Source organism: Salegentibacter salarius, assembly GCF_900168265.1.
Lineage (GTDB): Bacteria > Bacteroidota > Bacteroidia > Flavobacteriales > Flavobacteriaceae > Salegentibacter > Salegentibacter salarius.
This window is the reverse complement of sequence record NZ_FVZF01000018.1, coordinates 1-57671: the sequence shown is the minus strand read 5'-3', so window position 1 is coordinate 57671 and position 57671 is coordinate 1. Positions and strand designations below refer to the sequence as shown.

The 57671-nt window shown below is 37.8% G+C and carries 57 protein-coding genes (1 of these 57 running past the window's edge); 26 read left to right on the top strand and 31 right to left on the bottom strand.

The window, feature by feature from the left end:
- The 3 genes from B5440_RS10770 to B5440_RS10760 form a co-directional block, all read left to right on the top strand.
- Positions 1-605: the 3' portion of an NAD(P)-dependent alcohol dehydrogenase gene (locus B5440_RS10770; protein ID WP_070053587.1), read on the top strand. The gene continues 445 nt to the left of window position 1, outside the view; the window shows 605 of its 1050 coding nt (coding positions 446-1050); its start codon lies beyond the left edge, outside the window; the stop codon is at positions 603-605.
- A gap of 239 nt (positions 606-844) precedes the next feature.
- Positions 845-2080, top strand: coding sequence for an imidazolonepropionase (gene hutI, locus B5440_RS10765; RefSeq protein WP_070053588.1), 1236 nt, complete (start codon positions 845-847; stop codon positions 2078-2080).
- Positions 2081-2082: 2 nt separating this feature from the next.
- The gene (locus B5440_RS10760) at positions 2083-3090 is read left to right on the top strand and encodes a formimidoylglutamase (RefSeq protein ID WP_070053589.1); all 1008 of its coding nucleotides are present in this window, start codon (positions 2083-2085) and stop codon (positions 3088-3090) included.
- 88 nt (positions 3091-3178) lie between these two features.
- Here the strand turns inward: B5440_RS10760 and treF are convergent, their stop codons facing one another.
- Positions 3179-4783 (bottom strand): alpha,alpha-trehalase TreF, encoded by a 1605-nt coding sequence (gene treF / locus B5440_RS10755; RefSeq protein ID WP_079711123.1) that lies wholly within the window; start codon positions 4781-4783, stop codon positions 3179-3181.
- A 219-nt stretch (positions 4784-5002) separates the two neighbouring features.
- Between treF and B5440_RS10750 the strand changes: the two genes are divergently transcribed.
- Positions 5003-5461 (top strand): GNAT family N-acetyltransferase, encoded by a 459-nt coding sequence (locus tag B5440_RS10750; RefSeq protein ID WP_070053591.1) that lies wholly within the window; start codon positions 5003-5005, stop codon positions 5459-5461.
- 63 nt (positions 5462-5524) lie between these two features.
- On the top strand, positions 5525-6331 hold the full coding sequence (locus tag B5440_RS10745) for an MBL fold metallo-hydrolase (RefSeq protein ID WP_070053592.1): 807 nt from the start codon (positions 5525-5527) through the stop codon (positions 6329-6331).
- Positions 6332-6410: 79 nt separating this feature from the next.
- On the opposite strand, the gene B5440_RS10740 is transcribed toward B5440_RS10745, so the two are convergent.
- Complete coding sequence (locus B5440_RS10740; RefSeq protein ID WP_070053593.1) at positions 6411-6746, bottom strand: hypothetical protein; 336 nt, start codon at positions 6744-6746, stop codon at positions 6411-6413.
- A 315-nt stretch (positions 6747-7061) separates the two neighbouring features.
- Positions 7062-8255, bottom strand: a complete 1194-nt coding sequence (gene sucC, locus B5440_RS10735; RefSeq protein ID WP_070053594.1) for an ADP-forming succinate--CoA ligase subunit beta — start codon at positions 8253-8255, stop codon at positions 7062-7064.
- 268 nt (positions 8256-8523) lie between these two features.
- On the opposite strand from sucC, the gene B5440_RS10730 reads away from it, so the two are divergent.
- The 11 genes from B5440_RS10730 (at position 8524) to B5440_RS10685 (ending at position 17011) form a co-directional block, all read left to right on the top strand.
- A complete protein-coding gene (locus B5440_RS10730; RefSeq protein WP_070053595.1) occupies positions 8524-9696 on the top strand; it encodes an MFS transporter in 1173 nt (390 codons plus the stop codon).
- 120 nt (positions 9697-9816) lie between these two features.
- Positions 9817-11049 carry a diaminopimelate decarboxylase gene (lysA, locus tag B5440_RS10725; protein WP_070053596.1) on the top strand — a complete coding sequence of 411 codons (1233 nt, stop codon included), beginning with the start codon at positions 9817-9819 and terminating at the stop codon, positions 11047-11049.
- Between the two features lie 6 nt (positions 11050-11055).
- Positions 11056-11433, top strand: a complete 378-nt coding sequence (locus B5440_RS10720; RefSeq protein WP_070053597.1) for a hypothetical protein — start codon at positions 11056-11058, stop codon at positions 11431-11433.
- Between the two features lie 99 nt (positions 11434-11532).
- On the top strand, positions 11533-12072 hold the full coding sequence (locus B5440_RS10715; protein WP_141728114.1) for a 2'-5' RNA ligase family protein: 540 nt from the start codon (positions 11533-11535) through the stop codon (positions 12070-12072).
- A 68-nt stretch (positions 12073-12140) separates the two neighbouring features.
- The gene (locus B5440_RS15820; RefSeq protein WP_262506379.1) at positions 12141-12266 is read left to right on the top strand and encodes a hypothetical protein; all 126 of its coding nucleotides are present in this window, start codon (positions 12141-12143) and stop codon (positions 12264-12266) included.
- Between the two features lie 152 nt (positions 12267-12418).
- Positions 12419-12811: a hypothetical protein gene (locus B5440_RS10710; RefSeq protein ID WP_070053599.1), complete on the top strand. Its 393-nt coding sequence runs from the start codon at positions 12419-12421 to the stop codon at positions 12809-12811.
- Between the two features lie 19 nt (positions 12812-12830).
- Positions 12831-13682 carry a CPBP family intramembrane glutamic endopeptidase gene (locus tag B5440_RS10705; RefSeq protein WP_070053600.1) on the top strand — a complete coding sequence of 284 codons (852 nt, stop codon included), beginning with the start codon at positions 12831-12833 and terminating at the stop codon, positions 13680-13682.
- Positions 13683-14046: 364 nt separating this feature from the next.
- A complete protein-coding gene (locus B5440_RS10695; RefSeq protein ID WP_070053602.1) occupies positions 14047-14226 on the top strand; it encodes a hypothetical protein in 180 nt (59 codons plus the stop codon).
- A 42-nt stretch (positions 14227-14268) separates the two neighbouring features.
- Complete coding sequence (locus B5440_RS15560; RefSeq protein WP_157823640.1) at positions 14269-14430, top strand: hypothetical protein; 162 nt, start codon at positions 14269-14271, stop codon at positions 14428-14430.
- Between the two features lie 108 nt (positions 14431-14538).
- The gene (locus tag B5440_RS10690) at positions 14539-15543 is read left to right on the top strand and encodes a TlpA disulfide reductase family protein (RefSeq protein ID WP_070053603.1); all 1005 of its coding nucleotides are present in this window, start codon (positions 14539-14541) and stop codon (positions 15541-15543) included.
- A 190-nt stretch (positions 15544-15733) separates the two neighbouring features.
- On the top strand, positions 15734-17011 hold the full coding sequence (locus tag B5440_RS10685; protein ID WP_070053604.1) for a hypothetical protein: 1278 nt from the start codon (positions 15734-15736) through the stop codon (positions 17009-17011).
- Positions 17012-17623: 612 nt separating this feature from the next.
- Here the strand turns inward: B5440_RS10685 and B5440_RS10680 are convergent.
- From B5440_RS10680 to B5440_RS10605, 16 genes are all read right to left on the bottom strand, one after another.
- Positions 17624-18385: a hypothetical protein gene (locus tag B5440_RS10680; RefSeq protein ID WP_070053605.1), complete on the bottom strand. Its 762-nt coding sequence runs from the start codon at positions 18383-18385 to the stop codon at positions 17624-17626.
- A gap of 133 nt (positions 18386-18518) precedes the next feature.
- Positions 18519-19436, bottom strand: a complete 918-nt coding sequence (locus B5440_RS10675; protein WP_070053606.1) for a L,D-transpeptidase — start codon at positions 19434-19436, stop codon at positions 18519-18521.
- A 563-nt stretch (positions 19437-19999) separates the two neighbouring features.
- Positions 20000-24511, bottom strand: a complete 4512-nt coding sequence (locus B5440_RS10670; RefSeq protein WP_070053607.1) for a T9SS type A sorting domain-containing protein — start codon at positions 24509-24511, stop codon at positions 20000-20002.
- Between the two features lie 419 nt (positions 24512-24930).
- Entirely contained in the window at positions 24931-25653 is a 723-nt protein-coding gene (locus B5440_RS10665) for a response regulator transcription factor (protein WP_070053608.1), read from the bottom strand.
- A gap of 3 nt (positions 25654-25656) precedes the next feature.
- The gene (locus B5440_RS10660) at positions 25657-27228 is read right to left on the bottom strand and encodes a sensor histidine kinase (RefSeq protein ID WP_070053609.1); all 1572 of its coding nucleotides are present in this window, start codon (positions 27226-27228) and stop codon (positions 25657-25659) included.
- Positions 27229-27295: 67 nt separating this feature from the next.
- Positions 27296-27886, bottom strand: coding sequence for a dephospho-CoA kinase (gene coaE / locus B5440_RS10655; RefSeq protein ID WP_070053610.1), 591 nt, complete (start codon positions 27884-27886; stop codon positions 27296-27298).
- Positions 27883-28839, bottom strand: a complete 957-nt coding sequence (locus B5440_RS10650) for a CdaR family protein (protein ID WP_070053611.1) — start codon at positions 28837-28839, stop codon at positions 27883-27885. Before B5440_RS10650 ends, coaE begins: the two co-directional genes overlap by 4 nt.
- Positions 28832-29839, bottom strand: a complete 1008-nt coding sequence (locus B5440_RS10645) for a glycosyltransferase family 2 protein (protein ID WP_070053612.1) — start codon at positions 29837-29839, stop codon at positions 28832-28834. Before B5440_RS10645 ends, B5440_RS10650 begins: the two co-directional genes overlap by 8 nt.
- 481 nt (positions 29840-30320) lie before the next feature.
- Positions 30321-31148, bottom strand: a complete 828-nt coding sequence (locus tag B5440_RS10640; RefSeq protein WP_070053613.1) for an enoyl-ACP reductase FabI — start codon at positions 31146-31148, stop codon at positions 30321-30323.
- Between the two features lie 123 nt (positions 31149-31271).
- Complete coding sequence (gene recN / locus B5440_RS10635; protein ID WP_070053614.1) at positions 31272-32924, bottom strand: DNA repair protein RecN; 1653 nt, start codon at positions 32922-32924, stop codon at positions 31272-31274.
- Between the two features lie 350 nt (positions 32925-33274).
- Positions 33275-34162 carry a type IX secretion system protein PorD gene (gene porD / locus B5440_RS10630; protein WP_070053615.1) on the bottom strand — a complete coding sequence of 296 codons (888 nt, stop codon included), beginning with the start codon at positions 34160-34162 and terminating at the stop codon, positions 33275-33277.
- Complete coding sequence (coaBC, locus tag B5440_RS10625) at positions 34155-35360, bottom strand: bifunctional phosphopantothenoylcysteine decarboxylase/phosphopantothenate--cysteine ligase CoaBC (protein ID WP_070053616.1); 1206 nt, start codon at positions 35358-35360, stop codon at positions 34155-34157. Before coaBC ends, porD begins: the two co-directional genes overlap by 8 nt.
- A gap of 5 nt (positions 35361-35365) precedes the next feature.
- Complete coding sequence (locus B5440_RS10620) at positions 35366-35698, bottom strand: DNA-directed RNA polymerase subunit omega (protein WP_057481391.1); 333 nt, start codon at positions 35696-35698, stop codon at positions 35366-35368.
- Between the two features lie 13 nt (positions 35699-35711).
- Positions 35712-36539 carry an outer membrane protein assembly factor BamD gene (locus tag B5440_RS10615; protein ID WP_232756001.1) on the bottom strand — a complete coding sequence of 276 codons (828 nt, stop codon included), beginning with the start codon at positions 36537-36539 and terminating at the stop codon, positions 35712-35714.
- Between the two features lie 316 nt (positions 36540-36855).
- A complete protein-coding gene (gene dapA / locus B5440_RS10610) occupies positions 36856-37734 on the bottom strand; it encodes a 4-hydroxy-tetrahydrodipicolinate synthase (RefSeq protein WP_070053618.1) in 879 nt (292 codons plus the stop codon).
- Between the two features lie 206 nt (positions 37735-37940).
- A complete protein-coding gene (locus B5440_RS10605) occupies positions 37941-38639 on the bottom strand; it encodes a hypothetical protein (RefSeq protein WP_141728115.1) in 699 nt (232 codons plus the stop codon).
- A gap of 204 nt (positions 38640-38843) precedes the next feature.
- Between B5440_RS10605 and B5440_RS10600 the strand changes: the two genes are divergently transcribed.
- Positions 38844-39602: a 5'-nucleotidase C-terminal domain-containing protein gene (locus tag B5440_RS10600; protein WP_070053620.1), complete on the top strand. Its 759-nt coding sequence runs from the start codon at positions 38844-38846 to the stop codon at positions 39600-39602.
- A 6-nt stretch (positions 39603-39608) separates the two neighbouring features.
- Positions 39609-40517 carry a metallophosphatase gene (locus B5440_RS10595; RefSeq protein WP_070053621.1) on the top strand — a complete coding sequence of 303 codons (909 nt, stop codon included), beginning with the start codon at positions 39609-39611 and terminating at the stop codon, positions 40515-40517.
- Between the two features lie 74 nt (positions 40518-40591).
- Here B5440_RS10595 and B5440_RS10590 read toward each other — a convergent pair whose 3' ends face one another.
- The 7 genes from B5440_RS10590 to B5440_RS10560 all read right to left on the bottom strand — a co-directional run bounded on the left by B5440_RS10590 (position 40592) and on the right by B5440_RS10560 (position 46172).
- A complete protein-coding gene (locus B5440_RS10590) occupies positions 40592-40876 on the bottom strand; it encodes an addiction module antidote protein (protein ID WP_070053622.1) in 285 nt (94 codons plus the stop codon).
- Between the two features lie 2 nt (positions 40877-40878).
- On the bottom strand, positions 40879-41178 hold the full coding sequence (locus B5440_RS10585; RefSeq protein ID WP_070053623.1) for a type II toxin-antitoxin system RelE/ParE family toxin: 300 nt from the start codon (positions 41176-41178) through the stop codon (positions 40879-40881).
- 89 nt (positions 41179-41267) lie between these two features.
- Entirely contained in the window at positions 41268-43262 is a 1995-nt protein-coding gene (gene ligA, locus B5440_RS10580) for an NAD-dependent DNA ligase LigA (protein WP_070053624.1), read from the bottom strand.
- A gap of 14 nt (positions 43263-43276) precedes the next feature.
- Positions 43277-43945 (bottom strand): VOC family protein, encoded by a 669-nt coding sequence (locus B5440_RS10575; RefSeq protein ID WP_070053625.1) that lies wholly within the window; start codon positions 43943-43945, stop codon positions 43277-43279.
- 11 nt (positions 43946-43956) lie between these two features.
- On the bottom strand, positions 43957-44562 hold the full coding sequence (locus B5440_RS10570; protein WP_070053626.1) for an LOG family protein: 606 nt from the start codon (positions 44560-44562) through the stop codon (positions 43957-43959).
- Positions 44563-44746: 184 nt separating this feature from the next.
- Positions 44747-45595, bottom strand: coding sequence for a peptide chain release factor N(5)-glutamine methyltransferase (gene prmC, locus B5440_RS10565; RefSeq protein ID WP_070053627.1), 849 nt, complete (start codon positions 45593-45595; stop codon positions 44747-44749).
- Positions 45596-45686: 91 nt separating this feature from the next.
- Positions 45687-46172: a GNAT family N-acetyltransferase gene (locus tag B5440_RS10560; protein WP_070053628.1), complete on the bottom strand. Its 486-nt coding sequence runs from the start codon at positions 46170-46172 to the stop codon at positions 45687-45689.
- 28 nt (positions 46173-46200) lie between these two features.
- On the opposite strand from B5440_RS10560, the gene ribD reads away from it, so the two are divergent.
- Genes ribD through B5440_RS10540 form a run of 4 tightly spaced genes read left to right on the top strand, consistent with a single transcriptional unit; the run spans position 46201 to position 49381 of the window.
- Positions 46201-47238: a bifunctional diaminohydroxyphosphoribosylaminopyrimidine deaminase/5-amino-6-(5-phosphoribosylamino)uracil reductase RibD gene (ribD, locus tag B5440_RS10555; RefSeq protein ID WP_070053629.1), complete on the top strand. Its 1038-nt coding sequence runs from the start codon at positions 46201-46203 to the stop codon at positions 47236-47238.
- Complete coding sequence (locus B5440_RS10550) at positions 47231-47839, top strand: HAD family hydrolase (RefSeq protein ID WP_070053630.1); 609 nt, start codon at positions 47231-47233, stop codon at positions 47837-47839. The genes ribD and B5440_RS10550 overlap by 8 nt, the downstream gene beginning before the upstream one ends.
- Positions 47836-48708, top strand: a complete 873-nt coding sequence (locus B5440_RS10545; protein ID WP_070053631.1) for an EamA family transporter — start codon at positions 47836-47838, stop codon at positions 48706-48708. Before B5440_RS10550 ends, B5440_RS10545 begins: the two co-directional genes overlap by 4 nt.
- Positions 48709-48766: 58 nt before the next feature.
- Positions 48767-49381 (top strand): IMPACT family protein, encoded by a 615-nt coding sequence (locus B5440_RS10540; RefSeq protein ID WP_070053632.1) that lies wholly within the window; start codon positions 48767-48769, stop codon positions 49379-49381.
- 173 nt (positions 49382-49554) lie between these two features.
- On the opposite strand, the gene B5440_RS10535 is transcribed toward B5440_RS10540, so the two are convergent.
- Positions 49555-49950 carry an acyl-CoA thioesterase gene (locus B5440_RS10535; protein ID WP_070053633.1) on the bottom strand — a complete coding sequence of 132 codons (396 nt, stop codon included), beginning with the start codon at positions 49948-49950 and terminating at the stop codon, positions 49555-49557.
- A gap of 205 nt (positions 49951-50155) precedes the next feature.
- On the opposite strand from B5440_RS10535, the gene dnaA reads away from it, so the two are divergent.
- Genes dnaA through B5440_RS10520 form a run of 3 tightly spaced genes read left to right on the top strand, consistent with a single transcriptional unit; the run spans position 50156 to position 52790 of the window.
- Entirely contained in the window at positions 50156-51583 is a 1428-nt protein-coding gene (dnaA, locus tag B5440_RS10530; RefSeq protein WP_057481374.1) for a chromosomal replication initiator protein DnaA, read from the top strand.
- 11 nt (positions 51584-51594) lie between these two features.
- The gene (locus B5440_RS10525) at positions 51595-52065 is read left to right on the top strand and encodes a low molecular weight protein-tyrosine-phosphatase (protein WP_070053634.1); all 471 of its coding nucleotides are present in this window, start codon (positions 51595-51597) and stop codon (positions 52063-52065) included.
- Positions 52065-52790: an SAM-dependent methyltransferase gene (locus tag B5440_RS10520; RefSeq protein WP_070053635.1), complete on the top strand. Its 726-nt coding sequence runs from the start codon at positions 52065-52067 to the stop codon at positions 52788-52790. Before B5440_RS10525 ends, B5440_RS10520 begins: the two co-directional genes overlap by 1 nt.
- Here the strand turns inward: B5440_RS10520 and B5440_RS10515 are convergent.
- The 4 genes from B5440_RS10515 to dapF all read right to left on the bottom strand — a co-directional run bounded on the left by B5440_RS10515 (position 52787) and on the right by dapF (position 56020).
- Positions 52787-53458: a peptidoglycan-binding protein LysM gene (locus B5440_RS10515; protein ID WP_070053636.1), complete on the bottom strand. Its 672-nt coding sequence runs from the start codon at positions 53456-53458 to the stop codon at positions 52787-52789. The genes B5440_RS10520 and B5440_RS10515 overlap by 4 nt on opposite strands.
- Positions 53459-53670: 212 nt before the next feature.
- Positions 53671-54714, bottom strand: a complete 1044-nt coding sequence (mltG, locus tag B5440_RS10510; protein ID WP_070053637.1) for an endolytic transglycosylase MltG — start codon at positions 54712-54714, stop codon at positions 53671-53673.
- Positions 54714-55238 (bottom strand): GNAT family N-acetyltransferase, encoded by a 525-nt coding sequence (locus tag B5440_RS10505; RefSeq protein ID WP_070053638.1) that lies wholly within the window; start codon positions 55236-55238, stop codon positions 54714-54716. The genes mltG and B5440_RS10505 overlap by 1 nt, the downstream gene beginning before the upstream one ends.
- Positions 55232-56020 (bottom strand): diaminopimelate epimerase, encoded by a 789-nt coding sequence (gene dapF / locus B5440_RS10500; protein WP_070053639.1) that lies wholly within the window; start codon positions 56018-56020, stop codon positions 55232-55234. The genes B5440_RS10505 and dapF overlap by 7 nt, the downstream gene beginning before the upstream one ends.
- Positions 56021-56157: 137 nt before the next feature.
- On the opposite strand from dapF, the gene B5440_RS10495 reads away from it, so the two are divergent.
- Positions 56158-57555 carry a trypsin-like peptidase domain-containing protein gene (locus B5440_RS10495; protein ID WP_070053640.1) on the top strand — a complete coding sequence of 466 codons (1398 nt, stop codon included), beginning with the start codon at positions 56158-56160 and terminating at the stop codon, positions 57553-57555.
- The last annotated feature ends 116 nt before the right edge of the window (positions 57556-57671 follow it).

Below are 57671 nucleotides of genomic sequence, written 5' to 3'. Positions count from 1 at the left end.
TAGACGCGAAAGCAGCAGCCCCATTGCTTTGTGCCGGAATTACTACCTACTCTCCACTACGCCACTGGAATGTAAAAAAAGGAGATAAAGTTGGTGTAATTGGTCTTGGCGGACTTGGCCATATGGGAGTTAAATTTGCGCACGCTATAGGAGCGCATGTGGTAATGATCACTACTTCTCCCTCAAAATCTGAAGACGCGAAAAAACTTGGCGCCGATGAAGTGCTAATCTCGAAGAATGAAGAAGACATGAAAAAACAAGCCGGCTCTTTCGATTTTCTTCTTAATACAGTTCCGGTTGGTCACGATATGAATCCTTATATAGCTTTACTAAAAAGAGATGCCACTATGGTTCTGGTTGGTGCAATTGAACCTCTTGATCCTGTTCACGGCGGCGGATTGATTGGCGGCCGTAAACGTATTGCCGGTTCGGTGATTGGTGGTATTAAAGAAACCCAGGAAATGCTGGATTTTTGCGGGGAACATAATATTGTTTCAGATATTGAAATGATAGATATGCAAAATATCAACGAAGCTTTTGATCGAGTTGTAAAATCTGATGTAAAATATCGCTTTGTGATCGATATGAAATCGCTGAAGAATTAGAATTTATAAAAAGCTGACTGAAAAATATTTTTCTATACGTCATCCTGAACTTGTTTCAGGATCTAATTAAATTATTATTGATATCCTATTAGAAGCTGAAACAAGTTCAGCTTGACGAAACCAATATTCTTAAGCAAGCTTTTTTTGTTTCTACTGAAAAAGCAGGTTTTCACGGCTTAGTTTTTATCTTTGTTTAACTGGAGTTTTCAGCAGAGAACAAATACCAAAAACTAACCGAAATGAAACAATTATTCACCAACATAAAAGAACTTCTTCAGGTAAGGGAAAATACGGTAGATAAACTATCGGGAACTGAGATGAAGGAGTTACCCACTATAAAAAACGCCTGGTTACTTATTGAAGACGATAAAATTGCCGATTATGGCGAAATGAAGTCAATCCCTAAAATCAATGCCGATAAAACTATTGATGCTGAAGGGAAAATAATCCTGCCCAGCTGGTGCGATTCTCATACACATATTGTTTATGCCGGGAACAGGGAATTGGAATTTGCCGACCGCATTAACGGACTTTCCTATGAGGAAATAGCCAATCGCGGTGGCGGAATTTTGAATTCTGCTAAAACCCTGCAGGAAACTCCGGAAGAAGAAGTTTATAAGCAATCGGCTAAAAGGCTGGAAGAAGTAATGAAACTCGGCACCGGTGCGGTAGAAATTAAATCGGGTTACGGTTTAACCGAAGAAGGCGAGTTAAAAATGCTTCGGGTTATAAAGAAACTTCAGCAAAATTATAATATTCCCATTAAAGCTACTTTTCTAGGAGCGCATGCTATTCCGAAGGAATACAAAGAAAAACCAGATGCCTATATGGATTTGGTTATTGAGAAAATCTTACCAAAAGTAGCCGAAGAAAATCTGGCAGAATACATTGATATTTTTTGCGAAAAAGGATATTTCAGCGTAGCTGATACTCATAAATTGCTTTCCGCAGCGAAAAAATTCGGTTTAAAACCAAAAATACACGTCAATCAATTTAATGCTATTGGCGGTATCCAGGCGGGAATCGAGCATAACGCCCTAAGCGTAGACCACCTGGAGGTGATGCGCCCGGAAGATATTGAAAGTTTAAAAGACACAACCACAATGCCGGTTGCGCTTCCCTCCTGCTCCCTATTTTTAAGCATTCCGTATACGCCGGCACGGGAAATACTGGAAGCCGGATTACCATTGGCTTTAGCAACAGATTTTAATCCGGGAAGTACACCCAGCGGAAACATGAATTTAGTAGTTTCACTGGCTTGTATAAAAATGAAAATGACTCCGGAAGAAGCTATAAACGCCGCCACTATAAATGGTGCTTATGCCATGGAACTTAGCGAAACCCACGGTAGTATTACCAGGGGAAAACAAGCCAATTTTATACTTACAAAAGAAATTCCTTCATATACTTTTCTGCCTTATGCCTTCGGAACAAATTCTATTGAGTCGGTTTTTATAAACGGAAAAACGGTATAACAATGGACGGTTTAAAATTATACAACTATAAAACCATAGAAAAACTGGTTTCGAAAAGAGAAGGTGAAACGCGCCTGGGGGAGATGATCAGTTTTATTGAAAACCTGGAAGTAATATCAAAAAGCAAGGCTAAATTTGTGCTTTTTGGAATTCCGGAAGATATTGGGATTAGAGCTAACCACGGGAAACCAGGTGCTTCAAAGGCTTGGGAAACCTGTTTGAATTCCTTTTTAAATATTCAGGAAAATGAATTTACCAATGCTGAAAATATTCTACTACTCGGCGAAATTGACTGCAAAACCGAAATGCAAAAAGCAGCCAATATAGATGATGAAGATCCTAATTATTATGCAAAACTTGGTGACCTGGTAGAAAAGATCGATGAGAAAGTAAGCTTCCTGGTAGAAAAAATAGTTGCCGCAGGAAAAACTCCAATTATAATTGGCGGGGGTCACAACAATGCCTTTGGCAATATAAAAGGCACTTCTAAAGCGACAAAGAAGCCGCTGAATATTTTAAATATTGATGCGCACACCGACCTTAGAAAGTTAGAACACCGCCACAGCGGCAATGGATTCAGCTTTGCCCAGCGTGACGGATTCCTGGGGAAATATGCGATTTTCGGTTTGCATAAGAATTATACCCCGCAATATATTTTTGATGAAATAAAGTCGGTCTCCAACATTAAATTTCATCTTTTTGAAGACCTTATTTTACAAACTCACCAGGGAAAAATGGCCGCTTTTAATTCCCAGCTGGAATTTATAAATAAACAGGCCTTTGGTTTGGAACTGGACTGTGATGCCATCATAAATTTCCCCAGCAGCGCACAATCCCCTTCCGGATTTGCCTTAAATATGGTTCGTAACTTTCTCCAGCTTACTTCCGAAGAAAAAAATTGTAAATATTTACATATTTGTGAAGCTGCCCCAAGTTCTACAAGTCCGGTGCAGGTTGGTAAAGCATTATCGTTTTTTATAACAGATTTCATCAAAGAACCTTATAAATAATAAAGTTCTAAAACTTAATAAAACACTGGCTATAGTTACAGAAGCTATGGTCCATTAGAATAAGAAAGAAAAATTAAAAGTTTCTTTCTTATTTTTCTTTTGACAATTTTTGGTAAACTCCATTGGTCCAGCCAAAACCATCCTGGGTGGGATATTCTCCGCCTCCACTCTCTTTACTTAGATCTTCAACGTTATATTTTTCTAGCAACTTATAAGTATTTTTATATACGTTTTGGTTAAGATCTAACCACCGCTGTTTGATTTCTGAAGCTAGCTGGTTTTTATCATAATTTCGAAGGCCTTCTATACTCATATATTGCAACGGTGCCCAGCCATTGGGCGCATCCCATTGCTGCCCGGTATTGTGCGGGGTGCTTACCAGGCCGCCAGGCCTAAGAAAAACCCGTTCCAGAGAAGCGGCAACTTTATTTGCCTGCTCTTCTTCTGCAATTTCAAGAAAAAGCGGATAAACTCCGGCCAGGGAATAGATTCCTGTAGTATTTTCCTTTTTAAAATTATAATCGAAATAAAAGCCCGTTTCTTCTTCCCAAAGATATTTCTGAATAGCAGCCTTTCTATTTTCTGCCTTTCTTCGGAAGGTTTCAGCCTTTTCTTCAGCTTCTTCTAATTTATAGGCACGGGCAAGTGTTTGCTCCAGCTTATAAAGCAAACTGTTAAGATCTACCGGAATTATTTGCGTAGTGTGAATGCTGTAAAGATTAAAGTCCCCATTGCCATTAATACTTAGCCACCTGCTTGAAAAATCCCAACCAGATTCGGCGGCGGCTCTTAAGTCTCGATATACCTCTTCCCTGGTTCGGCCTGGATTTTTAGTTACTGCTTTTTCAGCGGTTTCCACATCCTCGCGATAGCTTTCGGGTCTTGGTGTATTTTTATCATCCCAATAGCGATTAAGGATTTCGCCACCCGGAAGTTTCACCACTCTTTTGTAAGCTTCTAATTCTTTATTTTCGCTGCCTTTCATCCAGAAATCATATTCTTTTTGCAAAGCTGAGAGATATTCTGAATAAACTTGTTCTCCCTCAATTTCAGCGAGAAGTTCTACCATTTTCGCGAAAAATGGTGGTTGGGAACGACTTAAATAATAAGTCCGATTTCCGTTAGGAATAAAACCATAGGTTTCAATGAGCCAGGCAAAATTATCTACCATATTTCTAATGGTTTCAATTTCTCCATCTTCCTGAAGCCCCAGCATTGTAAAATAACTATCCCAATAATAGATCTCACGGAACCTTCCGCCCGGAACAATATATGGATTCGGTAAAGGGATCAAAGTACCCGAAACCTGTTCATCGGCAGGGCGTTTAAGCACCTCCCATAACTTTTTTATATGCAGGTTAATCGAAGAAGAATCAGTTTTATATGTGCTGGCTTCTTCCGGAATTCTAAAATTCTCATTTATAAAATCTTTTAATTCAGCATTGGTTTCCGGTTGTTCTTCAGCATATTTTTTCCTGATCTCTTTAGGAGCGGTACGTGGCACCGCATCTACAAAAGTCTTACTATCGGCAAACAAATTTTCATTTTCCTGCACCTCATAAAACAAGTCGCCATAAAGTTCTTCAGGAGGAAGAATACTAACCGATTTTTCTTCGGTTTTTACTGCTGAAGAGCAGGCATTCAACAATATAAAGGAACATAGAAACAGAAAATTCACCGAAAGCTTTTTCATAAATTTGATTTTGATTAGTCAGCCAACCGTGAAAGTAAAAAATAATTTGCAATTCGCTGTTTACTCGATAATCGAGATTTAATGCTCCGAGGCTTGCTTCGAAATCAAATTATATTTTCAATAATAATGCTTCGTGAGCTTGATCCGAAGTAGTTTACTTTAAGGCAATCTACAGAAAAAGCTTTATTTATTATTTTAGCCAGAAATTTCAGTAAAAAAATGGAAATAATCCCTTACCAAACACACTACACCGAAGATTTTAAGAACCTTAACCTGGCCTGGTTAGAAAAGTATTTTTGGGTAGAACCCCACGATGAAGAAGTACTTGGGAATCCTAAAAAATATATTATTGAAACCGGCGGGAATATTTTTTTCGTAAAAGAAAAAGAAAAGATCGTTGGCTGCGTAGCTTTAATGAAAATAGAAGAAGGTGTTTTTGAACTTACCAAAATGGCGGTGAGCCCAGAATACCAGGGAAAGAAAATAGGCCAGAAATTAATGGAACACACCCTAAATTTCGCTAAAAACCAAGGCTGGGATCATCTTATTATTTTTTCTAACCGAAAACTTGAAAATGCTATTTATATTTATAAAAAGTACGGTTTTAAGGAAATTCCTATTGGGGAAAATAATCCCTACACGCGGGGCGATATAAAGATGAGGCTTGAGCTTTCATAAAATTTCACAAAATCTATGTTTTTCTAAGGCTTGTTACTTATTTTTATTTCAAAACAACCAAATATGAGATATTTATTCACATTACTCGCAGCGGGAATTCTATTCACCGGTTGCAAAAATGAAGGAAAGGAAAATCAAAATAACACTGCTGAGGAAAATCCTTACAGCGAGGGAAAAAACACCCTGGAATCTGATTCGGTAGATATTGAAATCCAGCCGATATCACACGCTACTGCCGTTATTAACTGGGGCGATGTAAGCTTTTATATAGACCCGGTAGGTGGAGCTGAAGCATTTGAAGGAATGGAAAAACCAGATTTCATTCTTATCACCGATATTCACGGAGATCATATGAGTGCTGAGACTTTACAAGCTATGGATCTTGAAGGCGTGCATATTATTGTTCCGCAAGCCGTAAAAGATGAACTACCGGCCGAAATGAATAATGTTCTTAGAACCCTGGAAAATGGGGCTACTACCAAAGTTCTAGACTTCTATATTGAAGCTATTCCTATGTACAATCTACCCGAAGATCCGGAAGCTTTTCACCCTAAGGGAAGGGGCAACGGCTATGTTGTTGAAAGAAACGGACAAAGACTTTATATTGCAGGTGATACTGAAAATATACCTGAAATGAAGGAGTTGGAAAATATCGAAACTGCTTTAGTGCCCATGAACCTTCCTTACACCATGACGGTTGAAGAGGCTGCTAATGGCGTTTTAGCTTTTGCACCAAAAAAGGTAATTCCTTACCACTTTAGAGGCCAGGATGGCTTTGCTGATGTGGAAAAATTTAAAAAATTGGTAAACGAAGGCAATAAGGATATAGAAGTTAAAATGCTAAATTGGTATCCTGATAGAGAAGAATAAGTATTAATCCTTTATAAAAATAAAACCCGGTGATGAACCGGGTTTTTTGTTTTTTTCCATTTTTTGATTGAAGCAATGATTAGGCTTTTAATATTATTGGCAGCTTATAGGTCTTAATTGAAGGAGCCAAAACAGTTTTAATCTCTTTATTGTTTAAAAACTTTTTAATCTTTCTTCCGGCTTCCACATTTTTTGATCCCACGTAAAGCACTTCCATTTCGTTTTTACAATTAAACTTAACTATTAAGTAGGCAACTACATCTTTTTCAACCGTAATCTCAACGTTTTTCAATAATTGCTGAATTTCCTTATTAAAAGCAACTTCTGAGGTTTCGGGCGAATCTTTTGGTGCAGCTTGAAGTAGGCTTCCGGCGCTAAAGGCTAATGCAAATAATACTAATTTTAAAGTCTTCATAATATAAAATTTAAAGGTTATACATTTTAAAGACCGGGTTAAATCTCTAAACGTTACAGGTTTATATTATTTTAACAAAAATTAACAGCTTAAAATTAGGGTATAAAAAAACTGTCTAAAGTTTGGTATGTTATAACTATCTGTAAAGTCCTTCTTGCGTCAAGCTGAACTTGTTTCAGCTTCTAAAATTCTTAGCAACTTAGATTCTGAAATAAATTCAGAATGACGAATTATAAAACTTTTCAGACAGTCTACATTAAACTTTAGACAGTCTTAATTCAAAAGGAAATAAATTCCTGTCCCGAAGCTTCGGGATTATTTAAGTACTTCCTGTACTTTATCTGCAGCTTCCTGGAATTGAACCGCAGAGTGGATCTTGAATCCGCTATCGTCAATTAATTTCTTGGCGATATCTGCGTTAGTTCCCTGTAAACGTACAATTATTGGCACATTAACAGCATCACCCATATTCTTATAGGCATCTACGATTCCCTGTGCCACTCGGTCACAACGAACAATACCTCCAAAGATATTTACCAGGATGGCTTCTACTTTATCATCTTTTAAGATCAAACGGAAAGCTTCTTCCACTCGCTTGGCATCAGCTGTACCACCAACGTCAAGGAAGTTTGCAGGTTCACCACCAGCTTGCTTAATAAGGTCCATTGTTGCCATTGCAAGTCCGGCGCCGTTCACCATACAACCTACGTTTCCGTCTAGGTTTACAAAATTAAGCCCGACTTCCCCAGCTTCAACTTCAGTTTGATTTTCTTCACGAATATCACGCATCTCAGCATAGTCTTTATGACGGAAAAGCGCATTATCATCAAGGGTTACTTTTGCATCAACTGCAAGGATTTTATCATCACTTGTTTTTAAAACCGGGTTGATCTCAAAAAGAGAAGAATCAGATTTATCAAAAGCTGTGTAAAGTGACATTACAAACTTGGTCATCTCTTTAAAAGCTGTACCGCTAAGCTTAAGATTAAAAGCTATTCTTCTAGCCTGAAAAGGCATAAGTCCTGTTGCAGGATCTATTTCTTCGGTAAAAATTAAATGCGGAGTTTCCTCGGCAACAGTTTCAATATCTACACCACCTTCAGTAGAATACATAATCATATTACGGCCGGTTGCACGGTTAAGCAATACAGACATATAGTATTCTTCTGGCTCGTTATCTCCAGGATAATAAACATCCTCAGCAACTAACACCTGGTGCACTTTTTTACCTTCAGCAGAAGTTTGTGGCGTTACCAGATCCATTCCAATAATGTTTCCTGCAACTTCTTCTACCTCTTTTAAGTTTTTGGCAAGTTTTACACCACCACCTTTTCCACGGCCACCCGCGTGTACCTGGGCCTTTATAACGTGCCATCCGGTACCGGTTTGTTCGGTTAGTTCTTTAGCGGCATCTACGGCCTCTTTTGCATTATGTGCAACTAAACCACGCTGAATGCGTACGCCAAAACTGCTTAAAATTTCTTTTCCTTGATATTCGTGTATGTTCATAATCAGCTATTTCTTCAGTATTAATTACGGTTAGCAAAAGTAACAAATGTATAGCTATTGTACCAATCTTTTTTAGGATATCCCCAGCCCTGCTATAATCTATTTCCGCAGAAAAATTTAGCTTTTCCTTAAGGATTCCCAATTTTCAAAATGTGCGCTATTACTGCGATTTCGTAACTATAAGCTTATCATAGATTTTTGGCCATTTTATATTTTATTAGCATTATCCCATTTAATTTTGCTCTTTGCTCAAAAATTAACCTACAAAATGAATAAAGCACTTATCGCCCTTGCTATTGGAGGCTTCGGAATTGGAATGACCGAATTTGTAATTATGGGAATCCTGCCAGACGTAGCTTCGGCTTTAGACATCAGTATTCCGCAGGCAGGGCATTTTATTTCTGCTTATGCTTTAGGCGTAGTGATTGGCGCTCCAATATTAACTGCTTTTGGCGGGAAGTGGCCGGCGCATAAAGCCCTGCTCCTGCTTATGGTTTGGTTTACGGTTTTTAATTCGCTTTCGGCTTTTGCTAATTCGTACGAACTTTTATTGGTTTCTCGTTTCTTATCTGGTTTACCGCACGGAGCTTTCTTCGGAATTGGTGCCGTGGTTGCCGGGCAACTCGCAAAACCCGGGAAATCTGCCCAGGCCATTGCCACGATGTTCACCGGATTAACTTTAGCAAATGTAATTGGTGTACCGCTGGGCACTTATTTAGGCCATAACTTTAGTTGGAACGTTTCGTTTATGTTAGTGGGCGTAGTAGGTTTAATGGCTATTGCCAGTGTAAAATTCTGGATGCCAGAATTACCAAAATCTTCTTCTGCAGGAATTAGAAAAGATCTGGATGTGCTGAAACGCGGCGAACTCTGGATGGTGATCTTACTTACTACCATTGGTACCGGAGGATTTTTTGCCTGGTATAGTTATATCGCTCCCTTAATTACCAAAGTAGCCGGCCATCCTGAAGGGATTGTAAGCTACGTAATGATCTTAGCGGGACTGGGAATGGTTATAGGAAACCTGATAGGCGCGAAACTTGCGGAGAAATTTTCACCAATTTATGCTGTGATTATGAGTATGATTTTAATGGTTATCGCTCTTATCACCAATGCCTACGTTGCCGGAAATCAAATCGCAATTTTGGTAATGACTTTCCTTATTGCCACGATCGCTTTTTGTCTTTCCACTCCAATTCAAATGGTAATGATCAACTCTGCTAAAGGCTCAGAAAGTTTAGGATCTTCTATGAACCAAAGCGCTTTTAATATGGGGAATGCCTCCGGTGCTTATTTTGCCGGCCTACCTATTGCCTTTGGGTATAGTTTTACTTCGGCCTCACTGGTAGGAGCAATTATGGCCGGGCTTGGTGTTTTTATCGCTACGGCTATTATTCTTTTAAGAAAAAGAAGAGAAAGCGCCATAGCCACCGCAAGCTAAGACTTGCAAAAAGATGTTTTTTTTAATCTTAACAATTTAAAGGAATTCGTTATTTTTGGAACTTGCGTTTGTAGGAGTTGAAATTTCTCCTCTCTTTTGCCAACTAATTTTATAGCTGTTATGACCAATCAAGATCTACTTGCTGTTGCCCAGGAATTCGGAAGCCCCGTATATGTATACGATGCCGAAAAAATTGCTTTCCAATACAATCGTTTAAAAAATGCTTTCTCAGAAATCAAAGATTTACGTATTCATTATGCGGTAAAAGCACTTTCTAATATTTCTATCCTAAAATTTTTAAACTCCCTGGGTAGCGGAATGGATACCGTTTCTATCCAGGAAGTAAGACTTGCACTGGAAGCCGGGGTTGCTCCAAAGGATATTATTTATACGCCAAACGGAGTTTCTTTAGAAGAAATTGAACAAGTAGTAAGATTGGGAGTGCAAATTAATATAGACAACCTTTCTATTTTGGAGCAGTTTGGAGCCAAGCATCCAGAGGTGCCGGTTTGTATTCGTATAAATCCGCATATTTTAGCCGGCGGAAATTCTAAAATTTCGGTGGGTCACGTAGATTCTAAATTCGGAATTTCTATTCATCAAATGCCACTTTTGCTGCGTATTGTCGAAAACACGGGGATGACGATTAACGGAATCCATATGCACACCGGAAGCGATATTTTGGATATTGAAGTTTTTCTTCGTGCTTCTGAAATTCTTTTTGATTCGGCTAAAAATTTTAAAAACCTTGAATTCCTTGACTTCGGGAGCGGTTTTAAAGTGCCTTACCGGGAAAATGATATTGAAACCGATATAGAGGAATTAGGAGAAAAACTAACCGAGCGTTTTGAAAATTTCTGTGAAGAATACGGCCGGGAACTTACCCTGGTTTTTGAACCGGGAAAATTTTTGGTGAGCGAAGCCGGTAAATTCCTTGCTAAAGTAAACGTGATAAAACAAACAACTTCCACGGTTTTTGCCGGGGTAGATTCAGGTTTTAATCATTTAATTAGGCCTATGTTTTACGGGTCACACCACGATATTAAAAACGTTTCCAATCCCGATGGGAAATTCAGATTTTATTCTGTGGTAGGTTATATTTGCGAAACCGACACCTTTGCCAACAACCGCAGAATCGCCGAAATTACCGAAGGTGATATCCTCGCTTTTATCAATGCCGGCGCCTATTCTTTCTCTATGGCCAGCAATTTTAATTCTCGCTACCGCCCCGCCGAAGTTTTATGGTATAACGGCAAAGCGCATTTAATTAGGGAACGCGAAACTTTTGAAGATTTGCTGAGACATCAAAAAATTGTAGATTTAGAAGCACCAGCCAAAAAAGCTACAAAATAAGTCCTTATGGAAATGGTTTTTAAGAACAAGTGGTTTTACCGACTGCTTATTGTTTATATTTTTCTTTTACTAATCTGGAACACTTATATGGTGGTTACCGGCAACCTCCTGGGATTAATTGCAGTAGTCATAGAATTAGCGCTGTTATATTTACTATTTAACAAACACAGACTGGCAAAAACGGCCATCCACTTTTGGGCGATTATCATGATGATTGGTCCCGGACTTTCCATACTTGGAAAACTCATAAAAGTGGCAACGGGAGACGATCTAAATTTTATGGTAGACAGCCTGGTGCAAAATTTACTGTTGTTCACCTTTGGTTTGATCATCTATTATTTTAATAAGAAAACCGTTTTTATTGCTGAAAGTAGTCAGTTTTAAATTCCTGGCAATTTTTGCAGTTAATTAAAAGCGTTTTCCAGAAGTCCTGTAAAATTTTCTTCGGAAATTAAAGCAGTGTCAATTCAAATTTCAACTGAAATGCCATTATATTTTCTCGCAATAATTCCTCCGGAAGAAATAAGTAAGCGAATAAAATCGCTGAAGCTGGAGATTGCCGAAAAATACAAGGCAAAACACGCGTTGAAACTGCCGGCGCATATTACGCTGCAAATTCCATTTAAAATTCCAGAAACCGAAGAAGGAAAACTAATTGATAGTTTAAAAAGCTTTGCTGAAAATCAAAAAAGCTTCCCGCTTAATTTAAAAGATTTTGGAAGATTCGGTCAAAAAGTGATCTTTATAAATATTGAAGATCACAAAGAACTAATTAGCCTGCACGCCGATTTACAGGAAATTTTTATGAAAAATTTCAGCTTAAAAAAGCACGAAACTTTTTCTAAGATCCATCCGCATATCACCCTCGCTTCTCGAGATCTTCATCATAAACAATTTCCCAAAGCCTGGGCAGATTTTAAAGCGCGCGAATTCACTGATTCCTTTTCCGTTAAAAATTTCAGCCTTATGAAGCACGATGGGAAAATTTGGCATGCTCACCGGGATTTTCATTTTAATCAATAAAAATCGATTTTTTAGGTGGTTTTTTGTAACATTTTAATATTTTCATCCACTTATCACGAAAACAAGCTATGGAAAACCAAAAAACTCAGAAATTCTCCAAAACCAGTATTTTTTTAATAGGTGTAGCGCTTATCGTTGTGTATTTAATACTTTCAGATTGGGAGCACTTTAAACAAGGACTTTTAGGAATTTAATACATCTATGAAACCCAACTATACTTTCCTGGAAATCATAGGGATCATCGGTTTAATAATTATGGCAGTTTACCTACTCGATTTCACTATAGAAGCCGCGTTAGACGGTTGGAATAGCCCTCTATAAATATACTTTAAAAGTATCCTAAACCGTGATTATCTATTACCAAAAGAAAAAGCTTAATTATCAACTTTATTCCGAGATAGGATTTTTAATTATTGGCATTGCAATAGTATTCCTTAATAATTTCTCGCTTATTTATTATACCTGGGCTTTACTTGGCCTACTACAGTTGGGCACCTGGTACTATAAAAAGAAACATCAATATTTACATATTTCGGAAGGCAGACTAACCAAAAATTCCCTTTTTCCTAAAAGCATAAAACTTAACGAACTCACCGCAATTTGGAAGTTTAAAAGCAGTTTCACACTTGAAACCAGGCAAGCTAAACTTAAGATCGACAAGGATCTAATGGAAGATGAGTCTTTGTACAAACTCACCGATCTCTTAAACCAAATTGAACTGAAACCCCAACAAGCATAAGCATTCCCGAATATTAAAAATGAAAAGAGACGATAAAAAAATGGGTTGGATAAGAGTACTACTTCTTATTTTCCCTTATGTTATTATTCTGGCTATATTTCAAACAATAGCTTATGTAATTGGAGGCATATCCTTTGAAGAAGAATTGCAAAAAACCAGCCTCCAGTCATTTATTATAACCATAGCTACGTTACTGGCAACACTTACAGTTCTTTATCTCTTTATGAGATTTGTTGAAAAAAGAAAATTTAAAGAGCTGGGCTTAAAAATTAAAGATCGCGGGTTCGATTTCCTTGCAGGAATTATAATAGGACTTATAGTCATGGCTACAGGCTTCTTTCTACTGGTAGTTTTAGATGAAATTAATGTTGAAAATTTCAACCTGGATCTACAGGAAATTTTATTATCTATTGGAGTTTTTATGGCTGTAAGTATTAGCGAAGAACTATTGTGTAGAGGCTATATTCAAAGGAATTTAATGTATAGCTTTAATAATTATATCGCTTTAATTGTTTCTTCTTTATTATTCGCACTGGCCCATAGTTTTAATCCTAACCTCAGCTGGATAGCGCTTGCAGGCCTATTTGGCGCGGGGATATTACTGGGCCTTTCCTATATTTATACCAAAAACCTATGGTTTCCTATTTCCCTGCATTTTAGCTGGAATTTATTTCAAGCTTATTTTGGTTTTAATGTAAGTGGCCAGGAATTCTATTCTATCGTTGAATTTAATATTGCTGAAGAAAATATTTTAAACGGCGGAAAATTCGGATTTGAAGCTTCTATTTTTTCTCTTATCCTACAAATAGCCTTGATCCTGCTTATTTTTAAATACTATCAGAAAAGAAAACATTTAGCCGAAAATAGCTAGCTTCTCTACCGAAAAAAGAATTTTAAAAAACTTGTAATTTTTTAACCAAAACACGTATAAAAAGCCCGTATTTAAGATTAAATTTGGATAAAACATATAAAATTCCTTATATTTACCGTTAGTTTTATTAAAATTCGTTATTAAAAACTGAATTTCCCAGGGATTAATGTTTTCAAAATCAAACTGATTTTCACTACGAAACATTTCTCAAAATCTTTGTGTAACTAAAAATTTAAATATGAAAGATCGCATCAATACTTTAAAATTAGTAGGAATTATTTTCACTGCACTTATGCTGGTTATTTTCTTGGACTTTGCTTTAAAAGCTATCGTAGCAGGTTAATCCACCCTATATTTTTTAACTGTGAATAAAGCAAGAATATTTGGCCTTTTTCTTATTACCACCGGACTCATCTGGAGCTATAATTTTGAAGCTCATAATTTAAATTTCTTTGCTGGAATGTTAGTCGGTGTAGGAGTTCCTTTTCTGCTTACCGGAAAATTTCGTTTTTGGAAGTGGAAATTTCCGGAGGCCAAACAATAATTAATTCAGTTCAATCCTGGCAGTTCAATCCTGTTTTTAAATATGAGTAAAACTGCAAAAGCTGGTATTTTAGTTCTTTTGATTGGGATATTAACTTATCTGATTATTAGTGATGGCATGACCGGAATTACCCGCGCTCTTATCATTGGATTTATAATCGGGATTGGTTTTGTCTTAGGGGGTCAATTCGGCAAAAACACCTGAAGTATATACTAAGACTTCTAGATAATACCCTTTCCCAGCAAGCCTTCTTACATCCAATCTAGATTTAATCCTTATCTTCAACGTATTGACATGTAAATTCGTTGATTTATGCGATTAATTTTTATCATTTTCAGCTTTCTATTTACTCTCACTTCGCTTCAGGCGCAGGAATCTAGCTTTTCCTTAACAGGGGAAACTAAGGATATAAAAGATGGCAGCTGGTTGTATTTTAGGGACCTGGTAAATGGCGGAACTTTAGATTCCGCAGAAGTGCAAAACGATAGCTTTAAATTTAACACCAAGCTCCCCGAGCCCACAATATGGGTGATGCTTCATACTAAAGATCGCTCTAAATTCAAAGAATTATGGCTACAGGATAAACCAATGCGTTTTGATGCCAGCAATGTAGATTTCCAGGATGCAGAAGTTACCGGCTCTGTTTCCCAGGAATTAGTTGAGGAAGAAAAAAGTATTTACAGGGATTTTGATAAAATTAGTGATGCTGAACTTAGAAATCGCCAGGAAACTTTTATCAGAAACAATCCTAACGCCTTAATAAGCCTTCGAATGCTCTATGAAGTTTCCGGAAAATGGGGCCAGGAAACCACCGGAAAATATTTTGAAATGTTTCCAGAGGAAATTAAGCAGAGCTCCTTTGGAAAGCGGATACTTTCTTTTTTGAATAACGATAGTATCCCGCAACTTGGAGAAAAATACACCGATTTTGAATTACCCACCCCCAACGGTGAAACAAGAAAATTTTCTGAATTAACCGGGAAAGTAACGCTTTTACAATTTTGGGCCTCTACCTGTAATCCCAGCAAAATGCAAAACCAGGAACTAAAAAAGCTATATCGAAAATATAAGTCTGAGGGGCTCGCAATAATAGCTCTTTCCCGCGATACAGAAAAGCAAGAATGGCTTAAGGTCATTGAAAATGATAATTTAAAGTGGCCACAACTTAGCAGTCTTCAGGGCTGGGAAGGCCCGGTTTTCACTAATTATGGGATTAGAAAAACTCCTTCTAATTATCTTATAAATTCTGAAGGGAAAGTGGTGGCACGTAATCTTAGCGGAGATGAATTGGAGGAAAAGATTCAGGAATTACTATAGCAAGAAGGTTTTTATTTATTTTGGATTAAAATTTTAAGCGTGATCATTTACTTCAAAAAGAGACGACTAAGTTCCCGACCCAGGATCATTTAATCTCGATTATCGCGTAAAACCTCAACAGGTATAATCCTTTTTTTCATCAGAATAATTCATAAATCTGTATTTTTAAACCTATCTAAAATCACAGAAAATGAAAAAACTGCTTTGGTTAGTTTTTATACTCCTTATCGCGTTTATAATACTGGTATATTTTTCAGTTTCCAGCGCAGATAAAGAATTTGAGACGGTCACTATTCAGGAATTGGATGATCTGGAAAGCATGGATTTCCGAAGACATGATTCGGTAGAGGTAGCCGCCAGTAGCTTGTATGAAGCGAATGAACTTAAGGATATCATGCAGGGTGAGAATTACCGAGAAGCCTGGACTAGCCCGGTAAAAGTTCCGGTGCTTTTTCTAGATAGCCTGTATGGAGGAATTGAGATTGTAAAAGAAGGTGGCGGCACCCAAACCCACTCGCTTCGCTTAAAAGATAAAAACGGATTTTTATATTCCCTGCGTAGTGTAAATAAAGATCCCTCCACCCACGTTCCCGAATTCGCTCGCAGCCTGGGCCTTGAAAATATCGTTATAGACGCCATTTCGGCTTCGCACCCTTATGGTGCAATTCTGGCAGCTTCTCTTTCTGAAAAAGCAGGGGTTTTGCATACACATCCCAAAGTAGTTTTTGTACCGAAACAGGAGTTTTTAGGAAAGCAATACAATGAAAAATATGGAAATCGTTTATTTCTGCTAGAATATGAAACCGAAGGCGAAGAGAACTGGACAGGCTATAAAAATGTATATAAAATATTAGACACCAAAAACCTTCAAGAATTAAAAGAAGAAAATCCTTCACAGGTTTCCATAGATAAAAATGCGTTTGTAAGAGCGCGTTTATTTGATATGCTTATTGGCGATTGGGACAGGCACGCCAAGCAATGGGGCTGGGTAGTTCAAAAGGAAGGCAATACTTTTAAAGCCATTCCTCTGGCCGGAGATCGCGATAATGCCTTTTTTAATCTAGGCGGAGTAATTCCCGGGATAATTTCTAATAAAAATATTGAGCCTGAAGTAAGACCTTTTGAAAAAGAGATTAGTCATATGCCCGGGTTGGTTTACCCAAACGATGTTTATTTCCTTACTAATACACCGGTTGAAATCTTTACTGCGGAAGCAAAAAAGCTACAGGATTTATTGACCGATGATGCCATTGCCGATGCTTTTAAAGTTTGGCCCAAAAATATCGCTGAGCAGAACAGCAAAGAGATCACTGAAAAAATAAAATCCCGAAGGGATAATTTAGTAAAATATGCAAAAGAATTTCACCGTATTATTACCGAAAAAGAATTGCTAAACAAACCTCTTAAAGGCTCTGAAGACATTAAAATAAGCCCCGAATTAATGAAATGCTTTGAGTGTGCTAATTAGCAAGGTCATCGCAAGGAGACGAGTGCCAACGTGGCAATCTGTTTTTTGAATAGTTAAGCGCGTCAGTTCGAGTGGTGATATTTGAGTGGAAACGAAAATAACAGCGTATCGAGAACCTTTTGAAGTTGGAACTAAAAAGCACTTCTCGATACATCCCGACTCTCGTCGAGCCACTCGAAGTGACGGATCGTTTTCACTATTAATTTTTCACACTTCACTCTTCACTTTTAACTTTTCACTTTTCAAAACAAAAGATTGCCGCACTCATTTCATTCGCACACAATGACAAAAGCACCAACATCATTGCGAGGAGGCGATAGCCAACGTGGCAATCTGTTCTTGAATAGTTAAACGCGTCAGTTCGAGTAGCGGTATTTGAGTAGAAACGAAAATAGCGACGTATCGAGAACCTTTTGAAGTTGGAATTGAAAAGCACTTCTCGATACATCCCGACTCCCGTCGGGCCACTCGAAGTGACGGTGTATTCACTATTTTCTATTAACTTTTCACTCTTCACTCTTCACTTTGTCCAACAAAAGATTGCCGCACTCATTTCATTAATTCACAATGACGGTAATGCCGAACCCCTGTTATCAAATCTCACTTAGTGAGTTAATTAATAATAATATTGGTTTTATCAACGCCGGTGTTGCCGGTCACGGGATCAAAAGCATAAATGGTGATGGTGTAGTAACCTTTGTTTAAGTTCGCTTCTGCCTCAAAAGTACTGGCTTTTTCTGTTGGCTTAAGCGCTATTTCCCTACTTTCTTTTCCTTCGGCATCTAGAATTGCTTTCACCTCATATTGATTGGCATCCCAGGTACCGCCTTCGGTTACGGGACAACCGCACATCATCACAATATTGGCTTTTAAACTTACTATTTCTGATGCTTTTATACGCTCGTGGGTTTGTGGAGAAAGAATATCTACCACGAAACCGGGAACTTCCAGCACTACCCCATCGCCGGTGATATTCTTCCCGGGAATAACCCAAAGCTGCGTACTGGACACCACCCTGGCTTGCTTTTTATTAAAAGGCGCGTGGGCTTCTACTTCTACAAACGTAGGTTCTTTAATGTCTAATTCCGCTTTGAAACCTGCTGTTTCTTCATCGGTTAGACTATCGTAACGTTCTTGCGGAGTTTTGAGAATTAGTTTGGTATCTCCTGTACTTCCGGAAGTAAAACCCTGATCCAGGATCTCTCCCGTCTCAGCATTTCTAACAATAATTTTTGCCCCGCCAATAGAGCTTCCTATAAATTTTGCATCTTTTGCCAAAGCTCTCACCATCACTGTGGTTTCCTGTGCAGCAAGGCTTCCGAAGGAAAATAAAAGAATACTTAATAAACTGAAAACACGAAATCTGAATCTCATAAACTTAATTTCTTACTAAAATACAAAATGCCTTAGTTAATCAAGAAGCTACGGGTAAGTCAATGAGATGTGAATTGAAAAAAACTTTTGAAATTTCAAGACAGGCCTGTGGGAATTAACCCCTCTGGAGGGATTAAAGCACGATTTCTTTCTCGCTTAGATCTTCGAATTTAAAATTCAAAGGATCGTTTTTATAGCGCTGGGCATACACCTTAATCGTGTCCATTTCTTCAGGATTTAACTCATTAAACTTATTGTCTTCAGCGAGTTTAAGCCAGGGCTGTATTTCCTTAAAATCATATTCGCCAATCACCATAAACGGAGTGCCATTTTGTACAATTACATCGTTCTCCAATTCCCACATACTGGCCCATTCGTAAATGAATTTAGCATCTTCCTGGAACATCCTTACACACCCGTGGCTGGCCGGATAACCCGGCAGGGTATATTCGTGGGTGCCAATTCCTTCGAAATTCATAAAATTGAAATAGTATGGCATCACCCAGGATTTATCTATAGTGCTTATTTTTCTTTTGGCTTTATAATTTCCGTAGTAAAGTCCAGAGGGCGTTCCTGTACTCTGCTTGCCGGTACTTACCGGGCCCCATTGTAACAAATTACCATTTTCGTATAGGGCAAAAGCCTGGATACGCTGCGAAATCACTACCGTTTTCCCAATAGAATCCAAAGGATCTAAACTCTTCGGAAATGGGGAATATAAATTAAGATCGCTTACCAGGGAATCGGGAATTATAAGTTTGGTTCCGGGTTTAATCCGGTGTGCATCAATTCTATTTAGCGCATAAACCAGTTTTCGCTCCTCTTCAGAAAAGCTACTTTGAAGACTGTCCAGGTGCTCCCTGCTGGAAATAGAATCCAGCCTGTAGGTAGCTTTAAAAACCGGTGGTTCCAGGGCAATGGTATCCAGTTGCGTAGATGGAATTTCCTTTTCCTTTAGTTTTTCCTGTGCGTTATTGTTATTACAGGCAGAAAAAATTATGATAAAAAGCCCTACAAATAGCAGGCTTAGTTTCGTGTATTTTGGTTTCAAGGTATGTAGGTTTAGGTTGCGTTCCCGGGAAAGTCAACTTCCCGGTATACCCAACGAAATTAGGCAGTAAGCTTAGTTTTTGCTGCCAAAGAAGCGTTAATAATTTGTTGGAGGTATGGTAAAAAAGTTTTCGGTTGTCGGTTCTCAGTTGTGAGTTCCCAGTTCTCAGTTTGTTGTTTTAGTTTTTAGGTTTGAGAAAATACAGATTTCTGGTTCTTGATTCTTGCTTCTTGACTCTTTTTTTGTTCTCTTCACTCTTCTTTTTTTTTTCTCTACTTAGATGCTGAAACAAGTTCAGCATGACGTGTGAATTGCCACCCGGACGCAAGCTGTTCTAATCACTCAACTGTAACACGTCACCCTGAATTTATTTCAGGGTCTAGCTTGTTTTTTCTCTCAACTTAGAGCATGCCGTAAATTCAGCTTATTGTGTTAAATCAAAGAGAACCAATCGAAGTGGGAACTTCAAAGCACTTCTCGATACATCCCGACTCGCGTCGGACCACTCGAAGTGACAAAGTGCTCGCAATGACAGGAAACTACTACCGGCTACAAACTACAGACTACAGACTAATAATCACCCTTTTTACGATCACTCCCTCGTTGGTGAAGATCTGCAGGGTGTAGACTGATGCTGCTACGCTTTCGATAGTCATTCTGTAGAAACGGGCGATGTCTTTATACTCTTTCTGCAGAATAAAGCGTCCCCTGGAATCGAAAACACGCACCTGCTCTACCAGCATTCCTTCCGGAGTGGCAATGGTGAAAATTCCGTTATTGGGATTAGGGTAGATAAATAGAAATTCAAGGTCTTCGTTATCGGGAATTTCGCAAGCTTCCCCGTTAACTCTCACCTCAATATTTTTTTCGGCTATATTCCCATTTGCGTCTTCTACCTCAACGTTTACTGTATTTGAACCTACATCTTTACAGTTAAAAACCGACTTACTAAAACGGTAAATTAGTTGCTGGCTGCAATTATCTTCAGCTAACATATCGTTTTCTTCCAGGTAAGCAAAACCCTGATCATCTAAAGTGAGTTCTACTATATCTGTATTGATCACCGGGGGAATTTCATCCCGAACTTCCACATTAATTGTACAGCTGCCGGTTTGAGCCCCGGAATAATCCAGTTGAATTTGCACCGCACCAAGATCGCTGCAACTAAAGTTTAACCGACTTGCCTCCAGAGTTATTCCGCTGGCGTTACCGGTGTAAAGCTCCTGCAGACTTAGCACGGCTTCGCCATTTTCATTAAGATTAACCACCACATTTTCCCGGCACTGAAATTCTCCTGAAGCTTCATCTACCACTTCTACCGTGGTCTCACAGGTGTCCATATTTCCGGCATCGTCACGAACCGTTAAAGTTATAGGCACTTCTCCAATATCGGCGCGGGTAAATTCAGTTTGACTTAAAGCCATTGAAACAATCCCGCAGTTATCGGTAGAATTGTTATCCAGAACTTCGGGAGCTAGAGTGGCATTGCCGCTGGAATCTAAATTCACTACATAACCGGAAACGCAATTAGCTACTGGGTCTTCATTATCTATTAGATTTACCATAAAAACGCACTCATCAGTTTGCCGATCCAGGGTAGCTGTAAGTTTTATTTGGGTATTTTCTGAAATAACTGTTCCTGGAGCCGGACTTTGGGTCACCTCGGCACCCGGTAAATTAATACTTGCAGTATCAGTATAATCGGGTAAAGTAAACCTGCAATCCTCGTTGGGGTTTACATTTTGATCTATCTGGCAGGTAATATTCAACTCGTTGCCCTGGCTAAGCTGAATTTCAAAAGTGCAGGGCGTGGCTAAACCATTCTCATCAAATGCGGTAAGGGTAACCATCGTATCTTCAAAGATTACCTCACCGGGTGCCGGACGCTGCTGAAAAGTGACTTCGCCACAATTATCAGAAAAACTGGCCATATTTTCATAATCGGGAATCACAAAACCTTCTTCGGGGTCAAAATTTTCTACCTGGTCTCCGGGACAGGTTATTTTTGGCGGCATAAGGTCTATAATATTAGCAGAAAAAGAACATTCTCCTACCAGTTCTCCATTTGCCTCGTTTCTTATCTCAATAGTAAAATATAAAGTATTCTCGGTAAGCTGCTCGTAGGTTTGAGTAAACTCAGCAGTGAAATTTTCGGTTTCAATTAAACGGGTATAATCGGGAATAATACGTTCACAATTTTCATCCAGCCGAATATCGGGAATATCTTCTTCCTCGATACAGCGGTAGGTAGGGGAATTTGTGTTTTCCGGTAGAATTTCTATAGAAGTTGAACATTCATCAGCATTTCCGTCAGCATCATTTATATACAGTGTAATATTTTTTGTGCCAGGAGTTGTAAAAGTATCTTCGGAAAGCGTCCTGGTGATCTCACAATTATCTTCGGAATTTAAATCTATGGCCGATGGCGAAATTGTAACACTACCATTTTGTAATCTAAATTCCCGTCCCGGTGCTACACAATTAGCCTCCGGAAAAATATCATCCAATATAAAAACTTCGGTAGGACAACTACTGCTTAAGCCTGTATCAGGATCTGTAGCGGTTAAAATCACGGTGTTTTCTCCAAGGTTGGAACAATCAAAATCCTGGATATTTGTACTTAATACCAAGTTTCCTCGCTCACCAGCAAAAATATCTTCTGGATCTAAAGTGACCTGCCCGTTTTCGTCCAGGAAAAGCTCGTGACTTACACATTCTATTTCGGGAGCTACTGGATCATTTTCCTCCAGAATTATAGTAATCTCACAGGTTTCCACATTGTTATAAGTATCGGTAGTGGTTAAATTTATGGTATAGGTTCCAGCTTCATCCAATACGGTTCCCGGCTCTACATCCTGAACCAATTCCAATTCTTCTAAACTATTACAATTATCAGAAACTCTATTTTCAAAGAAATTGGGAACTTCATATCCGCCTTCCGGAAGATTTGTAGTTATTGGCTCTGCCGGACAAATAATTAAAGGCGCCCCTACATCTACTACAGTAACTTCTACTTCACAAGAATATGCTTCACCGGTCGTTTTATTTGTGGCTCTAATAGTCAACGGATTAGTACCAATATCTTCGCAAATGAATTGTTGATTGGTGAGTTCAAAGTCTAGATTTGAAGTATCACTAATTATAAATTCTAAAGTTGGGATTTCTTCTACTCCAGAATTTTGAACATCTTCTCCCAAATTTACCGTTAGCGCACCAATACACTCGAAATTGTAAGTATCTTCTTCCGGTAATATTTCAATATCAGTAGAACAATCTGAAATATTACCTGCTTCGTCTATCACAGTTAAAGTTATATTTTTAGTGCCTGACGTTGTAAAGGTAGTTTCAGAAAGTGATTTGGTAGAAATACTACAATTATCGGAAGAACTTAATTCAATATCTGCAACCGCAATTGTTACGCTGCCATTTTCTAATTGAAACTCTTTGCCTTCAGCAACGCAATTTATCAGAGGAGCTTGATTATCTGATACCGTAATTGTGGCGGTACAGGTATTAGTTAATTCAGTTTCTGAATCTTTTACAGTAAGAATAACTTCATTTTCGCCAATATCTTCACAGGTGAAATTTTCTTTATCAATTTCAAGTAACAAATCTTCACTTCCGCTATAAACTTGATCTGCTGTAATTGAAGCTTCTCCATTACTATCTAGAGTAATTTCAAAACTATTACAATTTGCTTCAGGTGGCGTTTCCTCTTCATCCCCAGGTAAAATCGTAATGGTAGTTTCACAAGTATCAAAATTTCCTGCAGCGTCTGTAACGGTTAATTCAATATCATAATCCCTGGCTTCGTCAAAAGTATACTGAGAAAGTTCTAAACTTTCTATCTCACAATTATCGGTAGAACCACCATCTATTTGACCGGCTGTTATGGTGACTTCTCCATTCTCTAAAGTAAATTCTAAACCACTTTTACATAAGGCAATTGGTTTTTTGGTATCTAAAGAAGGTGTTCTTTCGTAGATTTCGAGGTCGAATTCAAATTCTTCGGGAAAGTACCCTAAAAAAATAATGGTTTCCCCATCTACATAAGCATTATTTACAAACATACGATTGCAACTATTAAATGCTATATCCACAGGGAAATCTATCTCTTCAGTAATAGAATTTCTATAATTTTCTGCTTGATTATAAATTCTAATGAAAAAAGCTTCATCATCGATACCACTGTCTATTTCTTCTGCTATATCTTGAATCTCACCTAAACCTAAATTTTCAATATTCAGAAAGTTACTAAAGTCAATTCGTCCTGCATATTCAACAACATGAATAAAGCCAAAATCGTCTATTTTAATACTACCGGGGGATTGAATATTAGGTAATCTTCCAGTAATATTTAAATTACCATCTAAAGTCAATACTGCAGGATCATTTCCACCTTCCTGACTAACATACACAGTTTTATCGGAGCTTACTGCAATCCTATATGGACGAAGAACATTACTATTTTCAGCTATTCTACTACCGGAATTACTATAAGCACTAACCCTACTAAGTTCATCGCCCTCACAGCCATTTCCTTCCTGATTGTATTCGGCAACATATATATTTTTTTCAGAATCAACTTCTATCCCAATAGGTCGATAAATCCCTGTATAAATTATTCGATCCAAAGCGCCTGTAGGTGTGAAAATTTTTATTTTCCCATTCTTAGAACATTCTTCATCTTCGGAATAATCAGCAATGTAAAAATACCCTTCAGAATCAATAGCCATATCAAGGGGGCTACTTAGTCCTGAAATAAAATTGGATTGTTCTAATTCTGCAGCTGAGTTTCTCTTTTCAACACCGTTGCCGAAAGTAAGTATATATAAATAATTATCTGGCGAAACATCAATACTAATAGGCAGTTCATCTGTATCCAAATTTAATATGGTTTGATTCACCAAATCAACCCAATTAAAATGATCATATTCAGGAACAGTATTTTCAGGTTGCTGCCCAAACCCAAGAGTAAAATTCAGTAAAAAAATAAGAAGAAAAAGGCTGGTGTTCCGGTATAACGGCAGTAGCCGAAAAGTAAAAGTGAAGTTTGTAGGGTAAAGTTGCTTCATAACCGGAAATTAGCGCCTCCGGCAGTAAAGATAAAACTTGTGGTGGGAAAGCTTTAAAAATTACGTTAATTCTACGGTTTCCCGTAATTTAAAAGTCACAAAAATACCAGGCCAAATAGTAGCCGGGAAGCTTTTGTAAGGAATTCCGGGTAGGAAAACAATGAGAGCAGCCTTTTTTGTTAAAAGTCTCTTTTACACGTCTTGCATTCGTCTAAAAATCGTCATGCTGAATTTATTTCAGCATCTAACTTCTTAACAACCTAGATCCTGAAACAAGTTCAGGATGACGTCCTCTGAAACAAGTTCAGCATGACGATAGAACGGCGCGCTTCGCGCTGAAATAAATTCAGCACTACGGCAAATGGACTAAAACATATAAGCCACTCTCATTATTCCCGGAAACTGAAAATCACCTCGCTTTATGCTTCAGCGTTTTCCTGGTTTTTAACCACCAATCTAAATCCTTCGCCGTGAATGTTTAGAATCTCTACATTCTCGTCTTTCTTAAGGTATTTACGCAGTTTGGCGATATATACATCCATACTCCTGGAAGTAAAATAGTTGTCGTCTCTCCAAATTTTGGTAAGCGCCAGTTCCCTTGGCATCAAATCGTTTTCATGCAGGGCAAGCAAGCGCAACAATTCGTTCTCTTTTGGAGATAGTTTTTGTGGCTCTTCCTCTCTAAAGGTTAAGAACCTTAGCTTAGAATTAAGATGGAAATCACCAATTTTAAATTCAAATTGCTTAGAATCTGCCACGCTATCTGTAGCTTTACGCTGCATAATAGCTTTAATCTTCATAAGCAATACTTCGCTATCAAAAGGTTTGTTCAGGTAATCGTCTGCCCCAACTTTATAACCTTTAAGCACGTCTTCTTTCATCGCTTTGGCGGTAAGGAAGATAATTGGAATTTCTTCGTTCTTTTCTCTTATCTCCTTAGCCAGCGTAAAGCCGTCTTTGTAAGGCATCATAACATCCAGGATACAAAGATCGAAATCGTCTTTTTTAAACTTTTCAAATCCTTCCATTCCATTTTTGGCGTGCGTTACTTCGTAATCGTTCATCGCCAAATAATCTTTTAAGACAGTTCCAAAGTTTGGATCGTCTTCTACTAACAAAATTTTCTTGTCTTCAGTTTCCATATATTAAGATATTAGAGGTAATTTAATTATAAATGTGCTTCCTTTTCCTTTTTCGCTTTCTACCGAAACCTGCCCGTGGTGGTCTTCTATAATTCGCTTGGCATAGGCCAAACCTAAACCGTGACCTTTCACGTTATGGATATCGCCGGTATGTTCGCGATAAAATTTTTCAAATATTTTCTTTTGAACCAGTTTACTCATTCCTGTTCCCTGGTCGCGGATCTTAAGAATAATGTAGTTCTTTACATTTTCTGTATAAACATCAATTTTAGGCTCGTCTTCAGAGTATTTTACGGCGTTATCCAGCATGTTCACGATCACATTGGTAAAATGGTCCTGGTTGGCTAAAATTGAAGAGCGCAGGGCTCCAAAATGGGTTTGTACATACCCGCCACGATCTTCTACAATAAGTTCTATGTGGGTAATGGCGTCTTCTACAATTTCGTGTAGTTGAACTCTCTCTTTTTTAAGATCCAACTCGTTCTTTTCCAGCTTAGAAATACGCAATACATTTTCTACCTGGGCGTGCATTCTCTTATTTTCGTCCCTAATCATTTTAAGATAGCGCTTTTTCTTTTCTTCATCGCTACTGATCTTAGGATTTTTAATCGCGTCTAAAGCCAGGTTAATCGTGGCGATAGGCGTTTTAAATTCGTGCGTCATATTATTGATAAAATCGGTCTTTATCTGCGAGATCTGCCGTTGTTTTATCAATTGTGATAAGGCGCTGGAATAAGCGATCACAATAATTAGCGTAAAAATTATAGAGAGTGCTGCCATTAAAGTTACAGATGAAAGCACTACTTTTTTCTTTTCGGTAAAATTAACCAGCAACTGGTAATTGCTATTCCCCAGGTCGTCGGCAAAAAGCGGTACACCATAGGTAGCGGGATGGCTTAGTGAAAAATCATCACTATGCAAATTCGTTGAAATACTATTGCTATATACGCCAAACTCAAATTCTGAAGCGATCTCCCGGTTGCTTAGCTCGTTTTTTAATAGCGTTTTTATAGTTTCTTCGCTTACCCTTTGGTGTAATGGCAACCTGCTGGTATGATCGGCAATATATTCTTTCAGCAAATTCTTTTCATATTCATCCATACGAATAATACGCTCTATTTGCTGTTGTGAACTAAGGCCGCTGCCATCCAGATTATTGCGACTATTTACAATACTGGTCACCTTTTTATTAATAAGCTTGGTAAAGGGAATACTATCTCTTGCCGATTCTATAAACCCCGAAGAAACCTTATAATCTTCTTCCAGGATCGCATCAGAATGAAACAGGGTTTGATTCCTTAATTTATTTTGATTTAAGTAAGAATATTCGGTAATAGTGGAAGATTCCAATCGGCTATTCGTGCTATCGGCATCCTTAAATTTCATCCAGTAATCTTCAATTTCCTGGTTTTGAATTTGGGAAGCCACGCGTAAAAGCACCTGTTTAACATCGTAGGTAAACTGCTCTTCTTTATCATCTACAGTACTCTTAATCCAGTATCCCTGCACGAAAATAATGCCGATAAGGGAGAGGCTCATTAAGATTACAAGAAGTAAGAAAAGCTTTTTATTCATGTGGCCAAAAGTAATATTTTAACATTTAGGGCTTCAAGCGTTTAACCAAATGTTAACAAAACTTCTGCTAATTTTTACCTCGTTTTAAGATAATCTCATGTAATTCGTCAACCCGAGTTCTGGTAAGGGCTAAATCGTGGTTTTCTATTTCAAAATCGGCCAGTTTTTTCTTGCGTTCGTCACTCCATTGCTTGGCCATTCGGGCTTCAATTTCTTCCAGCGTGCTTTGGTCGCGCTTCTGTAATCTTTTAAGCTTTTCTTCTTTGCTGGCGGTAACCAGGATATTTAAATCACATTTCTTATAACCGCCGGCTTCAAAGAGAATTGCGGCTTCGTAAAGCACGTAAGCTGAGTTTTGCTTGCTTTGCCAGTTTTCAAAATCTTTGGCCACCGCGGGGTGAATTATTTTATTTAAAGCATCCAGTTTATCTGATTCTTTAAATACTACGGAAGCGATGTGTTTGCGGTTAGGCGATTTCCCCGTGTAGGCTTTTTCGCCAATTAAGGCTATTACTTTTTCCCTTATTTCTGCTGAAGTTTCCAGGAGGCGTTTCCCGGCATCGTCTGCAATATAAACCGGCACTCCTTTTTCTTTAAAAAAGCCTGCCACGGTGGTTTTCCCGCTGCCAATTCCGCCTGTAAGACCTACCACCATCATCGTTTGATTACAAATTGAATTTTACGCTCATTAAGCCTAAGGTTTCTTACAAAAGAGGGAGATTTCACGATACTGGCAATTATAAAATCATCGCCTTCATCTATATCATTAAAATCACAAACCACTCTAAAATTTTCGGCTTCCACCATTTCGTACTGCCTTAAATTCACCTGGAAATAAACTATAACCTGCTTCGGAAATATAGAAATATTAGTATTCTCGGGCAGGTTTTTAATTTCTACCGGCACTGTAACACTACCCTCAGTAAATTTTTCAACCTCCTGGCTGTATGCAACCTCTGTAGTATAAAAGCTAAGCATTCCCAGGTTTGAGGTATCTACTTTAACGGTCCCCGAAACATTAGATTTTATGTTATTGATTTTAAGATAAACGGTATTGAGATTTTTTAAAGTATCTATAATTCCCTCCGGCCCGCTTACCTTTATAGAATCGGGGTTTAATTTCACACTCTCGTTAGCAGAATAGCCTACTGCATAACTTAAATTGATTCTAGGATTGAGCTTAACCTTTTTTTCTTTTTTAGGCTGATATTCTATCAAAAGGTTGTCTTTAATAAACCTGGCTTTTTCAAAATTGATATTTACCTGGTCTTCGAGGCTCTCACGATTGGCTTCAAAATTATAAACAAGAGCGCCGTTTTGTATAGAAGCTTTCCCAAGATCGAGTTCCACTTTAGGTCTAAAGATCTGGTAATACCAGATAGCAAAGCCCTTATCCTGGATCCTTAATTTTAAATTCTCGGGCCTTTCTTTAGAAATACTTTTATCCAGGGGGATATTCACATAAGAAACAGGAATATCTATTATTTGCGTATATTCTTTAGCAAACTGTACGGATATCCAAATAAAGGACGAAAACAGTAAAAAGAACCCAAAGGTCTCTAGACTGGATCTTTTAATGGAAACGCGTTTAAATTTTATGTTTTTAAACATTTTTAAAGAATAAATTCGGGAATTTGAGTTCCGGATCTTGTTTTAAAATTTGAATATACCAAACCGACCTTATAAAACCGTAACCGTAGCCAAAAAATTGTACCAGGGCAGCATAAACAGCCAGTAAACCAATTCCTAAACTTTTGTTTTTAATTGATGCATGAGTGGCAATGAGCATAAAATATAAAACATATAATAGAAATAGCCACCAAAATCCCAGTTTTAAAAGAAGAACAGCAAATAAAAGTCCAAAAGTAAAAACCGCTGGAAACCAATAAGTGATCTTAGCCGAACCCGGATGCCACTTATTGAGAATAGGCCGCACGAGCCCAAATTTTTTCACTTGTGTATAAAATTTAGACCAGTCTATTCGGCGTTTATGGAACACCACGGCATTGGGAATTAAACAGAGTTTAAAACCCAGTTTTTTAAGCCTGAGGGAAAGATCTGGATCTTCGCCGGGATGAATCTGGCCAAACCCGCCTGATGCTTCAAAAGCTTTTTGAGAAATTCCCATATTAAAACTCCTGGGCTGAAAATCATTAACCGAAGACTTCTTTCCACGAATTCCACCGGTAGTAAAAAACGAGGTCATGGTATAATCTATGGCCTTTTGCGTATTGCTGAAAGAAGGATGCGAGGCATCTGGCCCGCCAAAACAATCGCAGTAATTTTGTTGAAGGAATTTATCTACTTCCTGCAGGTAATTTTGAGGGAGTAAAACATCAGAATCCAGAATAAGGCAAAAATTGCCTTTTGCTTTTTTCATCCCAAAATTTCGGGAATCCCCGGGCCCAGAATTTGGTTTAAAATAATAGCTAATATTGAGTTGCTCCTGAAATTCTTCTACGATCTCCTGTGAAGTAATACTAGAGCCGTCTTCTACAATTACGATCTCATAATCTCGGGAAAATTGAAGCTGAAGCATACTTTCCAATAATTCCCTTACCTCATCTGGGCGGTTGTACACGGGAATTACAAAGGAATATTCCAGGGTCATGCTTTAATTAGAATTTGAAGATTTTTAATTAAATATTTCTCCTTAACGTCACCCTGAACTTGTTTCAGAGCCTGCTCCGATTTCTATCGGAGGTCTAAGATCAGCACAATTTTAAATCACGTTAGATGCTGAAACAAGTTAAGCATGACGTGTTTTTTGTGATGCTAAACAGGCTTTAGAAACTTCAGGGTCTTAGCTAAGATAATTTCACACTGAAATATCCCTACTTCGGAACAGCATGACGTGAATCAAAACGTCACCCTGAACTGGTTTCAGAGCCTGCTCCGATTTTTATCCGGAGGTCTAAGTCGAGATAACTTCATTTCATGTTAGACGCTGAAATAAATTCAGCGTGACGGCAAGGTGGTTTTCGTCATTCTGAACTCGTTTCAGAATCTAAGTTGAGTTGAGTTCCAATCATATCAGACTCTGAAATAAATTCAGCGTGACGTAAAAAAAACGTCACGCTGAACTTAATTTTTTACTTCTCCTCCTGCCCTTTTACAAAAGATTCCATTACTTCCTGGCTTACTCCCATATTGGCGAAACCACCATCGTGGAAAAGGTTTTGAAGGGTTACTTTTTTAGTAAGATCAGAGAACAGGCTCACGGTATAATCGGCGCACTCTAATGCGGTTGCATTACCAAGCGGCGACATTTTATCGGCATAAGCGATAAAACCGTCAAATCCTTTTACACCCTGTCCCGCAGTAGTTGGTGTTGGCGATTGTGAAATGGTATTCACTCTTACTTTGTGATCTTTTCCGAAGAAATAACCAAAACTACGTGCAATAGATTCTAAAAAGGCTTTGTTATCGGCCATATCATTATAATCTGGGAATACACGTTGTGCGGCCATATAGCTAAGCGCTACAATACTTCCCCACTCGTTCATCGCTTCTTTTTTATAAAGCACCTGCATGGTTTTATGAAAAGAAACCGCAGAAATATCCCAGCCCTTTTGGGTGAAATCGTAGTTCTGCTCGGTATAATGATTTCCTTTTCTAACGTTTACCGACATCCCGATAGCGTGAAGCACGAAATCTATTTTCCCACCAAGAATTTCCATAGATTTTTCAACCAGGTTTTCCAGGTCTTCAATTTTAGTGGCATCGGCAGGAATAACTTCAGAACCGGTCTTTTCAGCCAATTCTTTAATAGTTCCCATTCTTAAAGCGATGGGCGCATTGGTTAAAACAAATTCCCCGCCTTCTTCTTTAATACGTTCAGCGGTTTTCCAGGCGATAGAATTCTCATCTAAAGCGCCAAAAATAATTCCTTTTTTTCCTTTTAACAGGTTATATGACATAGTGATATATTTTTCTTGGTTGTTAGCCCATAAATTAGCTCTGCTCTTGATAATTTAATGGGAAAATTATTTAAAAACTCTATTATCGGGTAAATATAATAAAATTAGTTTCGGAACATTGTCTTAATCTAAAAGTGCACGTGCGTGAGCCCGCGCCGATTCTCCTATATTTTTACCACCTAACATCATCGCCAGCTCCTCTACCCGCTCGCCATCTTTTAATTCCTCGATCTTGGTGGTAGTGGCATTAGCTGAATCTTCTTTAAATATTTTAAAATGACTGTTTCCTTTCCCGGCAATTTGCGGCAAATGGGTAATTGCAATTACCTGCATAGAATTCCCCATGCGCTGTAAGATCCCCGCCATTTTTTGGGCAATATCTCCGGAAACTCCCGTATCTATTTCATCAAAAATTATTGTAGGCAGTTTACTTTGCGCTGCCAGGATACTTTTTACGGCCAGCATAATCCTTGAAAGCTCACCGCCGGAAGCCGCTTTTTTAATTTCTTTAAAGTCTCCACCTTTATTCGCCGCCAGGTACCAGAATAATTCATCCTGCCCGTTAGCAAGAAAGTTACCTGATTTTTTCAGCTCTATTTTTAATCGGGCGTTTGGCATTCCAAGGTCGTCCAATAAAGTCTCGGCTTCTTTGATAAAAGTCGGGATAATTGCTTTTCGTTTTTCGTGAAGTTTTGCAGCAACAGTTCCCAATTTGGTTTCCTGTTTTACAATGGCATTCTCTAATTCTGAAAGTGCGTTTTCGGCATTTTCACTTACCGAAACTTTTTCCTGCAACTCTTCTTTTATTTGTAGTAATTCAGCAATATTTTCTGCGGAATGCTTTTTCTGTAGATTATAGATCAACTGAAGCTTTTGATTGGTAGCTTCCAATTCTTCGGGATTCGCTTCTACCCTATCTAAGGCATCAGTTACTTCAGTAGAAAGATCGTCCAATTCAATAATTACACTTTCAATCCGCTGGTGTAGATTCTCATAATTTGAAGAAAGGTTTGCAATTCTGGCCAAAGAGGAACGAGCCTGTTTTAAGCTATCTAAACTTCCTATTTCTTCCTGCTCGAGTAAATTTAAAGCTGAACTCAGGTTTTCGGTTAGTTCTTCAACATTACTCAGTTCTTCGTAACGAGTTTCCAGTTCTTCCTGCATCCCGTTTTCCAAACGAGCTTCTTCAAGTTCATTCAGCAAAAAGAGGTTGTAATCGTATTCTTTGGTAGCCTGTGCTTGTTGTTCCTTTAATTCAACAAGTTGTTTTTGTAATTTTTTGTAAGCTTTAAGTTCCGTTTTATATTCCAGCAGAAAAGCATCGCTATTAGCAATAGTATCGATCACCTGGAATTGATAATCGTTATTTCCCAAACTCAAAGTTTCGTGCTGACTATGGATATCTATTAAATACTCTCCCAGTTTATTAAGGGAAGTCAGTTTTACCGGTGTATCGTTTACAAAAGCCCGGGATTTCCCTGAAGCCAAAATTTCACGCCTAATAATGGTGTTTTCTTCATAATCCAGATCTTCGGTTAAAAAGAAATCTTTTAGCCTGTAATTAGAAATATTGAAAGAACCTTCTATCACGCATTTCTTATCGGCATCCCGAATACTTCCGTAATCGGCACGGTTACCTAAAAGGAGACCAAGCGCGCCCAGCATAATAGACTTACCGGCACCGGTTTCTCCCGTGATAATGGTAAAACCCTCTTGAAGTTTAATATTGATATCTTCAATTAAGGCGTAATTTTTTATGGATAGAGCTGTGAGCAAAGTGAACTAAATTTGGGCTAAATATACGGGAGAAATTATTCCTAATCAACAATAAACTTCGGGTAAACCCGGAAGTTATATCAAAAGAAAAAAATTTGATTATACAGAGGTTTGCTAAAGAAATAATACTTTTCAAATATATATCCGGTTTCCCTCATAAAAGTGAATTTATGAAAAATCGTCATGCTGAACTTGTTTCAGCATCTAACACGATAGTACCTACCCAACTTAGACCTCCAATAGAAATCGGAGCAGGCTCTGAAACCAGTTCAGGGTGACGTCTAAATTTTAAAAGTATGACTGTTTACGGATATTCAACTTTTAAACCCCGATTATCGAGTGAAAATCTTCTATTGAATATTTCTCCAGTTACGGGCATATCGTGGTGCCAGGCCACTTAAAGTTTCGGTAAAGCGAGGACGATTAATATCGGGGCCTCCGCTAAAGAGCTGGGTTACTTCATCGGCTTTGGCGTCAAAAAAAGTTCTAAGCAGCAAAGAATTTGCCCGCCTGGAATTCATAGTAGTTAAACCTTCTATCGCATCAGCAATAGTTATTTTACCGGCTTCAGGATCTTTATGCATCACATCTAGTCCCTGGCGGTGATATTGATACAAAGCGCTACGATATTCAGTGAACATATTAGAAAGCAGATCGGAATTCAAACGAAAGCGAGAGCTTTGCCCATCGGCGCCACTCCAACCGGTTCTACCGCTTTGTTGCGCGAGATTTACAATTCGATTGGCTTCCTGGTAATACTCGGTGCCGCCTTCGGGCGCGAAGGAATCGGCGTCCATTCCCAAAATGGTATATACATAGAAAGAAACTACTGAAACCAGGTTATTGGAAAACGAGTTCTGACTATAATTTAAAGGCTGATATTCCCGGTAATTAAAACTGAATTGATTATCGTTAAAATTAAAAATAGGACTTACCATATTAGAGCCGTATACCGGTCTTGATGACTGCACCTGGATAGTCCCACTGAAAGATTCACCTTCAAACTCATTTATGGTGATAAACATACTGCAGTTGATGCGTTCTCCCGGTTGAAATTCCTTATCGGTCCAGGAAGTTTGATTTACAAATTCCCGAAGCGAACTTTCTAAAGTTCTAAAAACAGAAAGGTTGCTTTGCCCCGTTTGTTCGGTATTGATCACTATTTCACAGTTGAGTTCCTGGGCGACAGCAAAAGGCATCCCGGCCACTAAAAGAATAAGAAATAGCAATTTACGCATCTAACAAATGTACAATTTCGTTTAAAATATCGGTTGCAACCTCGGCCTTGGATTTTAGATCAAAAGCTTTTTCTGAATCTTTATAAACCAAAGTGATCTTATTGGAATCTTTTTTAAATCCGGCGCCGGCATCGTTCATAGAATTAAGCACTATAAAATCCAGGTTTTTCTTTAAGAGTTTTCCCCGGGCGTGTTCCAATTCGTTATTGGTTTCTAAAGCAAAACCAATAAGTTTTTGATGGGTTTTCTTTTTCCCCATCGACAAGAGAATATCCTGGGTTTTGGTAAGTTCCAGGCTTAGATTTTCTTCGGCCTTTTTTATTTTTTGAGCCGCTACGATCTTCGGTTTATAATCTGAAACCGCGGCAGCAGCAATCGCCACATCTACATTTTCAAAATGATCATGTACAGCGGTGTACATTTCTCTTGTACTAACTACTCTAATTAAGTTGATCTTTGGATCATCGATTTCCAAATGTGTAGGGCCGGAAATAAGGATCACCTCAGCTCCAAGTTCAGCGGCTTTTTTGGCAAGTTCAAAGCCCATTTTTCCACTGGAATGGTTTCCAATAAAACGAACCGGATCTATAGCCTCGTAAGTTGGGCCGGCGGTAATTAAAATTTTCTTTCCCTGCAGCGGTAAATTTTCAGAAAAATAGTTTTCCAAAAATTCGATGATCTCCTCGGGCTCTGCCATTCTACCTTCGCCTTTTAAACCACTGGCAAGTTCACCGGTTCCTGCGGGAATCATAATATTTCCGTAGGATTTAAGGCTCTCAAAACTATTTTTTGTGGAAGGGTGCTTAAACATATCCAAATCCATTGCTGGTGCAAAGAATACCGGACATTTAGCAGATAGGTAGGTTGCGAGCAAAAAGTTGTCACTATTCCCCGAAGCCATTTTAGATAGGGTATTGGCTGTGGCAGGGGCCAAAACCATAAAATCGGCCCAAAGGCCGAGTTCTACATGGTTGTTCCATTGCTCATCTTCATCATCTTCTGTAAAAGAAGAAAATACCTCGTTCTTAGACAAGGTAGAAAGTGTAAGCGGAGTAACAAATTCTTTAGCAGCCGGCGTCATCACAACTTTTACCTGTGCACCGGCTTTAATAAACAAGCGTACTAAAAATGCAGATTTATAGGCAGCAATACCGCCACTTATGCCCAAAAGCACTTTTTTGCCTTTTAGTACAGACATCTTAATTAAGCTTCTGCTTCAGAATCTTTAGTGTTTCGGTAATAGATCTTACCGTCTAACCATTCCTGCATAGCAAGTGCGTGTGGTTTTGGAAGTTTTTCGTAAAACTTAGAAACCTCAATTTGCTCTTTATTCTCAAAGATCTCGTCAAGACTGTCGTTATAAGTAGCAAATTCGTCAAGCTTTTCCAATAATTCTTTTTTGATCTCAGAATTGATCTGGTTTGCTCTTTTTGCAACCACAGAAATAGCCTCGTATATGTTATTAGTTGGCTCGTCTACCTTGTTCTTATCGAAGGTAATTGTGTTAATTGGTGCGTCTGTCTTTTTAATATCCATCTTTCTTCTACTATTAAAAATTTTGTAAGCGTGATTTTATATCTTCTACTGAAGCTTCCATAGGCTCAATATATTCGCCTTCCGGATAATACTTTTTGTAAGTCTGGTAAAATTCCAGCGCTTCTCTAAGGCGCTCTTCCATTAAATCCCTAAAACTATTTACAGCCAATTGGTAAGCCGAATCGAACCTGTAATAATGTGCGCCTTCTCTAAACGGAGACCCGGGATTATTAGCTAAAAAGTTTGTAAACGAGGTGATAGCAGCCCGGTAATTTCCGGCTCTTGCTTCTCCTGTTAAATGATATTGCTTGGCAATTTCGTATTCCTTTTTTTCCAGTTTTATACGCAATTCAGCCGCCATATCGTTGGCTTCTTCTACATGTTCGCCTTCCGGATATGTATTTAGATAAGCCTGAAGTTCTGCAACTGCCTTATCAGTATCGGTTTGATCCAGAGCATAACTTGGGGAAAGTTCGTAAAAACTTCTTGCCTTTTTAAAAGCTGCCTCTTCTACTTTCTCACTATTAGGATAAGATTGCTGAAAACGCTCAAACTCGTATGAAGAAAGGTAATAATCGCCTAATTCATAATAAGTGTTTGCAAATAAAAAGCTAAGCTTTTCTCCCTGGGGTTTCCCACGATATTCCGGAACAATTTGTTCAAACAACCTTAAGGCTTTGCGATATTTACGTTTATCGCCTTCTTCCTGGGCTTCGTTGTACAACTGCTCGGCATAGCTATATTTCTTTCCGCTATCATCGCTTTTAAGTAATTCCTGATATTCCCCGCAGGACACCGTTAGCATTAAAACTGCCGCTAATAAAATTGCTTTCTTCATCATTTGTAAAAACATCTGGCAAAAGTACATTTTTCTTTAGTATAAAAAAAACTTTGTGTACCCACCTTAGACAACCTTTTAACTCCCTTTTTATTATACTGAAAATGGGGAAATTAAGGTCCAAGCTGAAAAAATAAGACTGTCTGAAAAGAATTTAAATCGTCATTCTGAATTCATTTCAGAATCTAAAATGTTGATATTCAAAACATGTTAGAAGCTGAAACAAGTTCAGCTTGACGAAACCAAACTTTTCAGACAGTCTCTGTAATTAGTTTTTAAAATTTACTCGATATTCGAGATTTAAATACTCCTCGCTAGTTTATTTAAAATTTTTCAGAAAATCTTCAATTTGCTGCTGAAGTGCAGGTGTAGCTTTCAACAATGGTAATCTTAGGTAATTTTGAATACTCCCTTTTAAAGCAAGTAAAGCTTTAATTCCGGCGGGATTTCCTTCAGCAAAAATCAAGTCTATAGATCGTTGCAATTTATAATGAAGTGCGTATGCTTCAGATGCTTTCCCTTCTAATCCCAGAAAAACCATTTTAGAGAATTCCGCAGGCAATCCCTGCCCGATTACCGAGATCACTCCTTTCCCTCCGGCTAAGATCATAGGCAAAGTAAGCATATCGTCTCCCGAAATTACAAGGAAATCTTTTGGCACCAAACTTATTAATTTCATAGCCTGTACCATATCACCGGCAGCTTCTTTCACCCCAATAACATTATCAAAATCTCTCGCGATACGGTTTATAGTTTCCGGAAGCATATTAGAAGCTGTTCTACCCGGTACATTATAAAGAATTAACGGCAGCGGCGAAGCGGCAGCTACAGCTTTAAAATGCTGGTAAATACCTTCCTGGGTTGGTTTGTTATAAAAAGGTGAAACCGAAAGTATAGCTTCAAATCCTGAGAAATCCCCAGACTCCAACTCATTACATACTACACGCGTGTTATTCCCACCAAGACCTAAAACCAAAGGCAGGCGTTTATTATTCTGCTTAACTACGGTATCTATTACAAGTTGTTTTTCTTCTTTATCAAGACTGGCACTCTCGGCGGTTGTACCTAAAACCACCAGGTAATCTACTCCATTTGCGATCTGGTTTTCTACCAGGTTTTCCAGTGCTTGCACATCTACAGATAAATCTTCCTTAAAAGGAGTTATCAAAGCTACACCGGTACCAATAAATGACTTCATTCTATTTTTTGTTTTGATGATAATCGAAAATATTTGCCCTATTTTCTGAAAAGAGTGAAAAATGCAAAAATTTCGGGCAGCAAATGTATTGATTTTGTCAATTTCAGAAAGTAAAATTCACTGCTGGTTTTCAAATGAAGCACATATTTAACAGCTTTGATTTTTCTGTTAAAAAATAAACAGGATTAAAACATCTTTAAGGAAAATCACACAAGGTTCATCAGGCGAAGTTTACGCTCTGGAGTGAGGAAAAAGAACAGGCAGAATATTAAGCCGGTAAACCAAAGAAAATTACCTGTAATTAAAATTGCAGAATCTTTTAAATAGAAATGGGCGGCATCCCTAAAGACATCAGCGAATATAAAAGCCAGCACCAGGGTAATAAAGTAAACTGATTTTCTTGAATAGGAATTCAAATAATAAATAAGCGCCACAATACCCAGAATTAGTAAATTAAGGTAATAAAATATATAAATAGCAAATTCCAGATTACTACTCATGTAGCTTTTCAACTCAATTACATGCGTCAGTAATAAATAAGTATTTACCGCAATTAGTAAGATAAAATATAAAAGTATGGTTTTACTGGCGGTTTGCCGTTGTGTATGTTGAAAAGCTTCCCTACTTAAGCCAAAATAGGCGCCAATATAACATAGTAGCAAAAGAAGTTCTAAGTTAAGGGTATTAAAAATTAAACCGATTATTTGTGCTAACAAGAAAAAGCTGAAAAATATAATTGCATTATAGGTGGGCTTTTTATCCCGTTTTAAATAAATAATAAAAACTCCCAGAATAAATATAAGCTGAGTGACCCGCATTAACCAATCCACGTCCCCTATGGTGGCATATAAATTCACCCCCAACAGCGGAAATAGAAGTAACAACAAATACTGAAAAAGACTCATTTTCATTAAATTGCAAGCCGAAAATATAAAAATATTGCGGCTATTATTATCTTTTTTTGCATTAGCATTACTGTTTTTAAGGTTAAGCAAGATTTTTTCGATATAATGCTCGCTTTTTTCGCTGAATTACTATCAAATTTTGAAAAGCAAAACTTTAGCCCAGCCGGATAATCTATTTATCTTTGCTTTTTTAATGAAATTTAAATGAAAACATTCACCTCTGGTATTTATCTGCTGCTAGCCATAATCGTTTTAGGCTGCAAAGGGAATTCGATTGAAACTGCCGAAATTAAAGGCCACCGCATCGCTGTAGACGAAAAGGTTAAAGCAAATGCTGAAATAGAAGAATTTATACAGCCATTTAAAGAGCATTTAAACAATACATTGGATAGCACTTTAGCTTACAATCCTCGCGCTATGGTAAAAAGTGATGGCGATCTAAATACTGCGATAGGGAATTTAATGGCCGATGTGGTTATGGAGCAAGCCGGTCCTGTTTTTAAAAGCAGAACAGGAAACGAGATAGATATGGTTTTGTTAAACCACGGCGGAATTAGATCTAGCCTTAATAAAGAAAATATTTCTGCCCGAAGTGCGTACGCTCTCATGCCTTTCGAAAATGAAATTGTGGTAGCCGAACTTTCCGGGGAAAAAATTAAGGAAATGCTTACTTACCTGGAACAGGCAAAAACCGCGCATCCTGTAAGTGGGATTCAGATTGAAATGGATCAGGATTACAAAGTTATCGGCGCAAAAATAAACGGTGAAGAGATTGATGAGGATAAAACCTATTTTGTAGCTACTTCAGATTATCTACAGCAAGGCGGCGATAATATGAGCTTTTTTAAAGATCCTATAACACTTAATAAAGTAGATTATAAACTACGTAACGCTATTATAGATTACTTTAAGAAGGTAGATACTTTAAAAGTTGATAAAGACAATAGGTTTATTAGAAAGTAACACGAAATGAAAAGAAGAAATTTTATACAACAAACCTCAGCAGCCACAGCCTTTATAGGAATTGGTGGCCTAAGTTCACTTTCATTTAAATCTAGCTACAAGAAGCACATTACCATTTTACACACCAACGATGTGCATAGCCATATAGAACCTTTTGGACCCGATGATTCCAGGAATCCTAATATGGGCGGGGTGGCCAGGCGAGCGACTTTAATTCAGCAGATTAAAAATGAAAATCCGAATACATTATTATTAGACGCCGGGGATATTTTTCAGGGGACGCCTTACTTTAATTTCTATGGAGGCGAATTGGAATTTAAGCTGATGAGCAAAATGAAATACGACGCAGCTACCATTGGAAACCACGATTTTGATAATGGGATAGATGGCTTATATGCGCAACTTCCGCACGCCGAATTTGATTTTATTTCTTCCAATTATGATTTCAGCAATACGGTAATGGATGGGCAAACTCACGATCATAAAATTTTCACCAAAGACGGAGTGAAAATTGGCATTTTTGGCTTGGGAATTGAGTTACAAGGCCTGGTGAATGATAGTCTTTATAAGGAAACAAAATACCTTAATCCTATAGAAATTGCGCAGGATCAGAGCCGAATTCTAAAAGAAGAAAAGAATTGCGACCTGGTTATTTGCCTTTCGCATTTAGGCTACAAATACAGCAGCGATAAGATTTCTGATATTAAACTAGCGCAAACCACTAAAAATATAGACCTAATTATTGGCGGCCACACCCATACCTTCTTAGAGAAACCAACGGTTGAAACCAACAAAGCCGGTAAAAAGGTTTTAGTAAACCAGGTGGGTTGCTACGGACTTTACCTGGGAAGAATTGATTTTTATTTAGATGATAAAAATAATATTGAAACCAACGGAGTCAAGATTGAGGTATAGTGATTCTTGAAAAGTTAGGAAATATCTTTTTATTCAATTTTGAATGAGAGAATTAAAGTGATAATGAATTACGTTTAATTTGAAATCGGGTTGATTTTAATTTGCCCGCCTACAGCTTTTAAAACTTTCATTATTGTTGAAAATTGTGGTTTTGCCCCATCAGATAAAGCTTTGTATATACTAGGCCGACTTAACCCGGTTTCATCAGCAATTTTTGTCATTCCGATAGCCTTTGAAATATGCCTTAATGCAATAATTAAATCTGAAGTATCCCCTTCTTCTAAAACAGAATTAAGATATTCGGCAATCATTTCGTTGCTGTCCAAGTAATCTGCAATATCAAATTTTGATGTTTCCATTCTTAATTTTTTAATTTGCTCCAAATTTCTTTTGCTTTTTCGATGTCCTTTTGTTGGGTTGATTTATCTCCCCCCACCAACAGAATAATAATTTTCCCATCGGTTTCTTTAAAGTAGATTCTGTAAGCTTTTGCATAATTAATTCTGAGCTCACTTATTCCATCTCCAACAGGTTTACAGTCTCCAAAGTGTTCGTCGTTTTCCAGTTTCTGGATTCGTAACAAAATTTTAGATTTTGCCCTCAAATCTTTTAATTTTCTTAACCACTTGTCAAATTCTACTGTTTTCTCTATAAAACACATTCTTCTAAGTGTATTCACTTAGATACAAAAATATGTATTTTTTTTGAATTCAGATTTCTAATAATGAAGTTTTTAAAGTGTATCCAGATTCAAGATAACATCTCCAGGAATTCTTCTTCTGAAATAATTTTAGTTCCCAGTTTTTCTGCTTTTGCTAATTTACTTGGGCCCATATTTTCGCCTGCAACCAGATAATCGGTTTTTCCTGAAATTGAGCCGGAAACTTTTCCGCCATTATCTTCTATCATTTTCTTGAGTTCATTCCTGGAAACCTTTTCAAAAACCCCGGAAATCACAAAAGTATTACCCTCAAGTAAATCGCTCTGGTTTTCCAGTTCTTCTGCAGCAATTTCCAATTGGAGTCCGTAGTCCTTTAAACGCTGAACGATCTCCCTGTTTTCTTCGGAAGCAAAGAAATCGGTTACACTTTCGGCGATGCGTTCTCCAATTTCATCAACCGCTGTAAGATCTTCGGTTGAAGCCGAAGCCAAAGCATCTATATTTTTGTAATGTTTTGCGAGTTTTTTAGCTACGGTTTCGCCCACATATCTTATTCCAAGGGCAAATAAAACCCGTTCAAAAGGAATTTCTTTAGATTTTTCAATTCCACTAATAAGGTTTTCTGCCGATTTCTCTGCCATTCGTTCCAATGGAAGAACATCTTCTTTTTTAAGTGTATAGAGATCGGCATAATTGGTAATCAAATTAGCATTCACCAACAAACCAACGGTTTCACCGCCCAGGCCTTCAATATCCATTGCTTTTCGAGAAATAAAATGCTGAATTCTTCCTATAATTTGCGGCGGACAACCATTATAATTAGGGCAGTAATGTTGGGCCTCGCCTTCCTTTCTTATTAATTCGCTATCACATTCGGGACAGGTCTCAGCATATTTTGTTTCGGGAGTTTCCGGATTTCTTTTAGTGAAATCAACCCCCACAATCTTCGGAATAATTTCGCCTCCTTTTTCTACAAAAACGGTATCTCCTTCCCGCACATCCAGTTTCTCAATTTGATCGGCATTATGTAAAGATGCACGTTTTACGGTGGTTCCAGCCAATTGCACCGGTTCAAGATTGGCCACCGGAGTGATCGCTCCGGTTCTCCCAACCTGGTAAGTGATCTTATTTAATTTGGTGCTCTCCTGTTCAGCCTTAAATTTATAAGCCATTGCCCAACGTGGGGATTTGGCGGTATAGCCTAATTCATCCTGCTGATCAAAACTATTTACTTTCACCACTACCCCATCGGTTTCATAAGGTAAATCGTGGCGGTGTTGGTCCCAATAATTTACGTAATCTAACACTTCAGCAATACTGTTTTTTAACTCGGCTTCAGGTGGAACTTTAAAACCCCAATCCCTGGCTTTTTCAAGGCCTTCAAATTGTGATTTTACCGGTAAACTATCGGCTACCAAACTATACAGCAGGCAATCTAAAGGTCTTTTGGCAACCTCGGCACTATCCTGAAGTTTCAAACTTCCTGAAGCAGTATTTCTAGGATTTGCATAAGGTTCTTCGCCGGCTTCTACCCTTTCGGCATTCATTTTTGCAAAACCTTCGTAAGGCAAAACAATTTCACCCCGAATATCAAATTTCTGCGGAAATTCGCCCTTCAGCTTTAAAGGCACAGACCTTATGGTTTTTATATTATTGGTCACATCATCTCCCTGAAAACCATCTCCACGCGTAACCGCACGTTTTAGTTTACCATCTTCATAGGTCAGGCTAATAGAAGCGCCATCGTATTTTAATTCGCAAACATACTGTACTTTACCACCAATAGATTTTTCGATTCGCTTTTCCCAGTCTTCCAACTCTTCTTTAGAGTAAGAATTGGAAAGCGAATACATTCTATAATCGTGAACTACGGTCTCAAAATTTTTAGTTATCGCACCACCTACACGGCGTGTGGGAGAATTAGGATCATCAAATTCAGGATTATTCTCTTCCAGCTCCTGCAATTCTTTCAGCTTCATATCAAAATCGTAATCGCTGATCTCGGGCTTATCCTCTATATAATATAAATAATTATGGCGGTGTAATTCTTCGCGTAACTGCTTGATCTTTTCTTCGGTATTCATAAAAGGCTGGTAAGTTATTGCTGGGCTTTTAATTGATCGTCTTCAAAAATAAGGGAATGCTGTTTTTCCTGGTGCGAAAATTCAATTTTAAATTCAGATTTAAACGCTTTATCATCTGTAGGAAACCAATCTTTAAGTTTTTGGTTTATGGTGATGAGCAGACCTTCGTCATCGCCTATCGCACAAAAATGCTCAAAATCGCCATCATATTTCTCCAATTCAAAATTGGCATTTAGAAAGTTGAATTTCTCTGTTATATTTTCAGTCACAAGGCCAACTTCACTAATTCCCAAAATACTTTTTTCTGAAAATAATGCCGATCCCGGTTTACTGAAACTTTCCCGGGAAATGAATTCAATTATATTTTTGTCTTTATCGTAGAAATAAAGCGACTTCGCACTCCACGCCATAAAATCTACAATTTCCTGTCCGTTTCCTCGTAAAACCGGAACCCGTTCTTTCACCCATTCCAGGGCTTCCTTATGTTGATTATCGGGGATATGAAATGCGATATGATAAGCTGTAGCGTTTTCTTTCTGCTGACATCTTAAAGTGGAATAGCCGGTTTCAACTTCAAAATAATCATCGCTATTATCGGTGATCTTTAGATTTAAGGTATCCCGATAAAAACGTAGTTGCTCTTTTAAATTATCACTATATATTTGAAGTTTATGGATTTTCATAATGTCTTAATTTAGGTCTGATCTTTATTCATCCATTTGGGAACCGGCATAGGTTTAAAATTATGCATTTTTTCCAGGAGTTCTTCTATATTTTCAGCAATAAGCAAAAGATCAAAATTCTCTTTTCTAAGCAAACCTTTTCTCACCATGGTTTTAAGCATTGCGATAAGATCGTCGTAAAACCCGTTAATATTTAATAATCCAATGGGATTTTGATGAAGCCCTAATTGTCCCCAGGTTACGATTTCAAAAAGCTCTTCAAAAGTTCCAAAACCGCCGGGCAGGGCTATAAAACCATCACTTAATTCGTGCATTTTAAGCTTCCGCTCGTGCATATCTTTGGTGGTGATCAATTCGGTTAAACCGGTATGTACCACTTCTTTGGTTTTTAAAAAATCTGGAATCACCCCAATTACTTCGCCTCCATTTTGCAGTGCTCCGGCAGCAACCTGTCCCATTAAGCCGAGTTTGCTTCCACCAAAAATGAGTTGAATATTTTTTTGAGCTAAAACTTTACCTAAGCGATAAGATTCGGTGTATATTTTTTCGTCATTACCTTCGCTGCTTGCACAAAAAACGGCAATACTTTTAAGTTGTTTTTTATTGTTATTTTTCAAAACACAATAGATTTTTATTTGCAAACCAGACTTCTCGACTGCGCTCGAAGTGACAAAAGATTTAAGTATTCTTATACCTAAAAATATTCGTGTATTCGTGGCGAATGTCTTTTGACAAGCCTGATTCTATATTTTACACTTTTCCTGCTAAAAATAACTACGAGGTTAAAAGAAACTCGCAGGATTAGTTTATCTCACCTCTTAACATCCTAAAATTCCCAAAAAGATCCTTTCGTAATTCGGTGCTAAAACCATATTTCTGCATCATTTTTTCGGTTTCTTCTGCCAAGTATTGGTTGATCTCAAAATAGAGTTTTCCACCCGGATTTAAAGCGGTTTTGGCCAATTTCGTGATTTTATCGTAGAAAAGTAAAGGATTATTATCTTTAACATACAATGCGCCTGGCGGATCGTAATCTAAAACATTTCGGTGCATTTCCTTTTTCTCCAGCTCCCGAACGTATGGCGGATTGGATACTATAATATTCCAGTCTCCGTTTAGAGCTTCGGTTTTTAAAATATCTTCTAGAATAAAATTAATCTTAGCGTTGTTAATTTCAGCATTAATTTTCGCTATTTGCAAGGCTTTTTCAGAAATATCTATTGCTGAAATCTGAGCTTTTGGAAGATTTTTCGCCAGACTTATGGCTATGCAGCCGCTGCCGGTTCCTATATCCAGAATCTTCAATGCTTTTTTCTCTGAAGCGAAATCATCTAAAACCCATTGCACCAATTCTTCGGTTTCCGGTCTTGGCACCAATACATTTTTATCAACTTTAAAAGTCAATCCGAAAAATTCTGTTTCTCCAATAATATGCTGAATGGGTTCATGGTTTTTTAAACGAGCTAAGGCTGACTCTAATTGCTGAACCTGATTTTTATCAATTTCAATTTCAGGATTTAAAGCAAGATTTAACCGATTGATCTTGAAAAAGGCTTCTGTTAGCATAAAAAAAAAAGAAAATATTTCTTCGGGAGGATATTCGTTTTCCAGCGTTTTAAAAAATGTTCCTTTTTGTGCGTTTAGTTTCATCTTTCCGGTTGTGGGTTGTCAGTTCTCAGTTGTGAGTTGTCTGTTTTCTCTTTAATTTTCACTATTCACTTTTCACTCTTCACTATTTTTCCTAAACATCCTTAATCATCCACATCGTGCAATTGTAATGCCCAGTGTCGCCAATAGGCTTATTTAAAGATTTGAATCCGCTACGGCCGTAGAGCTTTCTGGCGCTTTCCATATACGGCAGGGTTTCAATATAACATTGCTCGAAACCTTCTGATTTTGCAAATTTAAGACAGGTATCCATCATTTGTGCGCCCAAACCTTTCCCGCGAGCTTCAGGGAGAAAATACATTTTTTGCAGTTCACATATTTTTTCTTCCAGTCCAATTAACGGGGCAATTCCGGCGCCACCAATAACCTTTCCTTCCTCTTCCACCACAAAATAATTCATTCTCGGCTGTTGGTAAGTAGCAAACATATCGTCCAAAGCTTCGTCCTCATAGGCGGTGCCTACTTTAGGTACACCCATTTCTACTAAAACCGTTCTTACTACTTCGGCAACTTGTTGATTGTCTTCGGGTTGAATTTCCCGTATTTTTAGCGTGCTCATTCTTGGTAAATAATCCTATTTTAGAGGCGTGAATATACACGAAAAATATATAAAACGCTGTATCGAACTGGCCAAAAACGGACTGGAAGCAACCTATCCTAATCCGCTGGTAGGCAGCGTAATTGTTCATAAAGATAGAATTATTGGCGAAGGCTGGCACCAAAAAGCAGGAGCCCCACACGCCGAAGTAAATGCGGTAAATTCTGTGAAAGATGAATCGCTTTTAAAAAAATCTACCATCTATGTAAGCCTTGAACCCTGCAGCCATTTTGGAAAAACGCCGCCTTGTAGCGACCTAATTATCGCTAAGGGCATTAAAAAAGTGGTGATTGGCACTGTAGATCCTTTTGCTGAAGTTGCCGGACGGGGCATTAAAAAATTAATGGAAGCCGGTTGCGAAGTTAAGGTGGGAGTTTTGGAGAAAGAATGCCAGAAGCTCAACAAACGCTTTTTTACTTTTCATCAAAAAAAACGCCCCTATATTATTTTGAAATGGGCGCAAACCGCCGACGGTTTTATCGCTCCAAAAATCCAGGAAAAACGCGAGCCAGTTTGGATCACGAATCAATATTCAAAACAACTGGTGCATAAATGGCGTAGTAAAGAACAGGCTATTTTAGTGGGTACTAATACAGCAATTGCCGATAATCCCAAACTAAACACCAGGCTTTGGAAGGGCGAAAACCCGGTTCGGGTGGTGATAGACAAAGAATTAAAAATTCCCCAGGATTCTGAATTGTTTGATGGTACTATAAAAACCATTGTTTTAACCGATAATGTAAGAAGTTCAGAAGATAATTTGATGTTTGAAAAGCTAGATTTTCAGCAAAATTTACCTGAACAAATTTGTGAGGTTTTATATCGAAATAATTTGCAATCGGTAATTATTGAGGGTGGTGCAAAAACGCTTCAGACTTTTATTGATGCCAATCTTTGGGATGAAGCGAGAGTTTTTACCGGGATTTCTGAATTTCATAAAGGCGTAAAGGCACCGGAATTTTCGGGAAAAATGTTTTCAGAAACCACTCTGGAGCGGGATACTTTAAAAATTTACAAGAATGATTAAAACAATAATATTCGATTTTGGAGACGTATTCATCAACCTGGACAAGCCGGCTACGATGCGCGAAATGAATAAACATGAAATCGAAGAACTTTCAGAAAGTTTGCTGGATATTAATCAACAATATGAAAAAGGATTGATTTCTTCTTCAGAATTTGTAAAATCTTATCAAACTGAATATTCCCAGCTTCAGGAAAAACAGTTTAAAAATTCCTGGAACGCGATTCTAATAGGTTTTCCGGAATACCGTTACCAGTTTTTAAAAAAGCTTTCCGCAGAAAAAAACTACCAGTTAATTCTGTTAAGCAATACCAACGAAATTCATATAGATTGGGTGAAAGAAAATGTACCGTTTTTTGAAGATTTTAAAGCTTGTTTTGACGCTTTTTATCTTTCTCACGAGATCAATTTTAGAAAACCCGATGCTGAAATTTATGAGTATGTGCTAGAGCAACACGATTTAAAGCCACAAGAATGTCTTTTTATAGATGACACCAGGGAAAATACCGAGGCTGCTAAAAATTTAGGAATTCATACCTGGAATATTGAACCTACCCGCGAAGATGTGATCGATTTATTTACTGCTAAAAAAGAGTTATTTTGATCTATCTACTGCTTAGTATACTTTCTTCCACGGTTATTTTTGTGGTTTTCAGGCTGTACAAAAAATATGGAGTGAACACACTCCAGGCCATCATTGTCAATTATTTTATCGCCTGTATCGTGGGCTTTTTCGGCTATATTGAAAGTATTGACGATCTGGTAAGAATCCCTTCAGAATCCTGGTTTCTGGGAACAGTATTTTTGGGCGCTATGTTTATAACGGTTTTTAATCTCGCGGCAATTACCACGCAGCGTAGTGGCCTTTCAGTGGTTTCAGTAGCTACCAAAATGTCGGTTGCAATTCCCGTTTTCTTCGGAATTTTTATTTATAATGAAAGCCTTGGATTTTTAAAAGTTACCGGAATTATTCTCGCCCTCGCGGCGGTTTATTTGAGTTCTATTAAAACGAAAAAAGGAATTAGCATAAAGAAAGAAAACCTCATATTTCCTTTGCTGGTTTTCGTGGGCAGTGGGATTATTGACACCACGATAAACTACCTTGAAAATTTCTATGTTTCTGAAACCGATGTGGGGCTTTTCTCTTCCAGTATATTTGGAGTCGCCGGTATTATTGGAACCACGATCTTAATTGGACAGGCAGTTTTAGGAAAACTAAAAATTACCTGGAAAAATATAGCAGGAGGAATTGCGCTGGGAATTCCCAATTATTTTTCGATCTATTTCTTAGTAATGGCACTGCGATATCCTGGCTTTGAAAATTCTGTGATCTTTACCCTGAACCACGTGGGAATTGTGTTAGCCTCAACCATACTGGGAATCGTACTTTTTAAAGAAGTTCTCTTAAAGAAAAACTGGATTGGAATTGCGCTAGCCGTGATAAGTATTATTTTGGTGGCGAGTAGCCAGTAGTTTTTTCAAGAAGACCTCACAGGTTTTAGAAACCTGTGAGGTCTAAAAATTAGTAATAATGAAAGACACCTATAAAACCATAACCAAAGCTTCGCCCGAAGTCTTATTTAAGGATAGGAATTCAAAATTCTTTGGCTACGCATTTCCGGTTAAGACAGAAGAAGAAGCAAATATTCGTTTAGAAGAATTAAAAACAAAACATCATAAAGCGAGGCACTGGTGTTATGCCTGGCAATTTGGAAAATCTGAAGCCGATATTCAATATCGCGCCAATGATGACGGCGAACCTTCCAACTCTGCAGGAATGCCAATTTATGGTCAAATTCAATCTTTTGAGGTTACCAACATTCTAATTGTGGTAGTCAGATATTTTGGCGGAGTAAAACTCGGTGTGGGCGGACTTATAAATGCCTACAAGACCGCAGCGCAAATGGCACTGGAAGAAGCCAATATCGTTAAACGAACCATAGATGAGCTTTTCGAGATCAGTTTCGATTATCCTGAAATGAATATCGTGATGCGATTAATAAAGGAAAACAACCTCAATATTATTGAACAAAAACTGGAGTTAGATTGTAAGATCTATATTTCTGTAAGGAAAAAAGATGCAGAAGCTATTTTTGAAAAATTCGATACTACTTATAAAGTTGAGATTAAGAAATTGGAGGATTGAATGATTATGTAAAATACTTGAAGAAATTCAAAGATACATATCGTCTGGCTGAACTCTTTTCAGACTTTATCACGAATTCACTTTGGGATTCTAACCTAAAATAATTTTACACACCTTAGATCCTGAAACAAGTTCAGGATGACGGAATGATTTAAGAATATAAAACCGTACATCTACTTCAACTTCTCTAAGATATATTTTGGGCAACGAATTGGTCTTTTGGTTTTGGAATCCATAAAAACAAGGGTAGTAAATGCTTTAGTGAGCAACTCTTTATTTTGATTATAAATTAAATACTCAAAAGTAATTTTTACCGACGGAAGTTCCTTCAGTTTCACTTCAATTTCAAGCTCGTCTTCAAAAACTGCCGGCTTTAAAAACTTTGTATTGAGTTCATAAACCGGTAACATTACGCCGTTTTCTTCCATAGTCTTATAGGAAATTCCTAATGCCGAAAGCCAATCAAGGCGGGCTATTTCAAAGTATTGGGCGTAATTCCCGTGATGCACCACTCCCATTTGATCGGTTTCCGCATAGCGGACTTTAACATAAGATACGTGACTTTTCATATTGAATTTAACAGGTAAAGTGAACGAGGTTTTGTACTTTCATAAGCGGATTTAAGTATGCATAAAATTTTCTTAAAATTCAACCCTAAATAGGTTTTTTTATTAGATAATTTGTTCACATATTTGTTCCACTCAAGTTGAAAGACCCCTATATCTTTTAACTGCTTATAAACCACTACTAACCTAAAATAATACAAAACAAAGCATGTCAAAAACTGCGCAATCAGTTTGGAATAGCTGTCTGGCTTTTATCAAAGATAACATCACTCCACAGGCATATAAAACGTGGTTTGAACCTATACAAGCAGTAAAACTTACAGATTGTGCACTTAGCATACAGGTGCCGTCTAAGTTTTTTTACGAATGGTTAGAAGAACACTACGTAAAGCTTTTAAAAGTTTCGCTTACTAAAGAATTAGGAGAAAAAGCGAAATTGGTCTATGTGATCAAAATGGAAAATACCTACGGAAACAAAATGCCGTTTACCGAGAAAATTCCGAGCACCCAGCGTAGCAACATGGCTTCCCAGGAAGTAGATGTCCCCATAAAGAATAAAAATCCCGAATTAAAGAATCCTTTTATAATTCCGGGAATTAGAAATGTAAAGATCGAATCACAGCTTAACCCGAGTTACAATTTTGAGAATTTCCTGGAAGGAGATTCCAACCGATTGGCAAGATCGGCAGGATTAGCTGTGGCCAATAAACCGGGTGGAACTTCTTTTAATCCGCTGCTAATTTTTGGTGGTGTTGGATTGGGAAAAACTCATTTAGCTCACGCGATTGGAGTTGAAATTAAAGATAAATACCCTGAAAAAACCGTTTTATATATTTCGGCAGAAAAATTTACACAACAGTATATAGAATCTGTAAAGAAAAATAACCGAAACGATTTTATTCATTTTTACCAGATCATTGATGTTTTAATTGTGGATGATATCCAATTGCTTTCAGGAAAAGCGGGAACCCAGGATGTATTTTTCCATATTTTTAACCATTTACACCAAAACGGTAAACAGGTAATTCTTACCAGTGATAAAGCACCGGTAGATATGCAGGATATTGAACAACGCCTGCTTTCAAGATTTAAATGGGGACTTTCGGCAGAACTGCAACATCCAGATTTTGAAACCAGAATCTCTATTATTAAAAACAAACTTTATCGCGACGGCGTAGAAATGCCGGAAGAGATCGTAGAGTTTTTAGCTAATAATATTAAAACAAATATCCGCGAACTGGAAGGCGCTATTATTTCGCTTATCGCCCACTCTTCTTTCAACAAAAAAGATATCACTTTAGAACTTGCTAAAAAGATCGTAGACAACTACGTGAAAAATACCAAGCGTGAAGTTTCTATAGATTATATTCAGAAAGTGGTGAGTGATTATTTCCAGATGGATGTACAAACTTTGCAGTCTAAAACCCGTAAAAGGCATATTGTACAGGCAAGACAACTGGCTATGTTCTTTGCTAAAAAGTTCACAAAAGCTTCTTTGGCAAGCATTGGTTCACAAATTGGAAAACGCGATCATGCCACCGTTTTACACGCTTGCAAAACGGTAGATAACTTATCTACTACAGATAAGCAATTCAAGAAATTTGTTGAAGACCTCAACAAGAAACTTACAATATAAACGTATTTTTTATGAAGACTAAGGTATTGATGGTGTGCCTGGGCAACATATGCAGATCACCGCTTGCCGAGGGAATTTTAAAATCTAAAGTAGACCAATCCCAGGTTTTTGTAGATTCAGCCGGAACGGGAGATTATCATATAGACGACTCTCCAGACCCACGATCTATTGCGATAGCAAAAAAGAACAACCTGGATATCACTTATCAGCGCGGAAGACAATTCCAGGCTGAAGATTTTGATAGATTTGATCGCATTTATGTGATGGACAATCAGAATTTTAAAGATGTGATCTCTCTTGCCAGAAATGACGACGATCGCGCTAAAGTACAATTAATCCTGGATGTAATTTTCCCTGCGGAAAATGTAGATGTTCCTGACCCATATTTTGGTAGCGAGCACGGGTTTGAAAATGTGTACCAAATGCTCGATGAGGCTTGCGAAAAAATAGCAGATCAGCTGAAGGAAGAAAACAAAGCATAATGGCAGACTTTAGATATTCAGGAAAACTTTATCTGATTCCCACTACTATGGGAGCGGCGAACCCCATGCAGGTTTTACCTATTCAGGTTAAAGAAATTATGGAAGACCTGGATATCTATATTGCTGAAAATGAGAAAACAGCTCGGAGACATATAAAACAACTACTTCCGGAGAAACAGCAATCTATTTTAAAGTTTTTCAGCTTAAATAAATTTACTGAAGCTACTGAAATTCCTTCCTTTCTAAATGACTGTAAAGAAGGAAAAAATGTGGGGCTACTTAGCGAAGCCGGTTGTCCCGGCGTTGCAGATCCAGGTGCTGAAATTGTAAAAATCGCTCATAATGAAGGCATTCAGGTAATTCCATTAGTTGGGCCCTCTTCAATTCTACTGGCAATGATGGGCAGCGGAATGAACGGGCAGCGTTTTACCTTTAACGGCTATTTACCTATAGATAAAAAAGAAAGAAAAAAGGAAATTAAAGATTTAGAGCGACTTTCTTCAGAAAAACAGGAAGCTCAAATTTTTATTGAAACTCCTTACCGAAATAATAAGTTACTGGAAGACTTTCTGCAGCTTTTACATCCAACTACCAGGCTTTGCGTAGCTTGTGACCTTACTCTACCTACAGAATATATCGTAACTAAACCGGTTTCTGAATGGAGTAAAACAAAAACAGACCTCCATAAGAGGCCTGCTATTTTTATATTTCAAAAAGAAATCTAAGCTCTATAAGCTTTTATATTCACCCTGGGATTTTTCTCCGGCTGAACAAAAGAGGTATCGTAACCTCCAAATTTCTTCATATAATTTCTTATTGAAGTTCCAAAGGCATCGCTAAAAGATTGCGCGCCCCAACTTCTCAAGTATTTTTTTACACTTCCGGGACCTGCAAGGTGAGCAGCGGCAAGAATACCAGATTCGGTTACTTTCACTCCATTGATCACTTTGCCTTCAAAACGAGCAATATCTCGAATTAAGATCCATTTGTTTCTGGAAGCGTTCGTGTAGAATGCTGCTTCCTGCAGTTCTGGTGAGCCCAGAAATTCTGCTCCATTATAAATGCCGAGTAACTTTAGGGTACCAATACCAAACTGGTATTTTCCCATATAGCCAAACTCGTTGATGGTTTGATAATTTCCACGGGATTCTTTAAAACCCAGTGCTTCTTTAAAACCATCATAGGACTTCCCTAATTTAGGCAAAGGCCTTTTAAGGCTTAAATCTTTTGCTAATTCGCTTTCCTCTACTAAGGCCACGGTATAGTTTAGATCAAGATTGGAAGTTGAATATCCTTCAATTTCCAGATTTGCTGCTTCTCTAGTTGAAAAACTGAAAAACATGCAGCCTGCAAAAACAGGCAAGATTGAAAATTTTGCAATTTTCCTTCTCATTACATTTTGTTTCTGAAAGGTTAACGGTTTCAGTTAAATAATTAAACTTACGCCCCTTTCAATTTCGCCGTGCAAATGTACAACAAATTTTAAAAATCTGAAGAACAAGGTGTTAAGCAAATTATAAAGTTTCATTTTGGCTTAACATGGCTATAAGAAAGCGCCAGTCAAGCCGTTAGAACTTTCTTAAGAAGAAGGAAGGAAAATATTTTTTATCTTTTTACTCCTTGTTTATTAATCCAACGCACATATTCCTGCTTATTCCGGTTGTGTTGTGCTAAATTCTTAGCAAATTTATGGTAGCCAAAATTCTCTACATCGGCTACAAAATAGAAGTAATCGTGGTCTTCATAATTAAGCACTGCATTTATTGCAGAAATGTCTGCCATAAAAATAGGACCTGGCGGTAATTCCTTATACATATAAGTATTGTAAGGTGAATCCAGCTCAAGATCTTTATAAAGCACCCTTTTTATAATGGTATCCCATTTTTGGGTCTTGTTTTTAAGTGCATAGATCACCGTTGGGTCCGCATCTAATTTCCAGCCGTTTTTATACCGGTTCATATAAACGCCCGCAACTTTTGGGCGTTCGTCTACTTTGGCTGTTTCTTTATGTACTACGGAAGCTAAGGTGGAAACCTCTTTAGGGTTCAATCCAATTTCTTCAGCTTTCTTCCTTTTTTCTTCAGTCCAGAAACGTTCGTATTCACGTTTCATCCTGCTTCTAAATTCTTCAGCTGAAGTATTCCAGTATAATTCATATTGGTTAGGAATATACATTGCTAAAGCTTCCGCTTGCGTAAAATCGTTTTCGGCTAAAAAGTCTTCATCTTTAAAAGCTTTAATCAAAGCAGTACTATCGGCTTCAATTTGTTCGGCGATTCTTCCGGCGAGATCTTCCAGGCGCTCCTGGTTATTGAAAGTTAGTTTCACAGGAACATTCCCACGACGCAAGGCATTCACCAATTCGTTATTATTCATCCCTGATTTTATCGCATATCTTCCCGCTCTAATATTAGAGGCATAACCTTTTTTCCTGGCCACCAGATCAAAAGATTCCATATCTTCAACATAAGGCTGAAGACTGTCTATCACTGTTTGATAATCTGCTCTGGTGGGTACATAAACCATCTTTTCTTCTTCTGAAAAACTGGTATTTGCCGAAAATATACTGGTATAAATATAATAGCTAAAAACAGAAAGGCCTATAAGTCCAAGAATGGCAATGGCCAGGAGAATTTTTTTAATGTACATTATTTATTGATCAATTGATATAGAATTTCATCTTTAAATTGGCCTTCAAAATAAGTCCAATCTTTTTTTACGCCTACTCTTTCAAAACCTAAATTTTCAAAAAGTTTCACACTGGTTTCGTTCCCGCCGGTAATATTCGCATAAACCTGGTGCAATGCAAGATGCTTAAAACAATAATTACAGATAAGTTTAAGAGCTTCTGCCCCATAACCTTTTCCGCGTTCTGAAGCATCGGCTATTAGAATACCAAGGGCAGCCCTTCTATCTTTAGGTTCAAAATCAAAGATATCTATAAGTCCTACTTCTTTATCCTTTAGATCACATATCACCAGGCGAAGTTGTTTTACATCATAAATATCTCGGTGTGCATTTTCAAGGTATTGCTTAATCATAAAACGGGAATAAGGAGCTTGAGTAGCGCTTACTTCCCAAAACTCTTCGTTATTCTCCACAGCGTGAACAAAATCGAGATCTTCGGGCTCCAGGGCTCTTAGATATACCTTATCTCCTTTTAAACTTAGCATACTATTTCACCTTTAAAAACCTGCTCTGCCGGGCCGGTTAACCAAACATCGGTATATATTTCATTTTCTTTTTTAAAAGAAACCGACAATTCCCCTCCAGGAACAATTAATTTTATAGTATTGCCATTAGCTTTCCCAGATGCATGCGCAGCCAGTGCTACCGCGGTAACGCCGGTACCACAGGAAAGTGTTTCGTCTTCCACTCCCCTTTCATAAGTTCTAACCAGGAAGGTATTCTCTTCCTGCATATCTACAAAATTCACATTGGTCCCGCCCGTGCTTATATATTCATTAGAATACCTAATCACAGCGCCTTCTTTTTTCACATCGAGATCAGTGACATTTTTTGTAAAAACCACGTGATGTGGAGAGCCGGTATCCAGAAAAGCACTATTCCCCAATTGTTTTATTTCTGAAAGATTTTGCATTTGCAAGCTTACCTGGTGATCACTAATAGTCGCTTTATGTGGCCCATCTATTGCGGTAAATGTTGCTTCGTTTTCTATGATTCCCAAAAACTTAGCAAAAGCTACCAAACATCGGCCGCCATTGCCACACATACTACTTTCGTTCCCATCGGCATTAAAATAGACCATTTTAAAATCATCTCCATCTACCTCAGGATTTTCTAAAAGGATTAATCCGTCTCCACCAATACCAAATTTACGGTCGCAAAGCTTCTTAATTAATTTGGTATTGTTTTTGGATATTAATTGTTGACGGTTATCAATCATCACGAAATCGTTTCCCGTCCCTTGATATTTATAAAATGGAATTTTCATTACTTAAATTTTAAGGGCTTCAAAGATACTATAAAATACACGATTTTTTGCGGTGTTAAATGGCCGTTAAAGTTAAAAACACCAAATACTAATATTATAAATTTAAAGTTGAATTATTTAAAAATACATCCTACAAAATGAAAAATTTATCAAAACTACTTCTCGTTTCCATACTTGGAGGCGCCTTGACCCTAGGGAGTTATAAAATGTTTTTCGAGGAAGAAATCCCGGCAGGCTTGCCACCGGTTTCTAAAACTTCGGTTGAAGCAATTCCGGCAACTTATTCGGGAAATATTTACGGTACTAATGCCGATTTTACTGAAGCTGCAGAAAACACCGTAAACGGTGTAGTTCACGTTAAAAATGTGGCGGTTTTCAAAGGTCCAAGAACTATTAGAGATCTTATGTATGGAAATAATAGTGGCGGAAAAGCGCTTCAGGGTGCAGGTTCCGGAGTTATTATTTCTCCCGATGGTTATATTGTAACCAACAACCACGTGATTAGAGAGGCAAATGAGGTTGAAGTAACCTTGAACAACAATAAAACTTACCAGGCTGAAATTATTGGCACCGATGAAACTTCAGATATCGCTTTATTAAAAATTGATGCTGAAGGATTGGATTATATTCCTTTTGGAGATTCTGATAATGTGAAGCTGGGCGAATGGGTTTTGGCGGTTGGAAATCCGTTTAACTTAAAATCTACTGTTACCGCAGGAATTATAAGTGCCACAGCGAGAGATTTAAATACATACGATGCCACTCCTCAGTCTTTTATTCAAACTGATGCCGCGATAAACCCGGGAAATAGCGGTGGCGCATTGGTAAATATCAATGGCGAATTAGTAGGAATTAATACCGCCATCACTTCTCAAACCGGTAGTTATGTAGGTTATGCTTTTGCAGTACCCTCTAACAACACCAGGAAAATAGTAGAAGATATTATGGAATATGGTGATGTTCAGAAAGGAATTCTGGGAATTCGAGGTGGAAGTGTTGACCAACGCGCTATTGAAGAATTAGATCTAAAGACTTCCCAGGGAGTATTGGTAGCCGAAGTTACTAGCGGAAGCGGAGCTGAAAAAGCAGGGTTAAAAGAGGGTGATATTATCAAAAAAATAGATGATATAAACATCAATAAATTCTCAGATCTTACCGGTTATATTTATACCAAACGACCAGAAGACGAAGTTCTGGTAACTTTTTTAAGAGAAGGTAATGAAAGTCAAGTCAAGGTGAAACTTAGCAAATTTGAAACCTATGTTATTTCCCCTATTAAAATTGAAGTTGCCAATGCTACAGATGAAGATCTGAAAGCTTTAAATGTTGAAAATGGCGTAAAGATCCATCGAACTTTATCACCGAAGTTACCGGCTGAAGAACTAGTGGGAACAATTATTACCGCGATAGATAATAAGAGAGTTTCTAATGTAGGCGATGTGGAACGAATTTTTAGAAATAAAAACCCTAAAGAAGACATAGTTATTACCATTGTGGATAGAAATGGTCAAAAACAGCGAATAGTTTGGCGATAAAAATCAAGCCATAAAACCAATAAAGAGGCTGTCTGAAAAGGCAGCCTTTTTTGTTGTATTATTTTCTGGTTTTTAGTATTTTCATGTAATGAAAGCCAAAGCAGTATTTAAGACCT

Excerpts from the sequence above, each read along its gene's own strand:
- B5440_RS10605 (WP_141728115.1), bottom strand. The coding sequence starts at position 38,639 with ATGAGTCTTTTTCAGTATTTGTTGTTACTTCTATTTCCGCTGTTGGGG.
- porD (WP_070053615.1), bottom strand. The coding sequence starts at position 34,162 with ATGCGTAAATTGCTATTTCTTATTCTTTTAGTGGCCGGGATGCCTTTT.
- B5440_RS10640 (WP_070053613.1), bottom strand. The coding sequence starts at position 31,148 with ATGTCATATAACCTGTTAAAAGGAAAAAAAGGAATTATTTTTGGCGCT.
- B5440_RS10495 (WP_070053640.1), top strand. The coding sequence starts at position 56,158 with ATGAAAAATTTATCAAAACTACTTCTCGTTTCCATACTTGGAGGCGCC.
- B5440_RS10715 (WP_141728114.1), top strand. The coding sequence starts at position 11,533 with ATGCCATTATATTTTCTCGCAATAATTCCTCCGGAAGAAATAAGTAAG.
- B5440_RS10505 (WP_070053638.1), bottom strand. The coding sequence starts at position 55,238 with ATGCTAAGTTTAAAAGGAGATAAGGTATATCTAAGAGCCCTGGAGCCC.
- B5440_RS10730 (WP_070053595.1), top strand. The coding sequence starts at position 8,524 with ATGAATAAAGCACTTATCGCCCTTGCTATTGGAGGCTTCGGAATTGGA.
- treF (WP_079711123.1), bottom strand. The coding sequence starts at position 4,783 with ATGAAAAAGCTTTCGGTGAATTTTCTGTTTCTATGTTCCTTTATATTG.
- B5440_RS10650 (WP_070053611.1), bottom strand. The coding sequence starts at position 28,839 with ATGTTTAAAAACATAAAATTTAAACGCGTTTCCATTAAAAGATCCAGT.
- B5440_RS10720 (WP_070053597.1), top strand. The coding sequence starts at position 11,056 with ATGGAAATGGTTTTTAAGAACAAGTGGTTTTACCGACTGCTTATTGTT.
- B5440_RS10680 (WP_070053605.1), bottom strand. The coding sequence starts at position 18,385 with ATGAGATTCAGATTTCGTGTTTTCAGTTTATTAAGTATTCTTTTATTT.
- B5440_RS10690 (WP_070053603.1), top strand. The coding sequence starts at position 14,539 with ATGCGATTAATTTTTATCATTTTCAGCTTTCTATTTACTCTCACTTCG.
- B5440_RS10525 (WP_070053634.1), top strand. The coding sequence starts at position 51,595 with ATGAAGACTAAGGTATTGATGGTGTGCCTGGGCAACATATGCAGATCA.
- lysA (WP_070053596.1), top strand. The coding sequence starts at position 9,817 with ATGACCAATCAAGATCTACTTGCTGTTGCCCAGGAATTCGGAAGCCCC.
- mltG (WP_070053637.1), bottom strand. The coding sequence starts at position 54,714 with ATGTACATTAAAAAAATTCTCCTGGCCATTGCCATTCTTGGACTTATA.
- B5440_RS15820 (WP_262506379.1), top strand. The coding sequence starts at position 12,141 with ATGGAAAACCAAAAAACTCAGAAATTCTCCAAAACCAGTATTTTTTTA.
- prmC (WP_070053627.1), bottom strand. The coding sequence starts at position 45,595 with ATGAAACTAAACGCACAAAAAGGAACATTTTTTAAAACGCTGGAAAAC.
- B5440_RS10515 (WP_070053636.1), bottom strand. The coding sequence starts at position 53,458 with ATGAGAAGGAAAATTGCAAAATTTTCAATCTTGCCTGTTTTTGCAGGC.
- B5440_RS10560 (WP_070053628.1), bottom strand. The coding sequence starts at position 46,172 with ATGAGCACGCTAAAAATACGGGAAATTCAACCCGAAGACAATCAACAA.
- B5440_RS10685 (WP_070053604.1), top strand. The coding sequence starts at position 15,734 with ATGAAAAAACTGCTTTGGTTAGTTTTTATACTCCTTATCGCGTTTATA.
- B5440_RS10705 (WP_070053600.1), top strand. The coding sequence starts at position 12,831 with ATGAAAAGAGACGATAAAAAAATGGGTTGGATAAGAGTACTACTTCTT.
- B5440_RS10535 (WP_070053633.1), bottom strand. The coding sequence starts at position 49,950 with ATGAAAAGTCACGTATCTTATGTTAAAGTCCGCTATGCGGAAACCGAT.
- coaE (WP_070053610.1), bottom strand. The coding sequence starts at position 27,886 with ATGATGGTGGTAGGTCTTACAGGCGGAATTGGCAGCGGGAAAACCACC.
- B5440_RS10595 (WP_070053621.1), top strand. The coding sequence starts at position 39,609 with ATGAAAAGAAGAAATTTTATACAACAAACCTCAGCAGCCACAGCCTTT.
- coaBC (WP_070053616.1), bottom strand. The coding sequence starts at position 35,360 with ATGTCTGTACTAAAAGGCAAAAAAGTGCTTTTGGGCATAAGTGGCGGT.
- B5440_RS10520 (WP_070053635.1), top strand. The coding sequence starts at position 52,065 with ATGGCAGACTTTAGATATTCAGGAAAACTTTATCTGATTCCCACTACT.
- B5440_RS10600 (WP_070053620.1), top strand. The coding sequence starts at position 38,844 with ATGAAAACATTCACCTCTGGTATTTATCTGCTGCTAGCCATAATCGTT.
- ligA (WP_070053624.1), bottom strand. The coding sequence starts at position 43,262 with ATGAATACCGAAGAAAAGATCAAGCAGTTACGCGAAGAATTACACCGC.
- B5440_RS10745 (WP_070053592.1), top strand. The coding sequence starts at position 5,525 with ATGAGATATTTATTCACATTACTCGCAGCGGGAATTCTATTCACCGGT.
- B5440_RS10750 (WP_070053591.1), top strand. The coding sequence starts at position 5,003 with ATGGAAATAATCCCTTACCAAACACACTACACCGAAGATTTTAAGAAC.
- B5440_RS10660 (WP_070053609.1), bottom strand. The coding sequence starts at position 27,228 with ATGAATAAAAAGCTTTTCTTACTTCTTGTAATCTTAATGAGCCTCTCC.
- B5440_RS10550 (WP_070053630.1), top strand. The coding sequence starts at position 47,231 with ATGATTAAAACAATAATATTCGATTTTGGAGACGTATTCATCAACCTG.
- B5440_RS10585 (WP_070053623.1), bottom strand. The coding sequence starts at position 41,178 with ATGTGTTTTATAGAGAAAACAGTAGAATTTGACAAGTGGTTAAGAAAA.
- B5440_RS10760 (WP_070053589.1), top strand. The coding sequence starts at position 2,083 with ATGGACGGTTTAAAATTATACAACTATAAAACCATAGAAAAACTGGTT.
- sucC (WP_070053594.1), bottom strand. The coding sequence starts at position 8,255 with ATGAACATACACGAATATCAAGGAAAAGAAATTTTAAGCAGTTTTGGC.
- B5440_RS10575 (WP_070053625.1), bottom strand. The coding sequence starts at position 43,945 with ATGAAAATCCATAAACTTCAAATATATAGTGATAATTTAAAAGAGCAA.
- dapA (WP_070053618.1), bottom strand. The coding sequence starts at position 37,734 with ATGAAGTCATTTATTGGTACCGGTGTAGCTTTGATAACTCCTTTTAAG.
- B5440_RS10645 (WP_070053612.1), bottom strand. The coding sequence starts at position 29,839 with ATGACCCTGGAATATTCCTTTGTAATTCCCGTGTACAACCGCCCAGAT.
- B5440_RS10620 (WP_057481391.1), bottom strand. The coding sequence starts at position 35,698 with ATGGATATTAAAAAGACAGACGCACCAATTAACACAATTACCTTCGAT.
- hutI (WP_070053588.1), top strand. The coding sequence starts at position 845 with ATGAAACAATTATTCACCAACATAAAAGAACTTCTTCAGGTAAGGGAA.
- B5440_RS10740 (WP_070053593.1), bottom strand. The coding sequence starts at position 6,746 with ATGAAGACTTTAAAATTAGTATTATTTGCATTAGCCTTTAGCGCCGGA.
- dapF (WP_070053639.1), bottom strand. The coding sequence starts at position 56,020 with ATGAAAATTCCATTTTATAAATATCAAGGGACGGGAAACGATTTCGTG.
- dnaA (WP_057481374.1), top strand. The coding sequence starts at position 50,156 with ATGTCAAAAACTGCGCAATCAGTTTGGAATAGCTGTCTGGCTTTTATC.
- B5440_RS15560 (WP_157823640.1), top strand. The coding sequence starts at position 14,269 with ATGAGTAAAACTGCAAAAGCTGGTATTTTAGTTCTTTTGATTGGGATA.
- B5440_RS10540 (WP_070053632.1), top strand. The coding sequence starts at position 48,767 with ATGAAAGACACCTATAAAACCATAACCAAAGCTTCGCCCGAAGTCTTA.
- B5440_RS10615 (WP_232756001.1), bottom strand. The coding sequence starts at position 36,539 with ATGATGAAGAAAGCAATTTTATTAGCGGCAGTTTTAATGCTAACGGTG.
- B5440_RS10670 (WP_070053607.1), bottom strand. The coding sequence starts at position 24,511 with ATGAAGCAACTTTACCCTACAAACTTCACTTTTACTTTTCGGCTACTG.
- B5440_RS10590 (WP_070053622.1), bottom strand. The coding sequence starts at position 40,876 with ATGGAAACATCAAAATTTGATATTGCAGATTACTTGGACAGCAACGAA.
- B5440_RS10665 (WP_070053608.1), bottom strand. The coding sequence starts at position 25,653 with ATGGAAACTGAAGACAAGAAAATTTTGTTAGTAGAAGACGATCCAAAC.